Here is a 55,989-nt window from a genome sequence, read left to right as displayed (position 1 = left end):
GCCATGGCGCTGTTGGTGACCAGCACCAGCTTGCGCCGGTCCACGGCGTCCGCGATCGCACCGCCGAGCAGGCCGAACACGATGCCGGGCAGGGCGGTCGCCAACCCCACCGCGCCGACCGCCAGTGAGGAACCGGTGAGCATGAAGACCTGCAACGAGACCGCGAACGTGGTCATCACGCCACCGGTCGAGGACAGCGCCGAACCCAGCCAGAGCCTGCGGAACGCCGGGGACTCCCGCAACGGGCGGAGGTCCATGAACAGGGTGGGGCCAGCGGTCACCGGCCCACTGTGCCCTACCCCTGACCGGTGATGTGCCGATAACTGTCAGGATTGCGCACGAGGTACTCGCGCAGCGACTGCGGCTCGTGCCCGGCGATGCGGGACACCGTGCTGCTCACCTGACCCACCTCGCCGGTGGCGATGGCCTCGTAGGAGGTCACCCACCCCGCCACCTCCCAGTCCGGCGCGTTGTACCGGGCCCGTGAGGCGTACGCCTGCTCCCGGCTCTCCTGCTCGTAGGTCACGACCCGCCCGGTGAACCGGCTCAGCTCCTCGGCCGCCTCGCCCAGCGTGATCGCCTCCGGCCCGGTCACCTCGTAGGTCGCCCCGTCGTGCCCCTCGCCCAGCAGCACGGCCGCCGCCACGTCCGCGATGTCGTCGTGCGCCACCGCGGCCACCCGCCCGGTGCCCGCCGGGCCCCGGATCACCCCGTCCGCGCCCGTCATCGCGGGCAGCGCCGCCAGGTAGAAGCTGTCCCGCAGGAACGTGAACCGCAGCCCGCTCGCCCGCAGGTGCTGCTCGGTGTGCCAGTGGTCCCTGGCGAAGGTGAAGGTCGCCTCCGGGGCGGCACCCTGGAACGAGATGTACACGATCCGCTCCACCCCGGCCGCCACCGCGGCGTCCACGGCGGTGATGTGCTCGCGCACCCGGTCGGCGGCCTCGTGCGCCGACACCAGCAGCGCGGTGCCCGCCCCCTCGAAGGCCCGGCGCATCGCCTCCCCGTCCCCGTAGGCGGCGGGCGGTGCCTGCACGGCGTCGGTCAGCTCCGGCAGCCGCGACGGATCCCGGCCGATGAGCCGCTGCGCCACCCCGGCCTCCGCCAGCCGCCGCGCGACCCGCCCGCCGATCTGCCCGCTCGCCCCCGTGACGGCGATCGCTGAGCCCATGTCCTGACCTCCCAGGTCCCTCGGTCCCCCACCCGACCGTAGCCGGGGGTCCGGACATGTGCTCTGCCGAGGTTCGCACCTACCGTGTGGACACCGTCACGGGGTCCACACGTACGGCGTGGTCGTGGTGATCGCCGTGAACCCCAGGCGTTGCAGGATCGGCCTGCTGTCCTCGGACGCGTCCACCTGCAGGTAGCGCACCCCGCGGGCCGCCGCCAGCCGCGCCCGCGCCGCGATCAGCGCCCGGTAGATGCCGCGGCCCCGCCACCGCTCCAGCGTGGAACCGCCCCACAACCCGGCGAAGTCCGTGCCCGGCACGAACTCCAGCCGTGCGGCCGACACGAACCGGCCCGCCGCCTCGGCCGCCACCACCACCGTGTTGCCGCCACGCACCTCGGCGATCAGCTGCGCCCCCAGCCAGCTCCGGTCCTGCTGCCACACCTCGGAAGCCAGCTCCGCGATCCGGTGCATGTCCGCGTCCGCGCTGACCTCGCGCACCGTGATCTCGTTGGACAGCAACGGATCCGTACCCGCCAGCTCCCCGGCGGAGCCCACCAGCACCGTCTCCTGGTCCTCGGCGGCGAACCCCGCGGCCACCAGCCGCTCCGGCAGTTCCTCGGGCAGGTCGTGCCCGCGCGTCTTCCACTCCACGCCCTCCGCGCGCGCCGCGAAGAACTCCCGCTGCCGCACGATCAACTCGTCCAGCGCGGCACCGCGCACCCCGAGATCGCGCGGACTGCTGATGAAGCCCTGGTGCTGCCCCACCACGCGCACGACCGGTCCGTCCGGCTCGGCGTGTACCCCGGGCGGCAGGTTCACCCGCTCCGCGGGGCGCAGTTGCTCGTCGTAGGCGGACAGCAGTGTCGGCAGGTCAGGCATCCGGGCAAGCTAACCGGTCGGAGCCTGCCGCCGGTACGCATTTTCGCCGCTGGGGCGAGAGTTGAGCACCCGTCACGTGTTCGTGGAATCACCACCGGAGGAGACCTCGTCCTTGGCAGAATCGCACTGTGCCGCCAGCGCGGCGGGGCACGATCACAAGGGGGAGCTGTGGGAATGCGATTCGGTCGGACTCTGGTCCTCGGTATGGCCCTCGCCGCCTCAACCGGCCTGGCTGCCGCGCCACCGGCCTCGGCCGACGTGCCGGTGACCCAGCTCAGCCCGCTGCCCGGCGACACCGGCGGTACCGCGAGCTGGATCAACGACCACGGCGTTGCCGTCGGCAGCTCCTACGGCAACCGGTCCCACGCGGTGCGGTGGAGCGCTGACGGCACGGTCGCGCCCCTCGCCGCGTGGTCGGGCGACACCGACAGCTCCGCCAACGGCATCAACGCCAGCGGGGTGGTCGTCGGCGATTCCTCCGGCGGCCAGCAGGGGCGGCACGCCGTGCGGTGGGGTGCCGACGGCACCGTCACCGATCTCGGGGCGCTCCCCGATGGCGGAACCGCCTCGGCCGAGGCGGTCAACGACAGCGGTGTGGCCGTTGGCTACTCGTACACCTCGGGGTTCGACCAGCACGCCGTGCGGTGGGGCGTCGACGGCACCGCCACCGACCTGGGCACGCTGCCCGGTGACAGCGCGAGCTACGCCTGGGGCATCAACGCCGACGGGGTGGTCGTCGGATCTTCCAGTGGCCCCAACGGGATCCGCCCTGTGCGATGGAGCGCCGACGGGGTCATCGCCCAGCTGGGCTCCGCCAACGGGGCCGCACTCGGGATCAGCAAGGACGGCGTGATCGCCGGCTACACCAAGCGGCAGGGCGTGCTCGACGCGACGCAGTGGGGCCTCGACGGCTCGGCCACGATCCTCAAGGCAGCCCCCGGACACACCAGCGGCACGGCGCGGATCAGCGCAGGCGGGACCGTGTTCGGCGCCTCGGGCACCAGCGACGGCGGTGTGCGGTGGCACGCGGCCACCTGGGCACCGAACGCGGCCGCAACGCTCCTGGGAGACCTGCCCGGCGGCGACACCAGTGTCGCCAGGTCGGTCAACGCCGCCGGGGTGACCGTCGGCTGGGCGGTCAAGAACGGGACCACGTTCCCGGTCCGCTGGGCGTCGAGTCGCAGCTGAACCTGGCGGGCGGGCGGCCAACCCCGCTTGGGGGCGGCGCGTCCACTGGTCATGGACAACGCTGGTGTCACGGTGCGCGCGGCGCGGATCGAGGACGCCGAGGCCATCGCTGAGGTGCACGTCCAGGCGCGCAACGCGTACTACCGGGGTTTCGTCGACCAGGCGGACCTGGACCGTCGAGCCGCCGAGCTGCGGAGGATCTACCCGGGGCTGTGCGATCGGGCGGACAGCACGCTGCTGTGCGCCCAACTGGGCGAGGAGATCGTGGGGATCGTGTTGCTCGGTCCCCCGAACGACACCGTGGTGGATCCCGTTGGGGTGGGCGAGTTGTACCAGCTGCACGTGCGGCCGGACTGCTGGCGCCGTGGCATCGGCAGCCAGCTCCATCGCGCGGCCGTGGATGCCTGGCACGGGTTGGGAGTGTCGGTGGGGGTCCTGGAGGTGTGGGATCGCAACGAGCGGGCGCGCGCCTTCTACGCCAACCACGGTTGGCGGCCGGACGGCCATTCCCGGCCGGGCCGCAGCGGCACCCGCTACCTGCGACTGCGCCTCGCGCTGTGACCGAGCGCCCGGTTCGTAGGGTCCCACCACTGAGTCAACTCCCTTGACCATGCCGCAGCGGCATGGTTTCGACTGTGCTGTGTCGGCGCGTCCGCGCCGGGGAGTCCGGTTCTCGGGAGAGTGACCGTCGTGGGGTGGAGTACCAGGCAGCTCGCCGAACTGGCTGGTACCACCGTGCGCGCGGTCCGGCACTACCACGAGGTCGGCCTGCTCGCCGAGCCTGAACGCCGGGCCAACGGCTACAAGAGCTACGGCGTGGCCCACCTGGTCCGCGTGCTGCGGATCAAGCGCCTGACCGGGCTCGGGCTTTCGCTGGCCCAGGTCGCTGAGCTGGGCGATGCTGACGAGCACCCCGAGCAAACGCCGCGCGAGCTGGACTCCGAGCTGGCGGCGACCATCGAACGGCTGCAACGGACACGCCGCGAACTCGCCGTGATCCTGCGCCAGACGGAAGCGCTACAGGCCCACGAACTGGATCCCGTCTTCGCCGAGTTCGATCACCTACCCGCTGATGCCCACGAGCAGACCCGCCAAGACCTGGCCGAACGCCTCTACCTGACACCGCAGGCCCGGAAGATGTTCACCGAATTCCCGAGCGCTCGGGACATGTGCGCCGGCGCACCGCGCGGTGAGGACTTCGCCCTGTGCGCGATCGCCCAGGCCATCCACGAGCTCTACAACCCCGCCCAGATCGACGTCCTGATCCGCATGAACCGCTAGCGGCCGATCGTCACGACCAAGCAGGTGCCGTGCTCGCTCTGGCCGGTGCCCACTCGTGCACGCCACCGCTCTCCCCGAGACAGCGTGCGCGCCATCGTTTCAATCCGTTGATCGCGGCGCCCTGGTGCGCCGCCTGGGAGGAAGTCAGATGCGGAGAACTGTGTTGGTTGCCGTCGCCGTCGCGGCGGCCGTGGTCCCGGGGGTGTCGGCAGCGGCCACGCCGAGCACGGTGCGGTGGGGGCCGTGCCCAGCAGATGTCGCCGCGCCCGGTCTGGAGTGCTCGACGCTCGAGGTCCCGCTGGACTACCGGAACCCGGACGGGCGGAAGATCGAGATCGCGGTCTCCCGCCTGGCGAGCAAGAACCCGTCGCAGCGCCGCGGCGTGCTGCTGACCAATCAGGGCGGTCCCGGTGGGGCAGGACTGCACTTCCCGGTCGACCTCGTGGCCTTTGGTCTGCCGCAGAGCGTGCGGGACAGCTATGACGTGATCGGGTTCGACCCGCGCGGTGTCGGCCACAGCACGCCGGTGACCTGTGATCTGACGCCGCAGCAGAAGATGAGGGGCAACATCCCGCCGTACGCGAACACCGCTGCCGAGGTCGCGAAGTGGGCCGAGCAAGCGAAGGCCATCGCCAGGCAGTGCGCCACCTCGAAGACGGCGTGGATGCTGCCCCACATCACCACCGCGAACACCGCACGCGACATGGACCGGATCCGGGCCGCGCTGGGCGAACCGAAGCTCTCCTACGACGGCTACTCCTACGGCACCTACCTCGGCGCGGTGTACACGACGCTGTTCCCGCAGCACAGCGACCGGATCGTGCTCGACAGCAACGTGGGCCCGGACGGCTGGGACGCCGCGGGCGGGCGCCTGTTCGCCCGGGGTTTCCAGGACCGGTTCCCGGACTTCGCGAAGTTCGCCGCCGCTCACCCCGAGTACGGTCTGGGCAGCACCTCGGAGCAGGTGACCGCGAAGTACTTCGAGCTCGCCGCGCGGCTGGACAGGACACCAGCCCCAGGGGTCGACGGTGCGCTGTTCCGTTTGGGCACGTTCGGATACCTCTACGGCGACGCGCAACTCCCCAAGCTGGCCGAGCTCTGGCGGGCGCTGGACACGAACCAGCCGCTGCCCCCGCTCGATGGCCTCACGCCGGACCCGGACAACGCGATCTCCAGCAACCGCTACGTGATCTGCGGTGACTCGCGCTGGCCGAGGTCGGTCCAGACCTACCAGCACAACGTCGCGGTCGACCGGGTCCGGTACCCGATGTTCGGTGCGGCCGCGGCGAACATCCAGCCGTGCGCGTTCTGGCCGTCCGATCCGGTCGAGCCGAAGGTGCGCATCGGTGACCAGGGCCCGTCGGACGTGCTCATCGTGCAGAACCTCCGCGACCCGGGGACGCCGCTGGTCGGTGCCCAGCAGCTGCGGCAGGCGTTCGGTGAGCGCGCCCGCATGGTGACAGCCGATCAGGGCGGTCACGGTGTCTACCTGCTCGGCAAGAACAAGTGCGCGAACAACGCGGTGACGAGGTTCCTGACCACTGGACAACGTTCAGCGAACGACCTCGCCTGCGCGGCGGAGCCCAACTGATCGGTGGCAGTGCGAGCGAGTGGCCCGTGAGCGGTCCACGCCGCGTGCCGATCAGCCCTTGAGGCGCCCCTGGCCGAGCAGGCAGCCCCGCAGCTGACTTCGTCCCCGACGGATTCGTCGACCGGTGCTGCCTGCTCGGCGTGGCCTGGTTCATGAAGGCGCGTTCCCGCACAGGTGACGGGGTTTACCGTGCTGTTTCCGTCCAGGTGACCGGCAGTTCGTGGACGCCGTAGATGTTCATGTCGGTCCTGAGTTTCACCTCGCTGGCGGGGATGGCGAGCTTGAGGGTCGGGAAGCGGCGCAGCAGTCCCCCGAAACCGGCGCGCATCTCGATGCGGGCCAGTTGCTGGCCGAGGCACTGGTGGATGCCGTGGCCGAAGGACAGGTGACCGCGGGCCTTGCGGTGGATGTCCAGGGTGTCGGGGTTGTCGAAGCGCTGGGGATCGTGGTTGGCGGCCAGCAGCGAGACGACGACGGTCGATCCCTTGCCGATCGTTTCACCGCCGAGTTCGATGTCCTCGGTGGCGTAGCGGTAGAAGATGTCGGCAATGGACAGATAGCGCAGGAGTTCCTCGACGGCATCGGGCAGCAGCTCCGGGTCGGCGCGCAGTTCGGCCAGCTGCTCGGGGTTCTCCAGGAGCGCGAAGGTGCCCAGTGCCAGCATGTTGGCGGTGGTCTCGTGGCCCGCGAGCAGCAGCAGGAAGGCGACGCCGGTCAGCTCCTCGATGGTGAGGTCCTCGTGGCGGGCCAGGTCGGACAGGATGTCCTCGCCGGGCTCGGCGCGTTTGCGCGTGACCAGTTCGGCGAGGTAGCTGGTCAACGCGCCCAACGCGGCCATCTTCTCGTCGAGCGGCTGGTCCCTGACGAGGAACTTGGCGGAGTTGACCTGGAAGTTCTCCCGGTCCGCGTAGGGGACGCCGAGCAGTTCGCAGATCACCAGCGAGGGCACCGGCAGCGCGAACTCCGCGACCAGGTCGATCGGCGGGGTCAGGCGCGTCAGGTGGTCCAGTTGCCGCTCGACGATGTCGTTGATGTGCTCTTCGAGCATTCTCATGCGTTTGACGGTGAAGGCTCCGGTGAGTCTTTTCCGCAGCCGGCCGTGGTCCGGCGGGTCCATGGCGATGAACACGCCCGGCATCTGCGGGGACGGTTCGGTGGCCACGGGCATGCCGGGGATCTCGTACGGTACGTGGAGAACGCCGATGTCCTGGCGGGAGCTGAACCGGGTGTCGGCCATGAGCTGGCGGACCGCGTCGTAGCCGGTGACGAGCCAGCCCTGGTGACCGTCGGGGAAAACCATGGGACTGACCGGGCGAGCCTCACGCAGCCGGGTGATGCGGCGGGGCGGGTTGAAGGGGCCCGCATCGCGTTCCATGGGGAGGCCGTGCGGGATGGGAGCCGTCTGACTCATTGGGAATCCTTTCATGGCGGTTGTTGCGGGCCGCAATCGCTGACCGAGCGGAACACCAGGTCGACCGCGGCGTCCCCGGTGGTCGAACGAGGCCGCCAGGGCCAGAGGTGGATCAGGAACGTCGGATCGTGATGCCGCCGAACGAGGTGTGCGCGCGCACCTCGACGGTCTCGGCGGACCCCTCGGGCCGGGTGGTGTTGTCCAGCAGGTTGCGCACCTGCCCGAACCCGGTGTGCACATCCAGCCGTGCGGCGGTGCCCTCGGCGATGCCGATCTCCAGGTCGCCCATCGCGGTCCCGAGCTCGACCGAGCCGCGGGCCACCTCGCCGAGGCGGATGCCGCCGTTGGCCGTCTTCGCGTGGACCCCCGCGCCGGCCCGATTCACGGAGATGTCGCCGTTGGCCGCGCGCACCCGGATGTCGCCGGTGACCGCGTCGATCGTGGTGTCGCCGTTGGAGTTCTTGACGACCACGGAGCCCTCGACCTCGCCGATGCGGACCTTCCCGGAGCCGGTGTGGATCTCGGCGTTGCCCGCGATGCCGTCCGCGGTGACGTGACCGGCCGCGGTGTCCACACGCAGTGGACCGGTCCGCTCGAGCCGGACGTTCCCGGTGGAGGTCTTGAACCCGCACTCCCCGAGCCAGCCCGTGCCGCTGAGGTCCCCCAACTGCACCTCGCCAGACACCTGCGAACCGCTGGGCAGATCGATGGACACCTCCACCGACCTGGTCTTGCGGGAGAAGTCGAAAACGCGTGCCTTCGGCCCCGTGACCTGGAGCCGGCCGTTCGCGTAGTCGACGCGAACCTGCTGGGCGGCCTGCACGTCCGACTCATCGGTCTCGTCGCTCGGGCGCACGTCGACGATGGTGTCGGTGCGGTCGCTCGCGGTGATCCGTACGTTGCCGACGCCGAGTTCGAGCGTGACGGAAATCGGTTCGGGCGTGTCGAACTTGGGCATGACTGTCCCCTCATCATGGGTAGGTGACACATCCCCGCAGGTCGGGGACGTGGTGTGGTGGAAAGCGGTGCGGTTAACGCACCCAGGCGGTGAGGCCTTGCTGGGGCTGTTTGCCGCTGGGGCGCTGGTCGCGGTCGGCGCGCTGGAGTGCGGCCGAGGCCGCCCGGACCAGCCAAGCGTTGACCGAGCGCCCCTCCTTGGCAGCGACCTCCTCGATCGCGGCCTTGAGCTGCTCCGGGAGACGCACGTTGATCCGCGAGCTCGGGCCGTCCTCGTCGATCAGTGCGCCGCCGCCCACCGTCGCCGGATCGTCCTCGGCCGCTGGCGAGGTCACGACGAAGTGCGGATCGCGTCCGCGCAGGCGCAGCTCCACCGAACCCGGGGCCAGGTCCCGGGTGATCTCGTTCGCGGCGGCGGAGAGCGCGTCCAGCAGCGTCATCCGGATCGCCGGCTCGAGCGACCCGCTCAGGCGCTCGACCAGCGCACGGGCCTCGTCACCGTCGACTTCGGCGAGCGTGGCGAACTCACGTCCGAGGTCGTTCACATACGAGGCCATGTCCATGGCACCACAATGGCACACGAATGGCACCAATGCAAGCCATGGTGGCTCAGCTGTGGTGTCATGTGGCACCGCCTGGCACTTCGTGAAGGAAAAGTGCTGGTCAGAAGCGGGCGCGGTGGAAGGCGTTGGGCCGACCGGCGCTGCCTGCGCGCACCGGGCAACGCAGTGCGCCCCACCCGTCCCCCATCGCGACCCGGCACCTCGGCCGGGTTGCGCCACTGGGGCGCCAGCAGTCGGCGCCAACTGTGCTGGCCGCACGCTTTACGCGCCGATGGAAATCCCGAACCCCGCTTCGTAGATCCTGCGGAGGACCTCCCAGGACCTCAACTCGATGTTGGTCTGGACGGAGATGGTGTGCTCGCCGTCGGCGGTGCTCGCCGTGAAGAACATGGATCCCCAGTAACTGCCGCCCACGCAGCGCAGCGTCCGGCCACCGGTGGCGGCCTTGTCGAATTCGAACAGGCCGAGGCCGTATCGGGTGTGCGGCAGCCAGTTACTACCTTCGGTGGAGACCGTGGTCCACATCTGGCGGTGCTGGGCCGGCGGCAGCAGAATGCCGCTTGCCAGCGCGCTGACGAGGCGGATCATGTCGCCGGTGGTGGAGACGATGTTGCCGGGGAGCCACGAGGTGTTGAACTCGGTGACGTCAAGCGGCTCGAGTCCGGGCTTCTCGAGCAACGACTCCCAGTTCTCCGGGGTGACCGCGGCCATGTCGACACCGTCCTTGAAGAATTGCTTGGAGTATGCGCGCGGGTGCGGATCGCGGTATCCCATATCCTGGGCGGGGCGCACGTAGGTATGGGTAAGTCCGAGCGGCCGCACTATCCTGCGCTCGACTTCCTCGGCAAAGCTGTTGCCGGTGATCTTCTCGATCATCGCCTCGGCGAGGTAGAAGCCGCCGTTGGCGTACCGGAAGCGCTCGCCGGGCTCTGCGACCGGCGGCTGGGAAACCGTCATCCTGAACAGGTCTTCGGTGGTGAATTCGTCGAAGCGATGCTCGAGGAACGCGGCACGGGTGGCGTATCGATTCGTCAGTTCCGGTGCCAGGCCGGTAGCGAACAGACCACCGGTGTTGCTGAGCAGGTGCCTGATGGTGATCTTGTTGCCGTCGTAGCCGTTGACGTCCAGCACGCCCGGCAGCCACGTGTTCACCGGGTCGTCAATGCTCAGCTTCCCCTCGGCCTCGAGGTCCAGGAGCACAGCGGCCATGAATGCCTTGCCGCCACTGCCGATCTGCGCGTATTCCCCCGGTTGGCGGGGTGCGCCGGTCTTGATGTCGGCCACGCCGGCGGTGCCGAACCAGGTCCGGTCCCCGTCCTTGACCTCGGCGACGATGCCGGGGATACCGACCTCGGCCACTGCCCAGTCGAGTACCTGCTGAATATCGGTGTGGGTCATGCCGGTGCCTTTGCTCTCAGAATATTTCCGATATGGCAAAAGCTACGTTGCCTACGCGATCGGGTCAATCAGCTTCTGCTGAAGTAAAGCCCAAATTCGCAGCTCAGAGAGCTTGATTCGTTGCGCGGTCCTGTCGCCTAATGCAATGATCGTGTTGCGTCAAGCTGTTCCCGACATCGAGGAGCCAGGGACACAGATGCCTGGAGAAAGGCTCACCCAACAGGACCGGCGGCAGATCGCCGCGGGACTGCGTGACGGGCTGACCTACGCCGCGATAGGCCGCCGCATCGGGCGGCCGACCTCGACCGTCACCCGCGAGGTGATGCGCAACGGCGGGCCGGGCGGCTACCGCGCCGACCAGGCCCACCGGGCCAGCACACGACACGCGCACCGGCGCGGAACCACTCCGCTGAGCCCGTCACCGCGAAGCGTCGACCTCGGCGGGCGCGATCCACGGATCGTGAACGGGGTGGCCGCACACAGCACAGAACTGTTCGTCCAGACCGGGCTCCCGCGGATGATGGCCAGAGTGCTCGCCGCACTCGTCACCACCGACAGCGGCAGCCTCACCTCGGCCGAACTCGTGCAACGACTGCACGTCAGCCCCGCCTCCGCCTCCACGGCCGTCGGTCACCTGGAGGCAATAAAAATCATCAAACGCGAACGCGACCCCCACCGCCGCGCGGAACGCTACGTCATCGACGAGGACGTATGGTTCCAAGCCATCATGGCCAGTGCGCGCGTCGATACGCAGATCGCCGCCGTCTTCAGGAGTGGCGCCCAAAGACTCGGTGCCACCACTCCCGTCGGCGCCCGGCTGGAGAACATGAGCCAGTTCCTCCACCGCGTCAGCGACGACCTAGTCCGCTCGGCCAAGCACTGGCGCCAGGTCTACGCCACCCAACCACCTGCCGAGACCAACCACGACTCCACGACCAGTTGAGCGCTTGCGCTGTCGAGCCTCATATCTGCCCGTATCAGACATCTCCTGTTTGTGGAATCGGGGTGACGGTTCCCGTCCCGACAGGCAGGGGATGACGCAGCGTTCAGCGGAGACGAGGTCACAGCGTGATCACGAGCTTGCCGTGGACGTGGCGTCCGGCTTGCAGTGTCACGGCATCGCGGATCTGCTCGATCGGGAAGGTCGCGGCGATCGGCACGGTGATCGTGCCGGCGAGGATCGCGTCGCTGATCCGCGCCATGGCGTCCGGGCCCGCGTCGATACCGCCGGTCGCGCGCACGCCGCCGGGAGGATTGGGACCCGCGGCGACCGTGGAGATCCGTTCGGGCGGCACGCCGAGCGCGAGCGCGGCCTCGGCCGTTTCGATGCCGAACAGGTCGGTTGCCGCGGTCACGCCCTCCGGAGCCAGGGTCCGTACCCGGTCTGCCAGTCCGGGGCCGTAGGCCACGGGCTCGGCACCGAACTGGCGCAGGAACTCGAACGTGCTCGCCGCGGCGGTCCCGATCACTCTGGCACCGGCGAGCTTCGCGAGCTGTACGGCGAACACGCCCACACCGCCCGCGGCACCGCCGACCAGGACGGTGTCGCCGGACCGCAGATCGACCGCCGCCAACGCGGCGGCGGCGGTCATACCGGCCACCGGAAGCGTGGCCGCCACCTCGTCGCTGATGCCCTCCGGCGTATGCCAGAGCGCCTCGGTCGCCTCGGTGGGCGTCCTGACCACCACGAAATCGGCAGCGGCTCTACCCAGCGCGCCGCCGTGGACACGGTCGCCCACAGCAAAACCCGTGGCGCTGGTTCCGACCTCGTCGACGACCCCGGCGAAGTCGTAACCGAAGCCGGAGGGCACGGTGATGCCGAACCGCGCCGCCGCCTCGGGCCGCGAGGCAATACCCCAGTCCATGGGATTCAGACCGGCGGCCGTTACGCGGACGCGGATCTCGCCCGGCCCGGCATGCGGTTCCGGAACCTCCCGCAACTCCAGTACTTCGGGACCTCCGAACGTCTCATAGACAACAGCTCGGCTCATGAGTACCTCCAGCAGGCAGCGTGACGGGACTTGGTCCCATCACGGTACACGAGTGACGGGACCAAGTCCCGTACGCTGTTCTCATGGTCCGCTGGCAACCCCACGCATCCGAGCGACTCGTTGTCGCTGCCCTTGAGCTGTTCGAGGAGCGGGGCTACGAGAACACGACGGTGATCGAGATCGCGGAGCGCGCCGGGCTCACGAAGAGCACCTTCTTCCGTCATTTCCCGGACAAGCGGGAGGTGCTCTTCGGCGGGGGCACGATGACCGGACTACTCGTCGACGGGATCGACGCGGCGCCAGCTGGGGCCAGCCCGCTCGAAGCGGTGGCGCATGCTCTGGACGTGATCGGGAGGGAAGCCTTCACCGCCGATCGTCGCGAGTTCGGCGCCCGGCGGTCGGCAGTGATCGCCGCCAACCCGGAACTGCGAGAACGCGAGGCGTTGAAGGGACTCGGCCTCACCGCATCGATGATCGACGCGCTCAAGCGCCGCGGCGTTGCCGACCTGACCTCGCGCGTGGCCGCCGAACTGGGCGCGCTCGCGTGGAAGATCGCCTATGAGCGCTGGAGCGACACGAACAACAGCGACAACTTCGGTGAACTCGCGCGGCGAACGCTCACCGAGGTGCAAGCGGCCAGTGCCTTGTGCTGACGGGGTTACCGGAGGCGTCGTGCTCGCAGGACGGTGTCGCGAGTGTGGTGGGTGCCCGCGGGTGCGGGAGCGGTTCGCGGACGGGTTTCGTTGATCAGGACGGTCCAGTCCTCGTCGAGGAGCCCGGCGATGTCCTCGGGTTGGTAGTAGTCGCTGGGGTCGAAGCCGTTGCGTGGGGACAGGTCCGCGAGGTCGTGGCTGGCGATGAGCAGAGTGCCGCCGGGTGCGACGGCGGCCAGTAGTCCACGCAGCGCGGTGTGGCCCGGCTGGCGTGGCAGCGGGAAGTACTGGACGGAGACCAGGTCGAACGCGCCGGCCGGGGGCGACATGGCGGTCAGGTCGGCCCGTGTCCACGCCACGCGGCCGGCCAGATCCGTGCCCGTGGCGGCGGCGCGGTGCAGTGCGGTCCGGGAGATGTCCACCGCGGTGACCTGCCAGCCGTGTCGGGCCAGCCAGAGTGCGTCGGCGCCTTCCCCGCATCCCACGTCGAGCGCTTGCCCTGGCAGCAGGTCGGTGACCTCGGTGACGAGCACTCCATTGGGGTTGCCGCTGAAGACCTGGTCGCGGCTGCGGTACATCTCGTCCCAGAACTGTGCGTCCATTGTCCTCGCCTCGGTAGTCGGGGCTTGGTGGACGATCACCACGTCCTGCCGGCCACCGGTGCCGAACTGGACTTGTCGGGTCATCGCGACCACCTCCGCCGCCAACCTGCCCCCACCGGCGACGAGCTGGCAACGTTCTTTGCGGAAACCGCAAAAGTGCGGGCACAGTGGAGGCATGGGGACCGAGTTCGACGCCGTGCTCGGCATGGTCGGCCCGCGACTGCGCGAGCTGCGCCGCCGCAGCGGAGCGACCCTGACCGCCCTGTCGGAGACCACCGGTATTCCGGTCAGCACGCTGTCCAGGCTGGAGTCCGGGCACCGCAAGCCGGGCCTGGAACTGCTACTCCCCCTGGCGAGGGCCTACCAGGTGCCGCTCGACGACCTCGTTGGCGCCCCGGCCAGCGGGGACCCCCGGGTGTACCCCCGGCCGATCACCCGGCACGGCATGACCGCCATCCCGCTGACCCGCAAACCCGGCGGGCTACAGGCGTTCAAGCAGATCCTCCCGGCTGGCCCGCACGATCTCGAACCCGATCCCCGCTCGCACGAGGGCTACCACTGGCTGTACGTCCTCAACGGGCGGCTGCGCCTGGTGCTCGGCGATCAGGACCTCGTCCTCACCGCCGGTGAGGTCGCCGAATTCGACACCCACCTCCCGCACTGGTTCGGCAACGCCGACTCGCAGCCAGTCGAGTTCCTGAGCATCCTCGGCCCCCAGGGCGAACGCTTCCACATCAGGGCCCGTTACCGACCTGACTGATCTCCGCCCTGCCCGTGTGCTCAATGCCATCCGCAAACACGCCGGTTGGTGCGAAAACCAGCGCACGAGCGAAGAACTCACCACGATGCCACCATGATCAGTCTCAAAATCGTGGCATTTCCTCGGCCGAGGCCAGTGGCGCGGTCGTTCGCCGGCGAGATCGCCAGTCCGGTGACGACGAGCTTGTCGAGGATGCGGCGGACAGCAGCGGAGTTGCGGCCGACTGGAAGGTCCCGCGCGCCGGGCTGTTCAACCACCACTAGACCCGTTGCGCCTCAACGAAATACTGAGGGCATCGCGAATTGCGGTGTCGCGAGTTCGCTGTGCGGACGGAGCGTAGCTGGTTCAGGTCGCTCCAGCAGGCTGGCGGGATCATTTCTCTGGGAGGGGCGGGGTGGCGACTTGTGCGTGGACACGTTCCAGCATGACGACGGGGATCTGCCTACCCGCGGCTGCCTCGAACTCGGCGAACTTCGGGACGAGCGCTACCTCTTTCGCCCAGATCCGCTCGCGCTCCGCGCCCCTGGCGAGCCGAGCTACGACCGGCACTCTTTCCGTGCCCACCTCGACTGTGGCCTGCGGGTTCGCCATGAGATTGTGGTACCAGACCGGATGCTGCGGACTGCCACCGTGGGTTCCAAAAACGGCCCAGCCATCGCCGACCGGCTGGTAGAACAACGGACTGATCCGCTCACGCCCGGTCCTGGCCCCGATGTGGTGCACCAAGATCAGCGGCATGCCTTGCTCGTCGAACCCGGGAATCCGGGGTGGGACGGGGCGACCCGCGGCGAAATCCTCTTCGCTACTCCAAGGCACATACCCGGCGTTCGCCCGGAACTCGGCGATGATCCGATCGTTCCAGCTGTCGACGGTGGGGGCCTTGGCTTCGGTCGCGGTGGTCGTGGTCGGGGCGGACACGGCATCCCCTCCACTATCCGGAGCACTTGCTCCTCAAGGTAGCGCAGTGCGGAGCATGTGCTCCACATAAGGCGGTATGCTCGGCCGTATGGCAGTGGCTGAACCGGAAAGCACCGCCCGGCGCCGCGCGCCGCGCGTGGACGCGATCCGCAACCGGGAAGCGATCGTCGAGGCCGCCGCCGAAGTGCTGGCCGAGCAGGGCGCCGCAGTGGACGTGCGCGAGATCGCCCGCCGCAGCGGGGTGGGCATGGGCACCCTCTACCGGCACTTCCCGAAGAAGGACGATCTCGTCCACACGGTCCTGCGCCAGGACTTCTCGAGGTGGGCGGAATCCGCGCGCCAGGCGGCGATCGACGCCGAGGACCCCTGGGCGGCGCTGACCGACTTCTACCAGCAGGCCCTGACCGGCTATGCGCGCCACCGCGCGATCATGGAGAACTTCGCGCTGACCTGGTCGGTCCCCGATCTGGAGGGCATCCGGCAGCTTCGCCTCGTCATCGAGGAACTGTGCGCCCGCGCCGGCGCCGCGGGCCTGCTGCGCCCCGGCGTGACCACCGACGACCTGCTGCTCCTGCTGGTCTCACTGGGTCACGCCGTCCAGATCACCGACGAGTGTCGCCCGCAGATGTGGAACAGGCTGCTGAGCATCTCCCTCGACGGCCTGCGCGCCGACCGCCGCGAACCACTTCCCACCGACACCGCACCAGACAGCGTCTCGCGATCACTTCACAAATGAGATTGAAATGAAGTCAGCCGTGAGGTTCTACAGCGCGCGACGCACTGAGGTCCGCAACGCAGAGCCACGACTGAGCAGTGCGCTGCCCCGTGGGCAGGTGGCCGCTGGCTCGATGAGCAACCTGGCTATCGCACTGGCCCGGCGCCCGGTTGTTCAGGTCGCGGTTGCCCTGGCCTGGTGAGGGGTCGTGCCAGACCACTGGTGGAAGGCCCGGTAGAACGAACTGGGTTCGTCATAGCCCAGCAGCAACGCGATTTCGGTGATGGTGATCTCGGGCCGTTCCAGGTAGTGGCGGGCCAGGGCGTGCCGGGTGCGTGCCAGCACGGCCTGGAAGCTCGTCTGTTCCTCGGCCAGACGTCGTTGCAGGGTCCGGCGGCTCAGTGCCAGCCGCTGGGCGACGGCGGAGGCGCTGCACTGGCCGGCGGGCAGGAGTTCGAGCAGGGCGGCGCGGACCCGGTCGGCGGTCGACTCCACCCGGTCGAGATCGGCAAGGCGTCGGCGCAGCTCGGGCTCGAAGACACGCCACATCTCGGCGTTCGCGGTCAGGAACGGACGACGGCCGTCGAGGGCGGTGAAGGTCACCACGGGCGCGGCTGCCAGTCCAACGGGAACACCGAGGTAGTCCTCGTATGCCTGGCCGGCCGCGCCGCCCGGTGGGTTCGGCATGGCGATTCGCTCCGGACGCACCGGCCGGCGTGTGCCCAGCCGGGCCAGCGCCACCCAGGACACGAGCTCGTAGGCGACGAAACTCGGTGGCGGCAGCGGATCAGCCGGCCACTGGATGGTCACGCTCAGCCGGCCGCCGTCGGCGTGCACGGCAAGCCCCAGTGGGCCGAGCAGGCGCTTGTGCGCGGCAAGCCGCTCCGCCGCGTGGCGTAGGTCGGCGCTGCACAGCGCAGCGAAGATCGCTGGTTGGAACGTCTCGGCGCGCACCCGCTGGGCGAGGGTCGCACCGAGCGCCGGGTCACCCGAAATCTCCTCCAGTGCCGCCCAACACCGGTAGAACTGGTCCGGCGTGAGCGCCACCTGCCGGTTGAGGAACAGGTCCTCCGGGAGTCCCGCCGCGCGCAGCACCGCGCCGGTGGACACGCCGAGGTCAGCCAGCACGGCACTGGTCGCCGGGCTCAGCGTGAACCTGCCCGCGGTCATGGCCGACGTGTCGACGCGGTCCGCGCCGCGACCTTGGCGACGTCGATGTCGAGCCCGGTCAGCTGCCAGGAGACCTGCCACAGCAGCCGGATCGCCCGATCGGCGCCCGGCCGGATCAAGCGGCGACGGACCGGGGCACCGGCCATGCCCCAGCGCGGGCCGTACAGGGCGCCACCGACGGCACGCGGGTCGGTTGCCGCGCGCAGCGGGCTCAGCGCCCCGCGCTCGGTGTCCATTCCGATCCGACGGGTGAGGGCGAGGAAGAAACGACCCAGGCCACCACCTCCGCCAGCGGTGACCGTGGTCGACTGGATATCGGAGTTCGTGAGGCCCGGGTGGGTGGTCAGGGCCCTCACGGACAGCCCGGTCTCCTGGAACTGCCGGTCCAGCCCCTGGGCGAAGTGCCTGTTGGCGAGCTTGGAATTCCCGTACGCGCGCCACGGGTCGTAATCGCGGAGCAGGAACGGATCGCCAGGATCCAGGGGGCGGCCGGTGTGCTGGGCCCCACTGGTCACCGTGACCACCCGGGCGTCGCGCGTACGCACCAGGGCGGGCAGCAGGCGCGCGGTCAGCGCCCAGTGCCCGAGGTGGTTGATGCCCAGTTGGGTTTCGAATCCGTCGATTGTGCGCCCCTGCGGCATCGCCATCACGCCCGCGTTGTTGACCAGGAGGTCGATACCGGGGTGGGCCGCCAGGATCTGCTCGGCAGCGTGCTCGACCGACGCGAGCGATCCCAGGTCGAGCGGGACGATCTCCACCAACGCACCCGGATGGGTCGCGCTGATCCGGTCGCGGGCCACCACCGCCTTGGCTTCGTTGCGGGCCGCCATGACGACGTGGGCACCCTTCCCTGCCAGCGCCATCGCCGTGGCCAGGCCGATGCCACCGTTGGCGCCGGTCACCACCGCGACACGGCCACTCTGATCGGGAACGTCGGCCAATGACCAGGACATACCGGTAGCTCCTTGGACGGGTCGCGCTGCTGCTCTCACGTTACGTAGCTCGAGCGCTGAGCCCAGTGGCAGAACCCGCCATGGATGTAGCAGTTCGCGCCACAGCGGTGTGAGCGTGCCACCTAGGTGGCACAGCAAGCGATCTTGCTCAGGACGGCTGTCTCACACTCGTTTCACAAATGAAACTGGCATGAAGTCGACCGCGAGAAAATGAAGGGCGTTTTGAGACCCTACAAAAGCGAATGATCAGCCCTGGGCGAGGTCGGCGAACCGGCTGTAATGCAGCTGATGCGCCACCGTCACCGTGCTGGTGGGGCCGGCGCGGTGCTTGGCCAGGATCAGGTCCGCCTCACCCGCGCGCGGGTCGTCCCGTTCCCAGGCGTCCGGCCGGTGGATCAGGATCACCGCGTCGGCGTCCTGCTCCAGCGAGCCGGACTCACGCAGGTCGGAGAGCATCGGCCGCTTGTCGGTGCGCTGCTCGGGGCCACGGTTGAGCTGACTGATCGCGATCACCGGCACCTCCAGCTCCTTGGCCAGCAGCTTCAGGTGCCGGGAGAACTCGGAGACCTCCTGCTGACGGGACTCCACCCGCTTGCCGGAGCTCATCAGCTGGAGGTAGTCCAGCACCACCAGCTTGAGGTCGTTGCGCTGCTTGAGCCGCCGCGCCTTGGCCCTGATCTCCATCATCGTCAGGTTCGGTGAGTCGTCGATGAACAGCGGGGCCTCGCTGATCTCGCTCATCCGACGGGCCAGCCGCGTCCAGTCGTCGTCGTTCATCTTGCCGCCGCGCATGTCGCCGAGCCGGATCCTGGCCTCGGCGGAAAGCATGCGCATGACGATCTCCGTCTTGCTCATTTCGAGCGAGAAGATGGCGCTGGTCATGCCGTGCTTGATCGAGCAGGACCGCGCGAAGTCCAGTCCCAGGGTCGACTTGCCCACACCAGGACGTGCGGCGACGATGATCATCTGACCGGGGTGCAGACCGTTGGTGACGGCGTCCAGGTCGGTGAAGCCGGTGGGCACGCCCAGGGACTGGCCGCCGCGCGAGGCGATGGCGTCGATCTCGTCCATGGTGGGCTGCAACAGCTCCTCGAGGACGGAGTAGTCCTCGCTGGTGCGCCGCTCGGCCACCTCGTAGATGGCGGCCTGCGCGCGGTCCACGACCTCGGCCACGTCGGAGCCGTCGGAACCGCTGTAGCCCAGCTGCACGATCCGGGTGCCCGCCTCGACGAGACGGCGCAGGATGGCCTTCTCGGAGACGATCTCCGCGTAGTAACCGGCGTTGGCGGCGGTCGGCACGGTGGCGATCAGCGTGTGCAGGTACGGGGCACCGCCAACGCGCAGCAGCTCACCACGCCGTTCCAGCTCGGCGGACACGGTGATCGGGTCGGCGGGCTCGCCGCGGCCGTACAGGTCCAGGATGCAGTCGTAGACCGCCTGGTGCGCGGGCCGGTAGAAGTCGTTGGGGCTGAGCACCTCGACCACGTCGGCGATGGCGTCCTTGCTCAGCAGCATGCCGCCGAGCACCGACTGCTCCGCGGCGAGATCCTGCGGAGGCTGCCGGTCGAAGCTCGGCTCGCTCATGCCGCGGTCATCCACGAGCGCCACCGCGCGTCCCTCCTAGCGGTCGGTTGCCTGCACTACTGCTTGTACACGCCACCCCCGACAAGTCCGGGTGCGGGCGGGTCGCTGCGCACGCTAGATCGCCCGTGTGGAGCAGGGCAACCTGGCCTGTGGACAGGCCTGTGGACAGCCTGTGCGTGGTCGCGCGACCTGGTCACAACCCGGGACCGAGCTTGGGGACAAGCTGTGGACAACTGTCTGTGGATGGAGAAGATCCGCAGGTCAGAGGGTGTGGGTAAGCTGTGGAAGAATTCACCCTCACCCGATGCGGCGTGTCGCGCGTGACCGTCTCCTCGGCGTGTCGTGCCCAGGGTGTCACAGCTCGCTGTCCACAGCCATTCGTGGGCGCACTGCTGCAAACGAGCGAAAGCTCCGCCCGACCAGGCCGGGCGGAGCTTTCGGGTGAATCAGGCGGTGGCCACGACCTCGAGGTTGAGGGCGACCGACACGTCCGGGTGCAGCCGGACGTTCACCGAGTGCTTGCCGGTGGTCTTGATGTGACCGGCGGTGTCCACGGAGCGCTTGTCCAGGACCGGACCGCCCGCGGCCTTGACCGCGGCCACGATGTCGGCGGTGGTGACCGAGCCGAACAGCTTCTTCGAGCCGGCGGCGGCCTTCGCGTTCAGCTTGATGGCGCCGAGACCGTCGATGGCGGTCTTGACCTCCTTGGCGTGGTCCAGGTCGCGGATCCGGCGGGTCTCCTGGGCCCGGCGGATCGTGCTGACCTGCTTCTGCGCGCCGCGGGTGGCCAGGATCGCCAGGCCGCGGGGCAGCAGGAAGTTGCGGCCGTAGCCGTCCTTGACCTCGACGAGGTCGCCGGGGCCGCCGAGGCCGCTGACGTCAGCGGTGAGGATGAGCTTCATCAGTGCACTCCCCTGCTCAGCGCGCGGTCGAGGTGTAGGGCAGCAGCGCCATCTCGCGCGAGTTCTTCACGGCGATGGCGATGTCGCGCTGGTGCTGGCTGCAGTTGCCGGTCACCCGACGGGCGCGGATCTTGCCCCGGTCGGAGATGTACTTGCGCAGCAGCGTGGTGTCCTTGTAGTCGATCAGGTTCGCGGTCGACTTGTCCTTGCAGAAGACGCAAACCTTCTTCTTGGGCTTGCGCACAGGCGGCTTCGCCATGGGTTACTCCTGTGTATTACGCGTGAATGAGGTCGGGGGGCGCGTCGCTCAGAACGGCGGCTCGTCGGCGAAACCGCCGGAGCTGGCCGGAGGCGCGGAGCCCCACGGGTCGTCGGCAGGGCCGCTGGAGGATCCGCCACCGTACCCACCACCACCGCCACCGCCACCACCGGCGCGCTGGACCTTGTTGACCTTGGCGTTGGCGTACCGCAGTGAGGGGCCGACTTCCTCGACGTCCAGCTCAACGACGGTGCGCTTCTCGCCTTCCTTGGTCTCGTAGGACCGCTGCTTCAGCCGACCGGTCACGATGACCCGAGAACCCCTGGTCAGGGACTCGGCCACGTTCTCCGCCGCCTGGCGCCAGATGCTGCAGCGCAGGAACAGCGCCTCGCCGTCCTTCCACTCGCCGGACTGCCGGTCGAGGGTGCGGGGCGTGGACGCGACGGTGAAGCTCGCGACCGCGGCACCGGACGGGGTGAAGCGGAGCTCGGGATCAGCGGTCAGGTTCCCGACCACGGTGATCGTCGTCTCGCCTGCCACCGCGATCAGCCCTTGGCTGCGTCGCGACGCAGGACCTTGGTGCGCAGCACCGAGTCCTGCAGGGACAGCTGGCGGTCCAGTTCCTTGACCGCGGCGGGCTCGGCGTTCACGTCGAGCAGGGCGTAGATGCCCTCGGCCTGCTTGTTGATCTCGAACGAGAGCCTGCGACGGCCCCAGACGTCGACCTTCTCCACGTTTCCGCCCGAGGTGCGGATGACGTTGAGGAACGTGTCCAGAGTCGGAGCGACGGTGCGCTCATCGAGACTGGGATCCAAGATGACCATCACTTCGTAATGACGCATGAAGACCACTCACCTCCTGTGGACTGGCGCGGCCACGGTCGTTCCGTGGCAGGAGGGCCTGTTGCGTCAGCAACCCAAAGAGGTTAACAGCCGAGGGGTACCGGGACGAAATCGGTGCTCAGGCCACGCCGGTGCGGCGCAGCACCCAGGTGCGGACCAGCGCGGCGGTGACCCCGGCCAGGGCCAGCACGGCGATGAGCACGGGTGCCGCCACACCGCCGCCCGCCACACTGGGCAGCGCCTGCGCGCGACCGGCGGTCTGCACCCCGTCGGAGTCCGGGGTGGTGCCGCTGAGCGTGCCGACCTGCGGGGCGTAGCCGGGCACCGAGCCGCCGTAGAGGGCGCCGGGGGACGGGGCGAACTCGCCGGGCACGGCGAAGGGCAGGTTGGTGTAGGAGAACAGCGGGACGCGGCCGTAGTCGTAGGAGCCCGCACCGCCGCCGAACTGGTAGAGCTGCACGCCGCCTGGGGTCAGGCCGCCGGAGGTCGGGAAGTTGCTGCTCGTGCTGCCGGTGCCGCCCCCGCCGGGGGTCGTGGTGCCGCCCCCGCCCGGGGTAGTGGTGCCGCCACCGGGCGTGGTCCCGCTGCCGCCGGGGTTGGGGGTGCCGCCCCCGCCGGTGGCCTTCTGCGAGGCGTCGGCGATGGCCTGCGTGCCGTTCTGGATCGGTGCGGCCGCGGAGTTGACGCCCTGCACGGTCACGCCGCAGCCCGCGGTCAGCGCGTTCTGCACCCCGCCGACCAGCACGCCGATGACCGGGCCGAGCAGCGGGATCTGCTTGAGCTTGTCGACCACGGTGGTGGCGATGCTGCCGCCGGTGATGTAGCCGTTGCCGGTGGGCAGCGCGCCGATCGGGATCGCGGGCATGGCCGTGAACGCCTTCTTGAACGGCGCGGCCAGCGGCGGCCCGAGCAGCGGGATCGCGGTGACCAGGTTGGTGATCGGTTCGACCACCGCCGAGGGGCTGAGCGACACCGGTTGACCCGGTGCGCCCTGGATCGAGGTGGCGCAGCTGCCGAGCACGATCGGTTCGGCGGCCGCCGCCGTGCCGGTGCTCGCCACCAGCCCGGCAGCGCTGACGGAGAACAGCACGGCAGCCGCGGTCAGTGCGGTGCCGATACGTCCGCCCATGTTCACCCCTGCAGGTTGACCCGTCGGTAACTTCATGGAGTAAACGACGGTACGTCGCCGAGGTGACGCCTGCCACGGGTATTGAGGGTGGAAATCACTCGGATACCCTCCTGACATGCGCATCGGGGCCCACGTACGCGACGACGACCCCCTCGGCGCGGCGCGCGAGCGCGGTGCCGAGGTCGTCCAGTTCTTCCTGTCCGACCCGCAGGGCTGGAAGGCGCCCAAGCCGCACCCGCAGGCCGAGCAGTTGCGTGACGGGGACCTGACGGTGTTCGTGCACTCCCCGTACGTCATCAACGTGGCCTCGTTGAACAACCGGATCCGCATCCCCTCCCGCAAGGCGGTGCAGCAGCATGCCGAGGCCGCCGCGGCGGTGGGCGCCAAGGGCCTGGTGGTGCACGGCGGTCACGTGACCAAGGGCGAGGACCCGGCAGAGGGACTGGCCAACTGGCGCAAGCTGTTCGAGCGGCAGGCCGACAGCGGGGGCTTCGCGGTGCCGGTGCTGATCGAGAACACCGCGGGCGGGGACAACGCGATGGCCCGCAAGTTCGAGATGCTGGCCAGGCTCTGGGACCAGGTCGGCGAGTTCGGCGCCGGGTTCTGCCTGGACACCTGCCACGCCTTCGCGGCGGGCGAGGAGCTGCTGGGCATCGTGGACCGGGTCAAGGCGATCACCGGCCGGATCGACCTGGTGCACCTCAACGACTCCCGGGACGAGTTCGACTCGGCCCGCGACCGGCACGCCAACATCGGTGCGGGCACTATCGACCCGCAGCTGCTGGTGGCCGTGGTCGCCGCGGCCGGCGCGCCGGTGGTCGTGGAGACGCCCGGTGAGGGCCAGGCCGCCGACATCGCGTTCCTGCGCGAGCACCTCGCCGGGTGAGAGGGGCCGCGCTGGCCCTGCTCGTCCTGCTCTGCGGGGCGGCCCTGGTGGTGGGCTACGGGAACAAGGAGCGCTGCACCGGGCCGCGGTTCGACGCCCAGGGGCGGTCCGAGCCCAACTACGAGGTCCGCCGCTACCGGGACGTGTGCTACTCCGACATCCAGCAGCTCTGGCTGGGCCGTGAGATCGACAAGCACGTGTTCCCGTACGTCTCGGGCAGCCTGGACGCCGAGGGGCACCTGCTCGGCGGTTCGGTGGAGTACCCGGTGCTGACCGGCATGCTGATCTGGGCGGGCGCGTACTTCGCCAGCACCGACGGCCAGTTCCTGTTCTGGTCCGCGCTGCTGCTGGCCCCGTTCGGGCTGGCCGTGGGCTGGCTGCTCGGCAGGATGGCGCGCTGGCGTGCGCTGATGTGGGCGCTGAGCCCGCCGCTGGTGCTCTACGCCTTCCACAACTGGGACCTGCCCGCGGTGGCCTGCACGGTGGCCGCCCTGTACTTCGCGCTGTGGCGCGGCAGGCCGCTGGTCGCCGCCGCCCTGCTGGGTTTCGGCTTCGCGTTCAAGATCTACCCGATCATCTTCGTCGCCCCGCTCGCGCTGTACGTGCTGGCCGCCAGCCCCTCCCGGCGGGACCTGCTCGGCGCGGTGCGCGTGGTGCTCACCGCGGGGCTGACCGCGGTGCTGGTGAACCTGCCGTTCGTGCTCGCGGGCCCGGAGGGCTGGGCGGCCTCCTTCCAGTTCCAGCAGCAGCGCCCGGTGGACATCACGGCGAACTCCTTGTGGTTCTGGGGTTTCCGCCCGTACTCGGACCCGAGCTCGCACGGGTTCCAGGCCGCGGTGAACGCCTGGTCCCCGCTGCTGGTCGTGCTGTCCTTCGCCGTGGCACTGGCCGTGGGCTGGTGGCGCTACCGCCGCGAGGGCGTGTACCCGCTGCTGCCGGTGTGCGCCTCGATGCTGTGCGGTTTCCTGCTGCTGTACCGGGTCTTCTCCCCGCAGTACACGCTGTGGCTGCTGCCGTTCTTCGCGCTGGTGCCGGTGCGCTGGGGCTGGTTCGTCGGCTTCCTGGTCACCGACCTGGCCATGGGCATCGGCATCTTCCGCTGGTACTACTCGATCCAGGTCGGCCTGCCCAACGACGCCTACACCAACCTCGCCGAGCAGGCGGTGGTCGCCGGGGTGTGGGGCAGGGTCGCGCTGTTGACCGCTTTGTTCGGCGTGTTCCTGAAGGCCAAGGGCAAGACCCCCGTGGAGAAGCCAGAACCGGTACTGCGTGAGCCGGAGTTGGAGCCGGTCGGCGTCGCGTGAGCGTGGCGCTGTGCCCGGGTGCTGGACGTCACCCGGTTGGCGGATCCCGCCGACTCATCGCTGCCGAGATCGTGAAGGTGCCGCCGCCGCGGAGGGAGTTCTGCACATGAATCGCAGGCTGCTCGCGATCGCCGTGGGGGTCGCGCTGGAGCTGGTGCTGTCGCTGGTGGTCGGCGGGGTGGCGCACTCCGCGCCGCGCGACGCCTGGGTGGGCACCTGGGAGGCCGCGCCCGCCAACAGCACCGGCGGTGACAGCGGCTACCCGAACTACTCGATCCGCAACGTGGTGCACACCAGTGTTGGCGGTAAGCAGGTCCGGGTCAGGCTCTCCAACAAGTACGGCACCAAGCCGCTGCCGCTGGGGCACGTCACGGTCGGCGTGCAGGCCAAGCCCGGTACCCCGGAGGCCGTGTCGACCAAGGACGTGACCTTCCACGGGGCGCTGTCCACCACCGTGGCCGTCGGCGCCGACGTGCTCAGCGACCCCGTGCCGCTCGCCCTGCCGCCGAGCGTGAACCTGCTGGTCACCACGTACGTGCCCACCCCGTCCGGGCCGGTGACCTTCCACCCGCTCGCGTTGCAGACCTCGTTCTTCACGCGCGCCGGTGACCACGCGGGCGACACCTCCGGAGCGGCCTTCACCGAGCGGACCACCGTGTGGCACTACGTGACCGGGGTCGACGTGCTCGGCCCGGCAGCGGGCAGCGTGGTGACCCTGGGCGACTCGATCACCGACGGGGCGGGCTCCACCGCTGACGCCAACCGGCGGTGGCCGGACTTCCTCGCGCAGCGCCTGCTCGGGCAGAAGCGGCAGCTCGGGGTGCAGAACGCGGGGATCAGCGGCAACCGGATCCTGCTCGATGGCGGCAGCGCGGGCGAGGCGGCGCTCAAGCGCTTCGACGAGGACGTGCTGTCCAGGACCGGCGTGCGCACCCTGGCCATCCTGGAGGGCATCAACGACATCCAGCAGACCCCGCACGAGACCGACCCGTCCAAGATCGAGAACGGGCTCGCGCAGCTGGCCAGGCGGGCGCACCAGCGCGGGCTGCGCGTGGTCGGCGCCACGATCACCCCGTTCCGCGGCTGGGGCTCCTACACCGACTCCCTGGAGGCCGTCCGGGTCGGCGTGAACCACTGGATCCGCACCAGCGGGGTCTTCGACTCGGTGGTCGACCTGGACAAGGTCATCGCCGACCCGGCCGAGCCCAGGCAGATGCTCAAGGCGTACGACTGCGGTGACCACCTGCACCCCGGCGACGCCGGCTACCAGGCCATGGCCAACGCCTTCGACCTGAGCAGGTTGTAACTCAGCGCTGGCTCGTGTCGGCGGTGGCCATGCCCAGCTCCGCGCAGGCCTTGAGCAGGAGCTGGTCACCGCTGGCCACGACCAGGTCCGGCACGTCCAGTTGTTCGGCCGATGCGCAGTGCACGGCGTCGTAGCTGCGCAACGCGAGTTCGTGCGCCAGGACACCGGCTCTGCGCACGACCATTTCGGACACCTCGACCAGTTCGAGTGCGTTGTGCAGCAGGTCCAGTGACGCGAGCGCGCCCGCGTGCGCCTGCGCGTCGAGCCTGCCCAACCGCCGGGCCTGCGCCAGCGCCGCCGCCGCCTCGACGTAGCTCAGTTCCGAGGAGAGCACCCGGTCCGCCACCTCCCACAGGATGGTCGCGGTCGGGGTGCCCGGCTCCCTGGTCAGCAGCGGGACCAGTGCGGAGGTGTCGAAGTAGCAGATCATCCGCGCTGCTCGCTGACCAGCTCGCTGACTGGTCCGCTGGCCTCGACGGGGGTCGGCAGGCTGCGCCGCCGTGCTTTCGCCGGCCGCACCACTCCCTGCGCGATGAGGCGGTCGATGGTGGACGGCTGGTGCACCGGGACGATCTGTGCGATGGGCCTGCCGTGCTCGGTGACCGTGATCGTCTGGCCTTTGCGCACCTCGGCCAGGTGGCGGCTCAGGCTGTCGCGCAGCTCGCGGATGCCGATGTCCATGACTTCCCACCTCATTGCGGCCACATTGGTCACGTAAATGTAGCCACCGCAGGGCGGCTCGTCCACCTGACATCATCAGGGCATGACCGCTCCGGCCCCGACCGTCTTCCGCGCGTTCCGCAGGCTCGCCCTCTCCGTGTTCTGGCCCTGCCTGCTGTTCACGGTGGTCGGCCTGTTCATGCTCCAGGGCGCGCCGGTGACGCCGACTCCGTACGGGCTGGGCCCGCTGCTCGCCGCGGTCATCGCGGCGGTGGTGGTGCTGCGGGTGGTCGACCGCAGGCAGGCCCCGGCGCGCAAGCCGGACCGCAAGGGTGTCGTGGACATGGCCCGGTCGATGTTCTTCGCGCGGCTGGTCGCGGGCGAGCTGGTACTGCTGTCCGGGCTGGTGCTCGGCTGGCTCGCCCGCGACCTGACCCCGCTGGTCGCGGGGCTGGCCTGCATGCTGCTGCTCTACACGTGGCTGCTGCGCACCGACAACTTCCTCGGCGCGCTGCGCGGGCTGCTCGACCCGGTGGGGGCCGGTCAGCTCACCGACGCGGTGGTCAAGCGCGCTCGCTGACGGCCGAACACCACGCGGTCCCTGGCCCCGTCCAGGAAGCCACCGCAGGGATCGTCGTCCCCGGTGCGGCGCACCAGGTCCAGCTCGGGCCGGTAGATCTCGCGCAGCACCAGCAGGCACAGCCCCAGCACGGCGAGGTCACGCAGCACGACGGTGCCCAGGAACGGGTCGGCGGGCAGCCCCTTCTTGTCGGTGCCCAGGTAGAAGAACATGCGGGGCACCCAGACCAGCGCGTCGATGGTCATCCACGCCAGCAGCGGCTTCCACCTCGGCACGGCCAGCACCGCGAGCGGCACCAGCCAGAGCGAGTACTGCGGGCTCCACACCTTGTTGGTGAGCAGGAAGGCCGACACGACGAGCAGGCACAGCTGGGGCAGCCGGGGCCGGGTCGGCGCGGACATGGCCACCCAGCCGATGCCCACGCAGCACAGCACGAACAGCGCCGCGCTGACCGTGTTCAGCACGGTGGGCACCTGGTTGGCGGCCAGCGAGCCGTCGAACCCGGCCCAGCCGGTGAAGTACTGCACCACGTTGTAGAGCGAGTCCGGGTCCACCCCGCGCTCGGTGTTGAGCCGGAAGAACTCCCGCCAGCCCGCCGGGTACAGCAGGTAGATCGGCAGGTTGACGGCCACCCACGTGATCACCGCGGCGGCGGTCGCGCTCAGCCCGTGGCGGAGCTTGCCCGAGCGCCAGCACAGCAGCAGCAGCGGTCCGAGCAGGAACAGCGGGTACAGCTTGGCGGCGCCGCCGAGCCCGAGCAGCACCCCGGCGAGCACCGGTTTCTTGCGCGCCCACGCCAGCATCCCGCAGGTGGCGAACGCGACGGCGATCGTGTCGAAGTTGGTGAACCCCTGGATGATCACCAGCGGGGAGACGGCGACCAGCGCGGTGTCCCACACCCGCCGCCGGGCCATCCGCATCACCGCCCATACCACCGCCAGCCAGGCCAGCGCCAGCCAGAACGCGATGAAGTCGAAGTAGACGACCACCGTCATGCCGCTGGGCAGCCAGCCCGAGGAGGCCAGCGTCACGTAGCTCTGCGCGAGGCGCGCGTTGAACCACTGGAACAGGCCGGTCAGCACCGGGTACTCCATGTACCGGACGTGCTCGTCCGGCTTGCCCTGGTTGTCCACCCAGGAGGTCTTGTACGGGAAGGTCTGCGGCTGGTCCAGGCGCTCGGCCGTGTAGAGCGGGATGATGTCGGAGTAGCACATCGCCACGTACTGGCGGTTGCCGCTCCAGTCCAGTTGCAGCACGCCCTTGTCGTCGCGGAAGGTCTGCACGCACGGCGACTTCTGTAGCCAGCCAAGCGCCAGCGTGACCACCGCGAGCAGCAGGATCACCCGCGCCGAGGTCCAGAACCACTGCCTGCCCACCGAGGCGTGCCTGCCAAGCGGGCCGCCGAAGGGCCTGCTGAGCTGTCTGGCCAGCGACTCGGTCCAGGTCGGCGCCACGCGCTCGTCCGGGCTGAGCGAGGCGGTGTCCTCGGTCGGCGCGGTTCCGGTGGGCTGCACCCGCTTGACCTGGGGCTGATCGACCTCGGGTTCGGTGGACACCCGGTGGATGCTACGGGCAACCGGGTGTGCGCGGGGTCAGCCTCCCTGCGGATCGCGGCGTTCTTCCCCTTCCGCGCAAGCCCGCGGTCGCGGTTGTCGGCCGGGCACAACGCCCGCGCGGCCACGCGGGCGTTGTGCTGCTGCGCCCTCCTTGCCGCTGACCGAGCCGTGCGAGGTGATTCGGTGCGGACCGGCCGGTCCCAGCGGTGGCTACGGGTGTGGGAAGCCCGTTTCGCCCGGTTCGGTGATGATCGTCTTGGGCGGGGTGGTCGTCCGGCTCGGCGTGGTCGTGGTGGTCGTGGTGGAGCTGCTCGGCGCGCTCGGGATCGTGGTGTCCGAGGTCGGGTTGGTGGGCGGCGGCGGTGAGTCGTGCGTGGTGGTGAAGGTCGCCGTGGGCTGCACCTGCTCACCGATCGGCTTCGCCGCGGGGAACGGCTCGTTCGGGATGTTCGCGGCCTTCAGGTAGTTGCCCATGAACTGCTGCCAGATCTTGCCGGGCAGCCCGCCGCCGAAGATCGGCTTGCCGTCCTTGTCCCGGATCGGCTCGGTCTTGTCCGCGCCGACCCAGACCGCGGCCGAGACGGTCTGCGTGTAACCCACGGTCCAGGCCTTGGAGTTGTCGGTGGTGCCGAGGTCCTGGGTCCCGGTCTTCAGGCCGGTGGCCCACGGGCCGTTCAGCCGCAGCCCCCACTGGCTCGCGCCGTCGACCAGGGTGGCCGTGACGTTGCGGGCGATCTGCTGGTTGCGGTTGGCGTCCGAGCCGTCGAAGGCGGGCTTGCCGTCGTCGGGCCGCTCCACGGCGTGCCCGTCCGGGTACACGATCTTGGAGACGAAGTGCGGGGCGCGCTTGGTCCCGTCCGCGGCGAAGGTCGCGTAGGCCGCGGCCATGTCCAGGGTGCGCACCACGGTTTCGCCGCCGCCGATGGCGATGTTCAGGTCAGGGGTGCCGCCCGAGGCGCCCACCAGCAGCTTCTTGCCGTCCACCTCGTCGGGGATGCCCGCCTGGTGCGCCGCGTCGGCCACCGCCCTGGTGGTGACCTTGTTGTAGACCAGGTTCACGAAGGTCGTGTTGATCGAGTACAGCATCGCGTCCTTGAGCGTGCACATCGGCTGGCACGGGTAGCTGCTGCTCGCGTTGACGAAGTCGCGCACCCCGTCGACCTTCTGCGGTGAGGTGGAGTCGAACCGGGACCCGATGCCGATGCCCTGCTCCAGCGCGGCGACCAGGTCGAAGGGCTTGAAGGCCGAACCAGGCTGTTGCAGCGACTGGGCGTAGTCGAAGTTGCCCGCCTCCTTGTTTCCCCAGTACGCGGTGACTCCCCCGGTCTTCGGGTTCACCGCGACCAGCGCCTGGCGCAGGTTCGCGGGCTGGCCGCTCATCACGTCCTGCACGGCCTTCTCCGCGGCGTCCTGGGCCTTCGCGTCCACCGTGGTGTAGATCTTCAGCCCCTGCCGCTGCACCTGCTCCTCGGACAGCCCGTACTGCGGTCCGGCCAGCTCCGCCATCACCTGGTACTGGATCGCCCTGCGCGGTCCCTGGAGGGCGGCGGGCTCGGTCTTCTCCAGGTCGACCAGCTTCGGCGGCTCGGCGAACTTGGCCCGGTCCGCCGCGCTCAGCCAGTTCTTCTCCACCAGCTGGGTCATCACGTCGTTCCAGCGCTTGGTCCGGTACGTGGTGTCCTCCGAGCGGCTCGGCCCCTGGATCATGCCCGCCAGCTGTGCGGCCTCGGAGGCGTTGAGGTCCTTGAGGTCCTTGCCGAAGTAGGCCTGGGCCGCGGCCTTGATGCCGTACGCCCTGCGGCCGAAGTAGATCGTGTTCAGGTAGGAGGTGAGGATCTCCTGCTTGCTCTGCTGCTGGCTCATCTTGACCGCGGTGACCAGCTCGGTCCACTTGCGGCCGAGGCTGGCCACGTCGTTGCCGGTGGCCTGCTTGATGTACTGCTGGGTGATGCCCGAGCCGCCGCTCTGCCCGCCGGTGGCCTGCAACCACAGCGCGCGCACGATGGCCTTCGGGTCGAAGCCGGGGTTCTGCTCGAAGCTGGCGTCCTCCGCGGCGTACACGGCGTGCTGGACCGGGTCCGGGATGTCCGAGTAGGTGATCATCGTGCGGTTGCCCTCGGGCGCGAGGTCCACCATCTTGTCGCCGTTGGCGTAGTACAGCGTGACCGTCTGCGACTGGCTGGCCGCCACCACCCGGGGATCGGGCACGGTGACCAGGAAGTACGTGATGGCGAAGGCCACCAGCGGGCCGAGTACCGCCAACCCGGCCACCACGTAGCCGATGCGGCGGACCCTGCGCCAGGTCTTCTTGCGGCGGAGCCCGCGCTCCTGCTCGCTGGGCTCCTCCTCGGCCACCGGCTCCTGCACCGAGGTCGGCTCGGGCGGCAGGTCGTGCCCGCGGTGGGTGATCAGCTCCGGCTCGGGCTGGTGCGGCTCGGACTCCTGCGGGATCAGCTCGGTCCGGTCCCCGCCCTGCGGCAGGCGTTCGGTGCGGCCCTGCGCGTCGGCCTCGGGCAGCCGCTCGGTCCGCTCCTGGTCGGGTCGGGGGACCCGACTGGTCGGTTCCTCGTGCTGGTCGCTCACCACTGGCCTTCCGGATCGGGTCAACTCACCGTTGAGTAGACGTTGACGGCGCGGCCCGCGTTGCCTGGCTCGCCGATTGTGGCCCCGACCGGCCTGGTTCGCACCCGGACGAACGACGGCGGGGTGGTCGCTCGTGCGACCACCCCGCCGGATGCCTAGCCCGTCTGACCGCCCGGTGGCTGTATACCGCCGCCACCCGGCCCCGGTTTGCTCTTGGTCGTCGTGTCACAGGGGAAGCCCGGGAAGCACGGGGTCGTGGTGTCCGTCGGCTTCGTGTGCCGTGAGGAGGTCGTGGTCTCGGTCGGCTCGCTGGGAGTCGTCGTGGTCGTCTGGGTCGGTTCGGTGGTGGTCGTGGGCTGCTGCGTGGTGGTGATCACAGAGGTGCCCAGGCCGGTGTACTTCGAGAACTGCTGAACGGGCTGCCCCTTGAGGTAGTCGTTCATGTACGCGTTCCAGATGTACGCGGGCTCCTCACGGCCATAGATCGGGTAGCCCTTGGGCGGTCCGAACCGGTTGAAGTAGTTGCCCTTGATGGGCCCGGGCGCGTCCCGGTTGCCCACCCAGACGGCCGTGACGACCTGCGGGGTGAAGCCCACCATCCAGGCGTTGGCGTTCTCGCCGGTGTCCAGGTACTGGGCGGTGCCGGTCTTCGAGGCCACCGGCCGGTTGCCGTCCAGGCTGGCGCAGTGCACGCCGGGGCCACCGCAGGAGTGCGCGGCCACGTCGGTCATCGCCTCGGTGACGTTGCGGGCCAGCTTCGTGTTGTGGTCCGAGTCGTTCGGGTCGAGGGCCTGCTTGGGCTGCAGGTCGGCGTTGGTGCTGGTGTTGTAGATCTCCGTACCGGTGCTGCTGGTGATGTTCCTGATGAAGTGCGACTGGATCTTCACGCCGTTGTTGGCGATCGTGGCGTAGCCCTGCGCCATGTCCCTCGGACGCACCGGGTACTGGCCCAGCGCGATACCGGTCTGCACGTTCTTCGCGGCGAGGGTCTGCGGGTCGTACTCGGTCAGGCTCGGCACGCTCTTGTTCTCGCTGCCGACCAGCGCGAGCTGGTGGTCCGCGATGCCCGTGGCCAGCGCCGCCTTGCGCACGTTGGACGGACCGGTGTCCAGGGCCATCTGGTAGAAGACGGTGTTCACCGACATGGTCATGGCCGTCTTGACCGTGCACTGCTTGCCGCAGTTCTCGCCGTCGGCGTTGTGGATGGTGACCTTGTCGGGCCCGTCACCGAACTTCAGGTTGTCCGAGCCGTCGTAGGTCGAGGCCAGGCCGATCTGCGGGTTGTTCTGCATGGCGGCGAGCAGCACGAACGGCTTGAACGAGGAACCGGGCTGGTTCGGGAAGTTCGCCATGTCGTAGGACCAGTTCTGCGGGTCGTCCCCGCCGAACCAGGACACGATCTCCCCGTTGCTCGGGTTGATCGAGACCAGGGCGCTGGCCAGCCTCGGGTTCGCCTTGTTCGCCTCCATGATCTTGTGGACGGCGTCCTCGGCCTTCTTCTGCGCGTTCTTGTCGATCGTGGTGTAGATCTTCGCGCCCTGCTTCTGCAGCGTGTCCCGGTCCAGCTTGATGTTCGGGTCGTTGGCGGCCTCGGACATGACCTGCTTCAGGATGAACTGCTCGGGACCGCCCAGGGCGCCGCCGCTGTCGGAGGTGTCCTTCACCGGGGTCGGCGGGTTCGGGTACTTCGCCCTGTCCGCGGCGGAGATCCAGTTGTTCTCCTGCATCCGGCCCATGGTGATCTTCCACCGGTTGCCGGTCCAGCTCGGGTCCTCGTTGTTGAGGGGTACGTTGATGCAGCCCGCCAGCCACGCCGCCTCGGACGGGTTGAGCTGGCCGACGTCCTTGCCGAAGAACGCCTTCGACGCCGCCTGGATGCCGTAGGCGCCCCGGCCGAAGTAGACCGTGTTCAGGTACGCCTGGAGGATCTGGTCCTTCGACTGCTGCTGGCTCATCTTGATCGACTTGACCAGCTCGGTGAACTTGCGGACGTAGGTGTGGTCCTCGTTCAGCGTCGCCTTCTTGACGTACTGCTGGGTGATGCCGGAACCACCGCCACCGTTGCCGGTGATCTGTCCCCACACGGCGCGCGCGATGCCCTTGATGTCGAAACCGCTGTTGGTCTCGAAGGTCGGGTCCTCGGCCGCCTCCACGGCGTGCTGCACGATCTTCGGCACCTGGTCGATGTTCACCATCGTCCGGTTGCCGCCCTCGGCCGCGCCCAGCGTGGCCATGGTGCTGCCGTCGGAGTAGAGCAGCGTCATCGTCTGGCTCTGCGAGGCCGCGACCGCGACCGGGTCCGGCGGGTTGAGGGTGAAGTAACCGATGATGAACGCGATCATCGGCCCGATGAAGCCGACGGCGGCCAGCACGTAGCAGGTCCGGCGCACCCGGCGCCAGATCTTCTTGCGCTTGAGCTTGCGCGCCTCTTCCTCGTCCATCACGTACTCGTCGGGATCCACGTACTCACCCGGCGGCAGGTCGTGCTCGCGGTGTGTCATGAGCTCGGGTTCACGCTGGAACTCCTCGTGGACCGGCGGCAGCATGTCGGTGGCGTCACCGCCGGGGCCGCGCCTGGGGCCACCGGGGGCCATCGGCGGGCGCCCACCGGGCGGGCCGGGCGGCGGACCGCCCTGGGGGCCGCCGGGGTAGCCCCGAGGAGGCCGTCCACCGGGACCGCCCTGCCCACCGGGACCTGGCCCCGGGTAGCCGCGTGGCGGCGTGTTCGGTCCTCTGCCGGGCGGCTGCTGCGGGGGGACCGGAGGTCGTCCGCCGGGCACACGACCGGTCGGCGCCCCACCCTGGGGCGGTCCGCCAGCAGGTCGCGGGTCGCGCTCACCCGGCCAGACCGGCTGGCCACCACGGGGCGGCCGGGCCTGCCGGTCCGACTCGTCGAAGCTCGGCCACTGGGCCTCGTCACCACGCTCGTCGCTCACTGAAGGGCCTTCCGAATCGGTGCCCCGTCAAGGGCAACCGTCAGTACTAGTCCGCCGTCTACTACTACAGACGCGCAGGTCGGTAACCGGTTCACTCCGCGGCGGTCCTGCGTCGTGGCTTGCGCGCGCGCACACCGCCCGTCCCCAGGACGTATGACTGCACCAGGTGGTTCCAACTGCAGGTGCGGCAGACCTCGACGACGTAGACCGTGAACTCGGTGTAGAGCGAACTCATCCGCTCCAGCTCGTCGGGCGTGCGAGCCGATCCGGCGACGTGCTTGAGCTCGTCCCCGTAGACCCAGGACACCAGGGTCAGTGGCTCCTTGCGGCAGACGGGGCAGCTCACGTCGGTGGGCTGGCCGTGGAACTTCGCCGCTCGGACCAGGTAGGGGCTGGCGTCACAGACCTCCATCGTGCCGACCCTGCCCGAGTAGACCTCCGCGAGCAGCGCTCGGCGCTGCAACGCGTAGTCCACCACCTGTCGCTGGGTCCGCACAGCCAACAGCGTACGTGGCCCCTGCGGAGCAGCTATGGGCCGTTCAGGGCAGCGGCTCACCACGCTGTGTCACCCACGCCACATCGGGGGCTCTGCCGCAGGGCACCGTGAGACCCTGTACAGCCGTGCTGACCAGCGCAGGAACAGCTGGGCACCGAGCTGGTGTTGTGCATAGCACCGATCACCATCCCCAGTAGTAACGAGGAGGAGTCCGGCATGGGCGAACACCGCCGCAGTGTGCGGGTGGCCATCGTCGGCGTAGGCAACTGTGCGGCGTCCCTGGTGCAGGGCGTGCACTACTACCGTGACGCCGAGCCCGGTAGCAGGGTGCCCGGGCTGATGCACGTCCAGTTCGGTGACTACCACGTGCGGGACATCGAGTTCGTCGCCGCGTTCGACGTGGACGCCAAGAAGGTCGGCCGGGACCTGTCCGAGGCGATCGTGGCCAGCGAGAACAACACCGTGACCATCGCCGACGTGCCCCCGCTGGGCGTGCCGGTGCGGCGCGGGCACACCCTGGACGGGCTGGGCCGCTACTACCGCGAGACGATCGAGGAGTCCGACGAGGACCCGGTCGAGGTGGTGCGGGTACTGCGCGAGACCGGGGCCGACGTGCTGGTGTCCTACCTGCCGGTGGGCTCGGAGGACGCTGACCGGTTCTACGCCCAGTGCGCCCTGGAGGCCAAGGTGGCCTTCGTCAACGCCCTGCCGGTGTTCATCGCCTCCGACCCCGCATGGGCGGCCAAGTTCACGCAGGCCGGGGTGCCCATCGTGGGTGATGACATCAAGTCCCAGGTCGGTGCCACGATCACCCACCGGGTGCTGGCCAAGCTGTTCGAGGACCGCGGGGTGCTGCTGGACCGCACCATGCAGCTCAACGTGGGCGGCAACATGGACTTCAAGAACATGCTCGAGCGCGACCGGTTGGAGTCCAAGAAGATCTCCAAGACCCAGTCGGTGACCTCCCAGGTGGACCGGGACCTGGGCGCCCGCAACGTGCACATCGGGCCCTCGGACTATGTGGCGTGGCTGGATGACCGCAAGTGGGCCTATGTCCGGTTGGAGGGCCGCGCGTTCGGGGACGTGCCGCTGAACCTGGAGTACAAGCTGGAGGTCTGGGACTCCCCCAACTCCGCGGGCATCATCATCGACGCGATCCGCGCCGCGAAGATCGCGCTGGACCGGGGTATCGGTGGCCCGATCCTGTCCGCGTCCTCCTACTTCATGAAGTCCCCGCCCGAGCAGTACTCCGACGCCGAGGCACACCAGGCCGTGGAGCGGTTCATCCGGGGCGAGGTCGAGCGCTAAACGGACATCCCGCCTGGCAGCGGCCCCGTCGACCGGCGGGCCGCTGCCAGGATGGCGGGGTGCGCATCCTGATCCCGCTGCCCGACGCGGACTTCGACGTGACCGAGGTGGCGGTGCCGTGGCGGCTGCTCACCGACGCGGGGCACGAGGTGGTGTTCGCCACGGAGCTGGGCGGGGCGGCGGCCCAGGCGGACCCGCGGCTGCTGACCGGGGTGCTGTTCGGGCAACTGGGCGCCGAGCCGGAGCCGAAGCGGTTCTACGGGGAGATGGTGGCCGACGAGCGGTTCGCGGCGCCGACCCCGTGGGCGGCGGTGGAGGCGTCGGCGTTCGACGGGCTGGTGCTGCCGGGCGGCCACGCGCAGGGCATGCGCCAGTACCTGGAAAGCGTGGTGCTGCGGCGCAAGGTCCTGGACTTCTGGCGCATGGACAAGCCGGTCGGGGCGATCTGCCACGGGGTGATCGTGCTGGCTCGCACCACGGAGCCGGGGACGGGGCGCAGCGTGCTGGCAGGCAGGCGCACGACCTGCCTGCCGAAGTACATGGAGCGCTCGGCCTACTACCTGACGGCGTGGCGGCTGGGGCGCTACTACCGCACGTACCCGGAGTACGTGGAGGACGAGGTGCGCGCGGCGCTGGGCGACCCGGCGTTGTTCGAGCGCGGGCCCAGGTCGCTGTCGCGCGGCACGGCCACGGACGACGGTCCGGCGTTCGTGGTGCGGGACGGCAACTACGTGTCGGCCCGCTGGCCGGGTGACGCCTACCTGTTCGCGAGGCGGTTCGACGCGCTGCTGGGTTAGGGCGGTGTCCAGCGCCCCTCGGTCTCGGACACCGCCCTAGAAGCCCGCCTTGGTGTAGGCGGAGAAGTCGTTGGGCGGCGCGACGTCCACGTCGGCGCACTGGGTGTTGTTGGCGCGGGTCCGCTGCCACTGGGTGAGGTAGTACACCTGCCTGCCGGTGGCCCGGGTGGCCTTGGCCAGGCCCGCGGCGGCCTCGGCGTCGTTGTAGTACGACTCGCCGATGATGAACGGCTGGGTGGTGTAGCCGAACTGCCGCAGCCCGTTGTCCACGGAGACGAACTGGTCGTACTCGTCCCCGTAGACGTGCACGTCGAACAGCGGGGGCGGGCTGGTGCCGTACACCTTGCCGAGGTTGAGCACCGAGCCCCAGTCCTGGCTGTTGACGGAGAAGCCGACGGTGTCGGTGCGGCCGAACTTGGCGGTGTAGTCCTTCCACAGCTGCTGGTCGTACTGGAGCACCACCGACTGTCCGGTGGACGCGGTCAGCTCGCTGCCCAGGTCGAGGTGGTACGGCAGCCCGGCCCCGGCGACCACCGCGTGCAGGTCCTGGATGAACTGCCAGTTCTCCTGGTACAGCTCGGGTTGCCAGCTCGCCCAGCCGTGCGGGTCGTTGGGCGCCAGCGGGTGCAGCACCACGGTGATCTCGGCGAAGCCGACCTGTTTGACGGTGGACAGCAGGCCGGTGAGGTTGCTCCGGTCCTGCTCGGGGAGCTTGCCGCCGGTGGAGTCCACGACGGTGCCGGTGGCGGCGCCGTGGTGGTGGTACAGCCCGAGCGAGATCCGGTTCTGGCCGCCGGAGTGCATGCCGGTGAGCTGGTACCGCACGATGTCGGGCACCTTGTCGAAGTTGCGCACCACCTGGTACGGCTCCCGGTAGCAGTCGTCCAGCGAGTAGAAGTCGTAGTTCGAGCCGCCGGAGACCGGTGCGGGCGGCGGCGCGGGGTCGGCCGCCGCCCCCGCCTGGGTGCAGGCGAGCACCAGTGCCGTCAGAACCAGGATCCGCCCGGTGCGCGTGCTGCCCATCGCGGAACCCTCCCGTCACCGGTGAACGGCTGGGTCGTGCCCCCCGTCCAGCCTCGCACCGGGCGGGCCGGTGGACCGGTCAGGATCGCGGCTTTTCACCGCTTCGAGTGGGTTTTGCCAGCTCAGGCCGCGTGGTTGCAGGTGGAACAACTGCAGTCCGCGCAGGTGCAGTTGTTGCACGAGTCGTTGCCGCAGTTGGCGCACTCGCAGACCGCGTGGTTGCACGTGGCGCAGGTGCAGTCGGCGCAGGTGCAGTTCGCGCAGGAGTCCGAGCAGTTGGCACAGGAGCAGGTGGTGCACTCGTCGTAGTGCGTCCCGTCCTCGGTGGGGTGCTCGCGGTGCACGTGCCCGTCGTGCAGGTAGTCCACGTGGTCGGCGTGCACCACGGCTTCGTGACCGCAGCCGGGGCCGTGCGTGTGCGAGTGGTCCTCGGCTTGGCGGTGCGGGGTCATGGTGGTCATGCCCGCATCGTCGAATGCGCACACGTGCATCTCAACTCCAAACCGGGTCGCTCCCCCGAACGAGCTAGCGTCCTCGGCATGAGTGAGCGACCGACTGCCCTGATCACCGGGGCCTCGCGCGGCATCGGCGCCGCCGTGGCCCGTGCGCTGGCCCCGACGCACGACCTGTTGCTCGGCGGCCGGGGCACCGAGGCCCTGCAAGCGCTTGCGGCCGAACTGCCCGGGGCCCGCCCGTGGCAGGCGGAGCTGACCGACCCGGCAGCGCTGGCCCAGGCCACGGCCGAGATCGCGAGCCTGGACGTGCTGGTGCACAACGCGGGCATGGCGGAGGTCGGCCCGCTGGAGAAGACCTCGGCCCAGGTGTGGCGGGACACGCTGGAGCTGAACGTGGTCGCCGTCGCCGAGCTGACCCGGCTGCTGCTGCCCGCCCTGCGCGCGGCCCGCGGCCACGTGGTGCTGATCAACTCCGGCGCGGGCCTGAACGCCAACGCGGGCTGGGGCGCCTACGCCGCGAGCAAGTTCGCCCTGCGCGCGTTCGGCGAGGTGCTGCGGGCCGAGGAGCCCGAGCTGCGGGTGACCTCGGTGCACCCGGGTCGGGTGGACACCGACATGCAGCGCGCGATCCGCAAGACCGAGGGCGGGCAGTACGAGCCCGAGCGCTACCTCACCCCGGAGTCGGTGGCCGACTCGGTGCTGCACGCGGTGACCGCACCGCGCGGCGCGCACGTGCACCAGGTGGTGATCCGCCCCAGCTGAGCGGGACTCGGCCGCCCCAGAGCGGGACTCGCGCTCCGGTGGGCGGGACTCGCCGTCGGGTGGGCGGGACTCGTCTTGACAGCGGCGTGTCCCGCCCAGGCGCGGGTGAGTCCCGCTCAGGCGCTGAGCAGGCGCTGGGCCACCTTGCCGACCTCCTCCTGGGCGGCCCACCGGTCCACGCGGGTCGACTCGCCCGCCTCGACGACCTGCTCGCCCGCCACCCACACGTCGCGGACCCGGCGCGAGCCCGCGCCCCACACCAGGTTGGCCAGCAGCTGACCGTCCGGAACGGACAGTCCCGCGGCGAAGGCCGGGTCGTCCAGGTCCACGTGCACGATGTCGGCCCACCGCCCGGTCTCCAGCGCGCCGATGTCCTCGCGGCGGATCGCCTCGGCCCCGCCGCGGGTCGCCAGCAGCAAGGCCTGCGCCGCGGTCAGTGCGGCGGCGTCCCCGGTGGACAGCCTGGCCAGCAGCGAGGACAGCCGGACCTCCTCCCAGAGGTCCAGGTCGTCGTTGCTGGCGGGGCCGTCGGTGCCCAGCCCGACGCCGACGCCCGCGCCGAGCAGGTCGAGCAGCCGCGCGGTGCCGGAGGCCAGCTTGGCGTTGGAGCCGGGGCAGTGCCCCACGCCGACCTGGTGGCGCGCGAACAGCTCGATGTCCACATCGGACAGGTGCACCGAGTGCGCGGCCAGCACCCGGCCGCCGAACACGCCCAGCGAGTCCAGCAGCTGCGGCACCGAGCCGTACTGCTCGCGCTGCGGCTGGTCCTCGGCGAGCGACTCGGCCACGTGGATGTGCAGCAGCGCCTCGCGCCGCTTGGCCTCCTCGGCGATGGCGGCCAGCGCCTCGGGCGGCAGGGTGTACGCCGAGTGCGGGCCGTAGCCCAGCTCGATGCGTTCGCCGGGGCCGGAGCGCAGGCCGTCGGCGTCGATCCACGCGCCGATCCGCTCGGTCATCTGCTGCCAGCTGCCCAGCCGGTCCCAGCCCGGCGCGGCGATCACGGCCGGGGTCAGCACCACGCGGGAGCCCACCTCCAGCACGGACTCGGCGACCTGCTCCCCGTAGAAGTACATCTCCACGCTGGTGGTCACGCCGTGGCGCAGCATCTCCAGCGCGCCCAGCCGCATGCCGGTGCGCACGTCCCCGCCGTCCAGGTGGCCCTCGGCGGGCCAGATCACGTCCTGCAGCCAGGACATCAGCGGCAGGTCCCCGCCCATGCCGCGCAGTACCGTCATCGGGCTGTGCGCGTGCGAGTTGATCATGCCGGGGAGCAGGATGCCCGTGCGCTCGTGCACCGGCGTGCCCGCGGGCAGCCGGGGCGCCGAGGACAGCGGTCCGCAGTACTCGATCCGACCGTCCGCCCCGACGTCGACGGCCGCGTCGCGCAGCACCGAACAGGACTCGTCACAGGGCAGCACCACGGGTGCCTGCAAGCGGAAAGCCTCAGCCATCCGGCGATTGTGCCACTGCCGGGTTTCAGCGCGTGGTCGGCAATTCCACCTCGACCAGCCAACCCCGGCCGCCCAGCGGACCCGCCTGGAACCGCCCGCCGAGCAACTCCGCGCGTTCGCGCATGCCGACCAGCCCGAAGCCCCCGGAACCGCCCACCGGCGCGACCTGCTGACCGCTGCCGTCGTCGGCGACCCTGACCCGCACCACCTGCCCCGAACTGCGCACGTCCACGTCGATCCTGGTCAGGTCCACGGCGTGCTTGCGCGCGTTGGTCAGCGACTCCTGCACCAGCCGCAGCACCGAGCGGCCCAGCTCCGGCGGCACCGGGTCGGCCAGGTCCACGGTCAGCCGCACCGGGCCGCCCACCTGCCGCACCAGCTCACCGATCTGCTCGGCGAGTTCGCCGTTGTCCTTGCTGGTGGTCCCGCTCGGCTCGGCGCCCCGCAGGCTGCCGACCAGTCGGCGCATGGCGGTCAGCGCCTCGTTGCCGCTGGCGGTGATGATCGGCAGTGCGGCGCGCGGGGCGGTGGGGTCCTTGTCCGCCACCGACTCGGCCGCCTGCGCGTGCACGATCATCCCGGTGACGTAGTGCGCGACGACGTCGTGCAGTTCCCGTGCCAGCGCTAGCCGTTCCGCCTGCTGCGCCGCGGCGACGGAGTTCGCCTCCGCGGTGCGCCGTTCCCGGTCGCGGGCGCGGAAGTACAGGCCGGTGCCGATCGCGATGGCCAGCAGCAGCGACCAGACCACCGAGTTCGTGAGGCTGAACCGGCCGGGGCCGGGCCACATGCTGGGCCGCAACAGCTGGGCCATCACCGTCGCGGCCGTCAGGGCGAGCACCATCAGTGCCGCGCGCAGGCGGCCCGCCTGGCGGACCGTGATGGCGATGATCGCCATGACGGCGGCGAACTCCGTGAGGTACAGGCCAATCGACCAGGTGCTCGTTCGTATTTCCAGCACGCGCAGCAACACGCTGGACCCGGCGATCAACACCGCGACGGCCAGCGCGGCGTCCACCGGGCGGCGCGGGCTGAGCACCGCCAGCACCGAAGCCAGCAGCGAAACGGGCAGACCCCAAGGGGCCTCGTCCCACCTCAGGGTCGAGGATGTCTCCAGGGCGAGGATCGCGGCCAGGGCCAGGGCGAGCGGCCACTGCCTGCGAGCCAGCACGGGCCAGCTCAGGGACTGGTTCTCCACGGCACAACACCGTAGGGCGTACTGCCCGCGCCTGCCGTCACTCCGCAGACCGATGGCCGATCAGCCGAGGGATGTATGCCCGGACGAGCCATCCGACCGATGCCCGCTGACGGCCGTGGCGGCGAAGCTCGTGGCAACGTCGAAACACGGAGGTGCGGGATGTTCGCAACGGTGATGACCTGGAGCGGTGCGGTTGTCGGCCTGCTGGTGCTGGCCGTGATGGCGATCTCGGGGGTACTGGTCGACTCCGAGCGCGGCTGAGCTCAGGCACCCAGCCGCTTGTGCAGCAGGGCGGCCAGCCTGCTGCCGTGGGCCTCGGTCCGCTCGGCGGCCCGCTCCTCGGAGCCGGTGACGGTGAACCTGGCCGGGGTGCCCAGCCGGGCCCGCTGCGCGGTGACCGCGTCCACGCGGAAGGCAGGCCGGTTGCCACCCGCCCGCTGGCGGGACCGCAGCCAGGCGAGCCGGTGCAGCGCCTCGGCGTGGTGGTCGGTGATCGTCACCTGCGCGGCGTCGAAGGAGTGCAGCACGGCGCGGTTCAGTTCGATCGTGGCGCGGTCGCGCCACAGCGTGCGCTCGCTGCGCACGTCCAGGCCCAGCCGTTCGGCCACCTCGCGGGCCACGGCGTAGGCCCCCTCGTCGGCCAGGCTCCTGGTGCCGATCTCGGCGCCCACGAACCAGCTGTTGAACGGGGCGGCGGGGTAGGTGATGCCGCCGATGACCAGCCGCATGTTGCTGATCACCGGCACGGCGTGCCAGCGCAGGCCCAGTTCCACGAACCAGGGCAGTTCCGGGTGCTCCAGCGGTACTTCCTGGATCACGTCGCGCGGCACCGTGAACAGCTTCGGGCCCTCGTGCGCGGTCTCCACCACCAGCGGCAGGTGGTCGAACCGGCCGCGCTGGGTCGGTGCCTTCCAGCCCATCCTGGAGACCGCGTCGGTGAACTCGGCGTAGCGCGGGTCCCCGAGGACCTTGCCGTTGGCGTCCCGGTAGCCCGCGTAGCGGACGAGCTGCTCGTTCCAGACGCACGGCCCCGGCGAGTTGGGCCCGTCCGGCGCGAACACGGTGACCAGGGGCTGGATCTGCCCGTTGTTGGTGGACAGTCGCAGGTGTTGCACGCACTCGGCGGCCACGGCGGCGGCGTTGCGCAGCCCGCGCAGGTCGCGCACCTTCAGTCGGCGCCACGGCACACCGCTGGTGCACCAGCCGCTGTCGCGCAGCGCGACCCGGGCGCCGTAGGCGAGCTCCTGCGGGGTGTGCCGGTACGTGCCGGTGTCCGCGATCTCGGTGCGCACCTGGGTCAGCCGCTGCCCGAGCGGTCCGGCCTCGGGATGCGCGTCGTGGAACATGCGCAGGAACTCCTCGGCCGCCGCGAGGTCGACCGAGGACGGGGCGTCGCCGAGTCCGGTGGGGAGCGTTATCACTTCGTTGCGCACGACCGTCACGACGCGCAACCGTAGTCGGCGAGTTCACTCACTCGTCACTGCCAGAAGGGGCACAGTGCGGGGCTACTCGTCCCCAGCCTTCTGGGTGAAGGTTAGACCCAGAGTGGTGGACTCGACTCCAGTTCCTTGCGGCTTGATTACCTGGTCGAGTGAAGCCGTGACGGCTATTCCACCCTGCTGAACATCAGGTCGTGGCTGACCCTGCCCTCCTCGCGGGCCCGGTTCTCGAACTTGGTCACCGGCCTCCAGTCGGGGCGCGGGGCCCACCCGCCCGGCTCAGCGGCGTGTACGTTGCGCAACAGGGTCTCGCCGCTACACACAGTCATCATCTGGTCGGCGTACTCCTGCCAGTCCGTGGCCAGGTGCAACAGGCCGCCGGGGGCCAACCGGGTGGCCACCAGCCGGACGAACTCCGGCTGCACGAGCCGCCGCTTGTGGTGCTTGCTCTTCGGCCACGGGTCCGGGAAGAAGATGCGCACCCCGGACAGCGAGCCCTCGGCCAGGTGCGAGGTCAGCAGCGTGACGGCATCCCCGCGCAGCAACCGCAGCGAGTCGACCTCCAGCGCCTCGGCACGCAGGATCAGCTGGGCCAGGCCCGGCTTGTAGACCTCCACGGCCAGGTAGTTCAGCTCCGGCTGCGCGGCGGCCAGCTGGGAGGTGGTCTCGCCCATGCCGGAGCCGATCTCCAGCAGGACCGGGGCCTCGCGGCCGAACCACCCGGTCAGGTCCAGCGGGCCCTCGGGCAGCGCCTTGACCTCACGGCCGAGCCGGTCCCAGTGGGTGTCCCAGGCGCGCTGCTGGCCGACGGTCATCCGCTCGCCGCGCTGGACGTAGCTCACCACCGAGCGGTGGTGTGCGGGTCGCTGGTCTGTGGGTGTCACAGGGTGACATCCTCCCAGATCAGGTCGCCTCGATCTCGTCCAGCCTCGAGCGCAGGTCCTCGATGCCCCGCACGGACAGCCTGGTCGGCGCGGCCCCCCGGTGTGCGGGCAGCACGTCCAGCCAGCCGCGGTGGCGCGGAGTGAACAGCACGGTCGTCGGCACGGTCGGGGACTCACCGGCCGCGAAGGCCTCGGAGGGGACGTACTCCCAGTACCCGTCCTCCCCGTGCCCGGCCCAGGGCACGTAGACCCAGCCCGGCCTGGCCAGCAGCAGGTCGCCGACCTCGTCCTCCAGCTTGAAGGCCGCCTTGCGGGTGTTCAGCCCGCCCGAGGCGAGCGCGCGCAGCCACCAGGGCGCGGGCAGCTCCGGCTCGAACTGGCTCAGCACGCGGTAGAGCCCGACCACCTGGCGCTCCGGTGCGCGGTGGATCCAGGCCCTTCTGATGTCCGCCGGCCTGCTCGCGGTCTCCTGGCCCCCGGCCAGTTCGACCGCCTGGGACCACTCCAGGCCGGCCAGTGGCTCGACCCGGACGCTCTTCTTCGCCTGCCGACGAGGCATCGGCATCTCCGCGTGGTGTGCACGGTTGGATTCGGTCACCGCCACCGCTCACCTCCGGAAGGGTGCTTGACGGGATATCCCGATACGATCACCTTCTGCGAGTTTTCGCACGTTCCTGTGCCGGAGTTCACGTGCTTTTCATGCAGTCCTTACGCCATTCGAACGGTCAGACCACCGAACGCGACTTGGTCTAGACCATACGGGTGGTGTGGCTCAGGCGTCCCGTCGCCGGGCCACCACGGCGGCGAGCGCGAGCAGCACCAGGGTTGTGCCCGCGAACAACCCCAGCCCGGCCCACGGTCCGTACGGGGCACTCACGGTGGCGTCCTCGCCCTCGGCGGAACCGAGGAACACCCGCGAGGCGAAGAACGGCAGCCACCGGGCGACCTGCTCCCCGACGCCGGGGATCTCCCGCACCGCGGACTCGGCGAGCAGCACGTAGCCCAGCAGCAGGGCGACCGCGCCCGCGGTCTGCCGCAACAGCTCGCCGACGGCCAGCGCCAGCACGGCGGCCACCGCGTAGACCAGGCCCACCCCGGCCACCTCACGCCACTCGGTCGCGGTGTTCACGGCCAGGTCCACCTCGGGCTGCACCAGGTGCGCCATGGCCAGCGAGCCGAACGCGGCCAGCTCGCCGATCAGCCCGGCCAGCACCGCCAGCAGCACGGCCTTGGCCAGCAGTACCGGGACCCTGCTCGGCACGGCCTGGTAGGTGCCGCGGATCGTGCCGAACCGGTGCTCGCTGGTGATCGACACCGTGGCCAGCACCATGACCAGCACCAGCCCGAACTGGTAGCCGCTCTGCGTGGTGCCCACGTTCAGCGTCAGGAAGTCCCCGGCCTGCGAGGCGTAGAACAGGGCGAACAGCACCGGCAGCGCGACGGCGAGCAGCGCACACCACCAGGTCGAACGGGTGGACAGCAGCTTGATCCGCTCCGCGTTGAGCAACCTCATGACGTCCCGAACTCCACGGCGCCCGCGGTCAGCCGCATGTACGCCTCCTCCAGCGAACCCCGCTGCGGGTTGAGCTCGTGCAGCACGACCCCGTGCGCCGCGGCCAGCTCGCCGATCTCGGCACTGCTCAGACCGCCGACGACCAGTGTGGCGCCGTCCTGCTCGACAGTGGCCCCCTTGTGTACCAATGCCTTCTGCAAGCGCTCCACCTGTGGGCTGCGCACGCGCACCGTGTGTTCGGTCGCGGCGGCCACGAATTCGGAAACCGTGCTTTGTGAGATCAGTTTCCCCTGGCCGATCACGATCAACTCGTCAGCCGTCTGTGACATTTCCGAGAGCAGATGACTGGAAACGAACACAGTGCGGCCTTGGCGAGCAAGTCCGCGCATCAGACCGCGGATCCACGCGATGCCCTCGGGGTCCAGCCCGTTCACCGGTTCGTCGAACAGCAGCACCTCGGGGTCCCCGAGCAGTGCCGAGGCGATGCCCAGCCGCTGCGCCATGCCCAGCGAGAAGCCGCCCGCCCGCTTGCGGGCCACCGCAGTCAGCCCCACCTGGTCGAGCACCTCGTCCACCCGGCCGGGCGGCAGCCGGTTGGTGCGGGCCAGCCAGCGCAGGTGGTCGCGGGCCGAGCGGTTGGGGTGCACCCAGCGGGCGTCCAGCAGGGCCCCGACCTTGCGCAGCGGGTGCCGCAGCTCGCGGTAGGGCGTGCCGTCGATGAGCGCGTGGCCCGAACTGGGCCGGTCCAGGCCGAGGATCATCCGCATGGTGGTCGACTTGCCCGCCCCGTTGGGGCCGAGGAATCCGGTCACCCGGCCGGGCCGGACGGTGAAGGACAGGTCCCGCACGGCGGTGGTCCGCCCGTAGCGCTTGCCCAGGCCCACCACTTCGATCATGGACCCATCCTCCTCCTGCAACGCGTGAAGGGGCCGGGTCGCCCCCCGATTCGGCGACCCGGACCCTTCACGTCGAACAGCCCCCCGAAGGCCGTTCGAGTCTGTGACGGCTGTCTCAGCCCCTCATGACGCGGTTCACGCGTCTCGTTTTTTCGCCACCACCAGCGCCGCGCCCAGCAGCACCGCTGCCAGCACCGCGAAGTAGGCCAGCGCGCCCCATGGGCTGTACGGCGCCCCCTCGTGGGTGCCCCGCAGGAAGGCGCCCGCCGCCTGGAACGGCAGCCAGGGCTGGATCTTCGCGCCGAGGTCGGGGATCAGGCCGACCAGGTTCTCCACCAGCAGCGGGACCACCAGCAGGATGGCCACCGCCCCCGCGCTCTGCCGGACCAGCACGCCCACCGCCACGGCCATCACCCCGGCCAGTGCGTAGACCAGACCCGAACCGGCGACCGCGCGCCAGTCCGCCGCAGTGCTCAGCGACAGCGCGGCCCCGGGCTGCAACAGCTTGGCCGCGCCCAGCGAACCGAACGCGGCGACCTCGCCGACCAGGCCCGCGACCAGGGCGACCACGGTGGTCTTGGCCAGCAGCGCACCGGTCCTGCGCGGCACCGCCTGGAAGGTGGTGCGGATCGTGCCGAACCGGTACTCCGTGGTCACGGCCAGGGTGGACATCACCATGACCACCATCAGCCCGAGCAGGTACATGCCCTGCGTCGCGCCCACCGAGACGTGCTCGGACTTGATCGCCAGGATGGACGCGAAGCCGACCGTCAGCCCCAGGGCGCCGATCATGCAGAACCAGGGGGACCTGGTCGAGAACAGCTTGATCCGCTCAACTGCCAGCAGATTCATCGTGCCGCCACCTCACTGGACTGGTACTCGACCGAGTCACCGGTCAACTGCATGAACGCCTCTTCCAGCGAGCCGCGCTGCGGGCTCAGCTCGTGCAGCACCACCCCGCAGCTCGCGGCCACGTCGCCGACCTGGTCGCTGCTCGCCCCGCTGACCACCAGCGAGCCATCCGGCTTGCTCTCCACCTGGAAGCCCTTGTGCGCCAAGGCGTTGCCCAGGTGTTGGGCCTGCGGGGTGCGCACCAGCACGGTGTTCTGCGTGGCACCGCCGATCAGGTCGGCGGTGCTGCCCTGGCTGATCAGCCTGCCCCTGCCGATGACCACCAGGTCCTCGGCGGTCAGCGCCATCTCCGACAGCAGGTGGCTGGACACCAGCACGGTCCTGCCCTGCTTGGCCAGGTCCTGCATGAACCGGCGGATCCACAGGATGCCCTCGGGGTCCAGCCCGTTCACCGGCTCGTCGAACAGCAGCACCTTCGGGTCGCCGAGCAGCGCGCCCGCGATGCCCAGCCGCTGGGACATGCCCAGCGAGAAGCCACCGGCCCGCTTGTTGGCCACCGAGGTCAGCCCGACCTGGTCGAGCACCTCGTCCACGCGCCCCGCGGGCAGCCCGCTGGCCGCCGCCATCCAGCGCAGGTGGTTGCGCGCCGAGCGGTTCGGGTGCACCCACTTCGCGTCCAGCAGCGCGCCGACCGTACGCAGCGGGTGCCGCAGCTCCTGGTACGGCTTGCCGTCGATCAGCACCGAACCGGCGGTCGGCCGGTCCAGGCCGAGGATCATGCGCATCGTCGTGGACTTGCCCGCCCCGTTGGGCCCGAGAAAGCCGGTCACCCGTCCGGACCGGACGGTGAACGACAGGTTGTCGACCGCGACGGTACTGCCGTACCGCTTGGTCAGACCGATCGCCTCGATCATGGCCACCCCTCACTGAGTTCCCTGCTTACCCAGACTGCCCTGCTGACCAGCCATGACGCATCGGACCACGGTGTTCTCCGCGCACCCTCCTCGGTGCTAGCCCCGTCATCCCAGGGGCGTACTCCGGGGGTGGACGAAGGTGGGTGACAGTCGAAGCGGCGCCCCCCGGAAGTCGGGGAGCGCCGCATCGTGGAGCCGGTTGCGGGGTCAGCGACCCAGCTTGCCCATCATCGCGCTCAGGTCGGCGACCTGGTCGGCGGGCGGGGCCTTGACGTCCACCGCGGTGCCCCAGTCGCTGTAGTGCATGGTGGTCACCGCGCCGCCCGCGGTGGCCTTGGCCGGGGCGCCCATGGCCGTCATCATCTCGGTCATGTCCATCTTGATCTGGATGGGCAGCTGGTCGCCGTCCAGCCACAGGTCGACCGGGAAGTGCACGTTCTTGCCAGCGAGCTTGGTCTTGGCCTCGGCGGGCAGGCTGTCCAGGGACTGCCCGGCCAGCTTGGCGAAGTCCACGTCCACCGAGTAGTGGCTGGCCTGCTTGCCGTCCAGGGTGGTCTGCTCGGACTTGGTGATCTTGCCCGCCTGGGAGATCTGCTCCAGGGTCTTGGTCGGGTCGCTCTGCTCCGCCGACTTGCTCATGGAGCCGCCCAGCGCCTTGGACAGCGGGTCGTTGCCGTCGCCGCCCAGCTTCACCCACGCCTTGTCGGAGCCGAGCATCGCCCGCTGCGCGTCCGGCAGCTTGATGAAGATCGTCTTGTCGGCCAGCACCATCTCGATCTGCTGGCCCTGGGCGTCCATGGACATCGACATCGCCGTGTTGGCCCCGTCGTAGCGCCCGGCCCCGCTGGCCTTGACCGACTCACCGCCGACCGCGCTCTCCATGGTGAACTTCGAGGACTTGGCCTTGCTGGTGCCCGCCTTCGCCGCCAGCACGAGCTGGTTGGCGTCGCCGAACAGGCTGCTGCCGGTCTTGTCCAGACCCCCGTTGGGCTGGGCGGCACTGGGCGTGCCCTGCTGCGGGCTGCCACAGGCACCCACGGTCAGCGCTGCGGCCACGGCGGTCGTGGCCAGAACGGTCTTGCGCACGTACTTCCCCCTCTTTCGGGCAGATGAACCCTCACCGTCTCATCGCGATAGACGCCCGACAGGGTTACACGGTTCCGCCCGGTTCGGGAAAGAGCTGGTCAAGCACGCGGGCTACCCCGTCCTCGGCCACCGTGGCGGTGACCTCGTCGGCAGCGGCCCTGACCTCCTCGGAGGCGTTGCCCATGGCCACGCCCCTGGCCGCCCAGCGCAGCATGGCGATGTCGTTGTGGCCGTCCCCGAAGGCGATCGTGTCCAGCGGGGACACGCCCAGCTCCACCCGCACCTGCTCCAGCGCGCTGGCCTTGGAGATGCCCTCGCCGACCACCGTCAGCCACGCGTCCTGGCCGTGGTCGAGGGTCCAGGTCACCTCGGGCAGCTGGTGCTCCAGCAGCACCTCGGCCAGCTCCAACTGGGTCATGCCCGCCCAGTGCGCCACCAGCCGGGTGGTCGGCGAGCCGACCAGCTCCAGCTCGTCCACCTCGCGGTTGGTGCCGGTCAGCGACCACTTCGGGTAGCCGGAGCTGACCCGGTTGCCCCGGCCCGGCTCCTCCATGGAGAACTCCCCGCCGGGGATGAGCTTGCGCAGCAGCTGCACCACCGGCTTCGGGTCGAAGGTCGCCAGCTCGGTGAGCACCCCGGTGGTCAACTCCAGCCGCACCGCCCCGTTGCTGCACAGCGCGACCCCGCTGCTCAGCGCCAGCTCGTCCAGCACGGAGCGCAGGCCGAGCGCGGTGCGCCCGGTGGACAGCACCACGTGGGCCCCCGCCGCGAGCACCCGGTCGATCGCCGCGCGCACCGCCGGGCTGATCACGCCTTCGCTGCCGATGATCGTGCCGTCGACGTCGAGGGCAACGAGGTCAGGACGCCAACTGGTCACGTGCACCAACCCTAGCTACCCCTCTGGGGTGAACCGCCTGTGATGGCGGTCACCGATCCGGAACTCGTTCGTTTCGAGATAAGCACCGGCAACGGGGCCGGTGCGTCGAGCGGAGGTCCACACGTGAGGTTCCCTGCCTTGCTCCGTCGGATCGTCACCGTCAGCTGCGGGCTGGCCGCCACACTCGGGCTCGGGTCGCTGGGTGCGGTCGCCCAGGCCGCGCCCGACCCGGCTGCCGGCCCGGTGCAGACCAACATCGTCAGCGCGGCCTGGTACGCGCTGGCCCACACCAAGGCCTCCCCGCCAGGGGCCAACGACTGGTCCTGCCGTCCCACGGCCAAGCACCCGCGCCCGGTGGTGCTGTCCAACGGCACCGGGGCCAACGCCTACGACGACTGGGCCGCGGTCTCTCCCGCGCTGGCCGCGGACGGCTACTGCGTGTTCGCGCCCAACCTCGGTGGCCCCGACGGCGGCATGTTCCAGGCCATCGGCGACATCCCCACCACGGCGCGGCAGTTCGCGGCGTACGTGGACAAGGTGCTGGCCGCCACCGGTACGAGCAAGGTGGACGTGGTCGGCCACTCGCAGGGCGGCATGATGCCGCGCTACTACCTGAAGTACCTGGGGGGCGCGAGCAAGGTCGGCGCGCTGGTCGGGCTGGCCCCGTCCAACCACGGCACCGACCTGAGCGGGCTCGTGCACGTGGTGCAGGCGCTTCCCGGCGGCAACACCTTCGTCGCGGCGCTCTGCCAGGCGTGCACCCAGCAGGAGTTCAACTCCGGTTTCATCAAGGACCTGAACGCGGGCGGGGACACCGTGCCCGGGGTGCGGTACACGGTGGTGGCCACGAAGACCGACGAGGTGGTCACGCCCTACACCTCCTCGTTCCTGTCCGGGGCCAATGTGGTGAACACGACCCTGCAGAACTACTGCGCGATCGACGGCACGGAGCACATCGGCATCACCTACGACCGGATCGCGATCCGCCTGGTGCGCAACGCCCTTGACCCGTCATCGGCGCGCACGCCCAACTGCCTGACCTGAGCCCAGTTGTTGAACCACGGTTCACGAACATAGGTGAACCGTGGTTCAATAATGCCCGTGGCGCGCCCCCAGGTGATCAGTGACGAGCGGTTGCTCGAGGTGACCGGGCTGGTGATCGGCCGCCTCGGCCCGGGGTTCACCCTGGCCGAGGTGGCCGCCGAGGCCGGGGTCGCGGTGGGCACCGTGGCCAAGCGGTTCGGCTCCAAGCAGGGCCTGCTGGCGGCGATGTTCCGCGACGCGACCGCACGGACCGCGCGGCTGATCAGGGAGCAGGCGGCCAGGGCCCGCACGCCGGTGACGGCGCTGCGGGCCGGTCTGTGCGCGGTCTACGCCGAGGTCGGCGACGCGGACACGGCCGCGAACCACCTGGCCCAGCTGGGCACCGACCTGGCCGATCCCGAGCTGCGCGAGCTGCTGAGGCAGCACTTCGCGGCCTGGGAGGCCGAACTGCGCGTGCTGGTCGAGGCGGCCGCGCCCGACCTGCCCGGCGCCCCGCCCACCGCGACCGCCGCACGGCTGCTCATCGCGCTGGCCAACGGCACCGCGCTGGACTGGTCGCTGCAACCGCGCGGGCGGCTGGTCGACCGCATGCGCAGGGACATCAACTCAGTGCTGGAGGGCTGGCAACGATGATCGCAGTCGTGACGGGCGCGACCCGTGGCACGGGCAGGGGGATCGCGGTCGAACTGGGCGCGATCGGCGCCACCGTGTACTGCACGGGGCGGACCACCCGCGAGCGGCAGAGCCCGATGAAGCGGTCGGAGACGATCGAGGAGACGGCCGAGCTGGTGACGGCCGCGGGCGGGCGGGGCATCCCGGTTCGCTGCGACTTCATGGAACCGGCCGAGGTCGCGAACCTGCGCGACCGGATCGAGTCCGAAGTGGACGGTCGGCTGGACGTGCTGGTGGACGACGTCTGGGGCGGCAGCGACCTGGAGCACGGCGGGCCGTTCTGGGAGGGCGACCTGGAGCAGGGGCTGCGGATGTGGCGCAACGGGGTGCAGACCCACCTGATCGCCCTGCACACCCTGGTGCCGCTGGTGATCCGCAGGCCGGGCGGGCTCGTCGTGGAGGTCACCGACGGGGAGGACGACGAGAACTACCCGGGCATGCTGTTCTACGACACCGTGAAGGCCAGCGTGCGCCGGTTCGGCAAGGTGCTCGCCAAGGAGCTCGCGCCGCACGAGTGCACGGCGATCGCCGTCACGCCGGGGTTCCTGCGCTCCGAGTGGATGCTCGACCACTACGGCGTCACCGAGCAGACCTGGCGCGAGCACATCGCCGTGGACCCGCACTACGCCATGTCGGAGACCCCGCGCTACCTGGGCAGGGCGCTGGCCAAGCTGGTGCAGGACCCGGACCGGGCCCGGTGGAACGGCAAGTCGCTGGCCTCCTGGACGCTGGCCAAGGAGTACGGGGTGCGCGACCTGGACGGCAGCCAGCCGGACTGGGGCCGCTGGATGGCCGAGGTGTACGACACCGGCACCGACCCGACCACCGTGGACGCCGCGCTGTACCGCTAGGGCGAACATGGCGTACCGCCAGCGCCGACACGCCGTACCGGAAGCGCCGACACGCGCCGTTCAACCCCGCGTGTCGGCGCTTCGCGTACCGCGTGTCGGACGTTCCCGTGCGGTGTGTTCGTCGCTCCCGTGCGCCTCACACGTCGCCGGGGCGCACCAGGCCGGTCTCGTAGGCCAGCACCACGGCCTGCACCCGGTCGCGCAGCTCCAGCTTGGCCAGGATGCGGCCCACGTGGGTCTTCACCGTGGCCTCGGACAGGAACAGCTTCTGCGCGATCTCGGTGTTCGACATGCCCTTGGCGATGAGCACGAGCACCTCCCGCTCGCGCTCGGTCAGCACGTCCAGCACGGCCGCGTCCCGCAGCTCACCGCCCCCGGTCGGGCCGATGAACCGGTCGAGCAGGCGCTTGGTGACGCTGGGCGAGACCACGGCGTCCCCGCTGGCCACGGCGCGCAGCGCGGACACCAGGTCAGCGGGCGGGGTGTCCTTGAGCAGGAACCCGCTCGCCCCGTTGCGCAGCGCGGACAGGGCGTACTCGTCCATGTCGAAGGTGGTCATCACGAGCACCTTGGCGGTCTGCGCCTCGGTGATCCGCTTGGTCGCCTCGACCCCGTCCAGCACGGGCATGCGCACGTCCATCAGCACCACGTCCGGCCGCAGCTCGGCAGCCAGCTTCACGGCGTCGAGGCCGTCGCCCGCCTCCCCGATCACCTCGAGGTCTTCTTGGGCGTTGAGCACCATGCGGAAACCCATCCGCATCAGCTCCTGGTCGTCAACCAGCAGGACTCGGATCACGCGGTCAGCCTAGGCGGCCCGCGCCCGAGCCCACCGGCAGCACGGCCTTGACCCGCCAACCACCACCCGGTCGCGGCCCGGCGTCCAGGCTGCCGCCCAGCACACCGGCCCGCTCCCGCATGCCGATCAGCCCGTTGCCCCCCGACATACCGGCCAGCTCGCGCGGGGTGCCGAAGCCGTCGTCGTTGACCTCGACCTCGATCTGGTCCTCGGTGCGGTCCACCCGCACGGTGGCCGAGGCGCTGCCGCCCGCGTGCTTGATCGAGTTCGTCAGCGCCTCCTGCACGATCCGGTAGACGCTCAGCCCCACGCCCGCGGGCAGGTCGTCCAGGTCCCCGTGCATGGTCAGCTCCACGGGCAGGCCCGCGGCCCGCACCTGTTCGGCCAGCTTGGGCAGCGAGCCGGTGTCCGGCTGCGGCACCCGTTCGGCCTCACTGTTCTCCTCACCGCGCAGCAGCCCCAGCAGCCTGCGCAGCTCGGTCAGCGCCTGCCTGCCCGTGTCCGAGATGGTGCTCAGCGCGAGCTGCGCCATCTGCGGGTCGGTCTGCAACGCGTAGCCAGCCCCGTCGGCCTGCACCACCATGACGCTCACCGCGTGCGCCACCACGTCGTGCAGCTCGCGGGCGATGCGCGTGCGCTCCTCCGCCACGGCGATCTTCGCCTGCTGGTCGCGCTCGGTCTCCAGCAGCTTGAGCCGCTCCATGACCTCGGCGTTGTAGGCCCGGCGCGCCCCCACGAACTCGCCCATGGCCCAGCAGAAGGCGAAGATCGTCACGATCAGCATCAGCGTGCTGACCACGCCGACCACCTGCTGTACCCGGAAGATCTCCCAGCAGACCGTGCCCACGGTCAGCCAGACCGCGTAGATGGCGCCCTGCCTGCGGCCCACGTAGGCCACCATCGTGTACAGCGCCACGCCCAGCGCGAGGTCGGCCGGTCTGACCAGCAGGCCGCCGGTGGTGTAGTCCAGCCCGTTGAACGGGACCCAGGTGAACAGCTGGAGGAAGCCGCCAGCGAGGATCACGTAGCAGGCCAGCTTGGGATTGGCCCTGCGGAACACCAGCGGCACGAGCAGCAGCACCGCCGTGAGCAGGAAGGCGGCCCGCGAACCGGGGCCGACCGCCTTGGCGGCCATCAGCAGGTCGGGCATGCCGATGATCCCGGCGATCAGGGAGTCCCCGAACACCGGGTGGGCACGCATCCACAGGCTCAGCCGCCGCACCGTCCCAGGGTAGAAGCGCCCGCGCGGTCACGACGTCCCCCTGGGGTACCACTACCTGGTGCTACCCCAGAATGAGTGATCATCAGAGGGGCCGTGGGACGATCTGCCGGTGACCGCGGCACGTGAACAGCAGCGCCCGCCAGCCGGCCCGCTGTCGGCGGCGGTGGCCCGCCTGGCCCAGGTGCTCCAGCCGCAGGTCGGGCCGCGCACGGCCGCCGGGTTCCAGGAGGTGCTGCGCAGGCTGTCGGCCCCGTTGCAGGTCGCCGTGGCCGGTCGCATCAAGTCCGGGAAGTCCACGCTGGTCAACGCCCTGATCGGGCGCCGGGTCGCGCCCACCGACATCGGGGAGTGCACCCGGCTGGTCACCCGCTTCCAGTACGGCACGGTGGACCGGATCGAGGTGGTCCGCACCGACGGCGGCCGCCAGGTGCTGCCGTTCGAGGCCAACGGCATGATCCCCGCCGACCTGGACCTCGACCTGGAACAGGTCTCCCACCTGGAGGCCTACCTCACCAACGAGGTGCTGCGCGAGCTCACCGTGATCGACACCCCCGGGCTGGGCTCGCTCGACTCGGCGTCCGTGGCCCGGACCGAAGACCTGCTTGCCGGGTCGAGCATCGGCGTCGAGAAGCTGCTCGACCGCGTGTCGCAGGACGCCGTCGCGGGCGCCGAGGCCGTGCTCTACGTGCTGACCCAGTCCGTGCGCGCCGACGACAAGGACGCGCTGAGCA

General features: G+C 70.1%; 59 protein-coding genes (2 of these 59 running past the window's edge). 19 read left to right on the top strand and 40 right to left on the bottom strand.

Translation table 11 applies throughout. The annotated features are described in order from the left end of the window. The 3 genes from KALB_RS43225 to KALB_RS43215 form a co-directional block, all read right to left on the bottom strand. On the bottom strand, positions 1-281 hold the 5' portion of the coding sequence (locus KALB_RS43225) for an MFS transporter (protein WP_025361915.1). Its footprint begins 964 nt before the window's first position; only the first 281 of its 1,245 coding nucleotides appear in the window; its start codon is at positions 279-281; its stop codon lies off the left edge, out of view. Positions 282-295: 14 nt separating this feature from the next. Continuing rightward, positions 296-1,168, bottom strand: coding sequence for an SDR family oxidoreductase (locus KALB_RS43220; RefSeq protein WP_025361914.1), 873 nt, complete (start codon positions 1,166-1,168; stop codon positions 296-298). A gap of 96 nt (positions 1,169-1,264) precedes the next feature. Continuing rightward, positions 1,265-2,047, bottom strand: coding sequence for a GNAT family N-acetyltransferase (locus tag KALB_RS43215; RefSeq protein ID WP_025361913.1), 783 nt, complete (start codon positions 2,045-2,047; stop codon positions 1,265-1,267). Between the two features lie 174 nt (positions 2,048-2,221). On the opposite strand from KALB_RS43215, the gene KALB_RS44735 reads away from it, so the two are divergent. From KALB_RS44735 to KALB_RS43195, 4 genes are all read left to right on the top strand, one after another. Continuing rightward, complete coding sequence (locus KALB_RS44735; RefSeq protein ID WP_081789780.1) at positions 2,222-3,235, top strand: hypothetical protein; 1,014 nt, start codon at positions 2,222-2,224, stop codon at positions 3,233-3,235. Positions 3,236-3,286: 51 nt separating this feature from the next. Further along, the gene (locus KALB_RS43205) at positions 3,287-3,796 is read left to right on the top strand and encodes a GNAT family N-acetyltransferase (RefSeq protein ID WP_030111927.1); all 510 of its coding nucleotides are present in this window, start codon (positions 3,287-3,289) and stop codon (positions 3,794-3,796) included. 129 nt (positions 3,797-3,925) lie between these two features. Then, positions 3,926-4,516, top strand: coding sequence for a MerR family transcriptional regulator (locus KALB_RS43200; RefSeq protein WP_025361910.1), 591 nt, complete (start codon positions 3,926-3,928; stop codon positions 4,514-4,516). Between the two features lie 148 nt (positions 4,517-4,664). Further along, positions 4,665-6,107, top strand: a complete 1,443-nt coding sequence (locus tag KALB_RS43195) for an alpha/beta hydrolase (RefSeq protein ID WP_025361909.1) — start codon at positions 4,665-4,667, stop codon at positions 6,105-6,107. A 184-nt stretch (positions 6,108-6,291) separates the two neighbouring features. On the opposite strand, the gene KALB_RS43190 is transcribed toward KALB_RS43195, so the two are convergent. The 4 genes from KALB_RS43190 to KALB_RS43175 all read right to left on the bottom strand — a co-directional run bounded on the left by KALB_RS43190 (position 6,292) and on the right by KALB_RS43175 (position 10,436). Next, complete coding sequence (locus KALB_RS43190) at positions 6,292-7,518, bottom strand: cytochrome P450 (RefSeq protein WP_025361908.1); 1,227 nt, start codon at positions 7,516-7,518, stop codon at positions 6,292-6,294. Positions 7,519-7,630: 112 nt separating this feature from the next. After that, positions 7,631-8,476 (bottom strand): DUF4097 family beta strand repeat-containing protein, encoded by an 846-nt coding sequence (locus tag KALB_RS43185; RefSeq protein ID WP_025361907.1) that lies wholly within the window; start codon positions 8,474-8,476, stop codon positions 7,631-7,633. Between the two features lie 73 nt (positions 8,477-8,549). Beyond that, a complete protein-coding gene (locus tag KALB_RS43180) occupies positions 8,550-9,038 on the bottom strand; it encodes an Arc family DNA-binding protein (protein ID WP_025361906.1) in 489 nt (162 codons plus the stop codon). 261 nt (positions 9,039-9,299) lie between these two features. After that, the gene (locus tag KALB_RS43175; protein ID WP_025361905.1) at positions 9,300-10,436 is read right to left on the bottom strand and encodes a serine hydrolase domain-containing protein; all 1,137 of its coding nucleotides are present in this window, start codon (positions 10,434-10,436) and stop codon (positions 9,300-9,302) included. A gap of 196 nt (positions 10,437-10,632) precedes the next feature. On the opposite strand from KALB_RS43175, the gene KALB_RS43170 reads away from it, so the two are divergent. After that, positions 10,633-11,379, top strand: coding sequence for a GbsR/MarR family transcriptional regulator (locus tag KALB_RS43170; RefSeq protein ID WP_025361904.1), 747 nt, complete (start codon positions 10,633-10,635; stop codon positions 11,377-11,379). A gap of 118 nt (positions 11,380-11,497) precedes the next feature. On the opposite strand, the gene KALB_RS43165 is transcribed toward KALB_RS43170, so the two are convergent. Continuing rightward, positions 11,498-12,427, bottom strand: coding sequence for an NADP-dependent oxidoreductase (locus KALB_RS43165; protein ID WP_025361903.1), 930 nt, complete (start codon positions 12,425-12,427; stop codon positions 11,498-11,500). 83 nt (positions 12,428-12,510) lie between these two features. On the opposite strand from KALB_RS43165, the gene KALB_RS43160 reads away from it, so the two are divergent. Continuing rightward, complete coding sequence (locus tag KALB_RS43160; protein WP_025361902.1) at positions 12,511-13,080, top strand: TetR/AcrR family transcriptional regulator; 570 nt, start codon at positions 12,511-12,513, stop codon at positions 13,078-13,080. Positions 13,081-13,085: 5 nt separating this feature from the next. On the opposite strand, the gene KALB_RS43155 is transcribed toward KALB_RS43160, so the two are convergent. Further along, on the bottom strand, positions 13,086-13,766 hold the full coding sequence (locus KALB_RS43155) for a class I SAM-dependent methyltransferase (RefSeq protein WP_236650141.1): 681 nt from the start codon (positions 13,764-13,766) through the stop codon (positions 13,086-13,088). Between the two features lie 91 nt (positions 13,767-13,857). Here KALB_RS43155 and KALB_RS43150 point away from each other — a divergent pair, with 91 nt between their 5' ends. Continuing rightward, positions 13,858-14,442 (top strand): helix-turn-helix domain-containing protein, encoded by a 585-nt coding sequence (locus KALB_RS43150; protein WP_025361900.1) that lies wholly within the window; start codon positions 13,858-13,860, stop codon positions 14,440-14,442. A gap of 77 nt (positions 14,443-14,519) precedes the next feature. Here KALB_RS43150 and KALB_RS47390 read toward each other — a convergent pair whose 3' ends face one another. Together KALB_RS47390 and KALB_RS43145 are read right to left on the bottom strand one after the other, a co-directional pair. Continuing rightward, positions 14,520-14,699: a hypothetical protein gene (locus tag KALB_RS47390; RefSeq protein WP_148309883.1), complete on the bottom strand. Its 180-nt coding sequence runs from the start codon at positions 14,697-14,699 to the stop codon at positions 14,520-14,522. 115 nt (positions 14,700-14,814) lie between these two features. Then, positions 14,815-15,360: a nitroreductase/quinone reductase family protein gene (locus tag KALB_RS43145; RefSeq protein WP_025361899.1), complete on the bottom strand. Its 546-nt coding sequence runs from the start codon at positions 15,358-15,360 to the stop codon at positions 14,815-14,817. Positions 15,361-15,436: 76 nt separating this feature from the next. Here KALB_RS43145 and KALB_RS43140 point away from each other — a divergent pair, with 76 nt between their 5' ends. Further along, the gene (locus tag KALB_RS43140) at positions 15,437-16,096 is read left to right on the top strand and encodes a TetR/AcrR family transcriptional regulator (RefSeq protein WP_236650140.1); all 660 of its coding nucleotides are present in this window, start codon (positions 15,437-15,439) and stop codon (positions 16,094-16,096) included. Between the two features lie 153 nt (positions 16,097-16,249). Here the strand turns inward: KALB_RS43140 and KALB_RS43135 are convergent, their stop codons facing one another. From KALB_RS43135 to KALB_RS48975, 8 genes are all read right to left on the bottom strand, one after another. After that, the gene (locus KALB_RS43135) at positions 16,250-17,245 is read right to left on the bottom strand and encodes an AraC family transcriptional regulator (protein WP_025361897.1); all 996 of its coding nucleotides are present in this window, start codon (positions 17,243-17,245) and stop codon (positions 16,250-16,252) included. Beyond that, positions 17,242-18,198 carry an oxidoreductase gene (locus KALB_RS43130; protein ID WP_025361896.1) on the bottom strand — a complete coding sequence of 319 codons (957 nt, stop codon included), beginning with the start codon at positions 18,196-18,198 and terminating at the stop codon, positions 17,242-17,244. Before KALB_RS43130 ends, KALB_RS43135 begins: the two co-directional genes overlap by 4 nt. Positions 18,199-18,444: 246 nt before the next feature. Beyond that, positions 18,445-19,806 carry a replicative DNA helicase gene (gene dnaB / locus KALB_RS43125; protein ID WP_025361895.1) on the bottom strand — a complete coding sequence of 454 codons (1,362 nt, stop codon included), beginning with the start codon at positions 19,804-19,806 and terminating at the stop codon, positions 18,445-18,447. Between the two features lie 422 nt (positions 19,807-20,228). Further along, the gene (gene rplI / locus KALB_RS43120) at positions 20,229-20,687 is read right to left on the bottom strand and encodes a 50S ribosomal protein L9 (protein ID WP_025361894.1); all 459 of its coding nucleotides are present in this window, start codon (positions 20,685-20,687) and stop codon (positions 20,229-20,231) included. Between the two features lie 13 nt (positions 20,688-20,700). After that, positions 20,701-20,943 (bottom strand): 30S ribosomal protein S18, encoded by a 243-nt coding sequence (rpsR, locus tag KALB_RS43115; protein ID WP_025361893.1) that lies wholly within the window; start codon positions 20,941-20,943, stop codon positions 20,701-20,703. Positions 20,944-20,991: 48 nt separating this feature from the next. Next, positions 20,992-21,483: a single-stranded DNA-binding protein gene (locus KALB_RS43110; RefSeq protein ID WP_025361892.1), complete on the bottom strand. Its 492-nt coding sequence runs from the start codon at positions 21,481-21,483 to the stop codon at positions 20,992-20,994. A gap of 5 nt (positions 21,484-21,488) precedes the next feature. Then, positions 21,489-21,785, bottom strand: coding sequence for a 30S ribosomal protein S6 (gene rpsF / locus KALB_RS43105; RefSeq protein WP_081790073.1), 297 nt, complete (start codon positions 21,783-21,785; stop codon positions 21,489-21,491). A gap of 118 nt (positions 21,786-21,903) precedes the next feature. After that, positions 21,904-22,914, bottom strand: coding sequence for a hypothetical protein (locus KALB_RS48975; RefSeq protein ID WP_042223215.1), 1,011 nt, complete (start codon positions 22,912-22,914; stop codon positions 21,904-21,906). Positions 22,915-23,029: 115 nt separating this feature from the next. On the opposite strand from KALB_RS48975, the gene KALB_RS43095 reads away from it, so the two are divergent. The 3 genes from KALB_RS43095 (at position 23,030) to KALB_RS43085 (ending at position 26,410) form a co-directional block, all read left to right on the top strand. Then, complete coding sequence (locus tag KALB_RS43095; RefSeq protein WP_025361890.1) at positions 23,030-23,800, top strand: deoxyribonuclease IV; 771 nt, start codon at positions 23,030-23,032, stop codon at positions 23,798-23,800. Beyond that, positions 23,797-25,104: a glycosyltransferase family 87 protein gene (locus KALB_RS43090; protein WP_025361889.1), complete on the top strand. Its 1,308-nt coding sequence runs from the start codon at positions 23,797-23,799 to the stop codon at positions 25,102-25,104. The genes KALB_RS43095 and KALB_RS43090 overlap by 4 nt, the downstream gene beginning before the upstream one ends. A gap of 106 nt (positions 25,105-25,210) precedes the next feature. Beyond that, complete coding sequence (locus KALB_RS43085) at positions 25,211-26,410, top strand: SGNH/GDSL hydrolase family protein (RefSeq protein WP_025361888.1); 1,200 nt, start codon at positions 25,211-25,213, stop codon at positions 26,408-26,410. Between the two features lies 1 nt (position 26,411). On the opposite strand, the gene KALB_RS43080 is transcribed toward KALB_RS43085, so the two are convergent. Beyond that, positions 26,412-26,840: a type II toxin-antitoxin system VapC family toxin gene (locus tag KALB_RS43080; protein ID WP_025361887.1), complete on the bottom strand. Its 429-nt coding sequence runs from the start codon at positions 26,838-26,840 to the stop codon at positions 26,412-26,414. Continuing rightward, positions 26,837-27,091, bottom strand: coding sequence for a type II toxin-antitoxin system Phd/YefM family antitoxin (locus tag KALB_RS43075; protein ID WP_025361886.1), 255 nt, complete (start codon positions 27,089-27,091; stop codon positions 26,837-26,839). The genes KALB_RS43080 and KALB_RS43075 overlap by 4 nt, the downstream gene beginning before the upstream one ends. Positions 27,092-27,173: 82 nt before the next feature. Between KALB_RS43075 and KALB_RS43070 the strand changes: the two genes are divergently transcribed. Next, positions 27,174-27,650, top strand: coding sequence for a hypothetical protein (locus KALB_RS43070; protein ID WP_025361885.1), 477 nt, complete (start codon positions 27,174-27,176; stop codon positions 27,648-27,650). On the opposite strand, the gene KALB_RS43065 is transcribed toward KALB_RS43070, so the two are convergent. The 4 genes from KALB_RS43065 to KALB_RS43050 form a co-directional block, all read right to left on the bottom strand. Further along, positions 27,614-29,206: a glycosyltransferase family 87 protein gene (locus KALB_RS43065; protein ID WP_025361884.1), complete on the bottom strand. Its 1,593-nt coding sequence runs from the start codon at positions 29,204-29,206 to the stop codon at positions 27,614-27,616. The two genes, KALB_RS43070 and KALB_RS43065, sit on opposite strands and share 37 nt — an antisense overlap. A 210-nt stretch (positions 29,207-29,416) precedes the next feature. Then, complete coding sequence (locus KALB_RS43060; RefSeq protein ID WP_148309880.1) at positions 29,417-31,789, bottom strand: transglycosylase domain-containing protein; 2,373 nt, start codon at positions 31,787-31,789, stop codon at positions 29,417-29,419. A 155-nt stretch (positions 31,790-31,944) separates the two neighbouring features. After that, positions 31,945-34,383, bottom strand: coding sequence for a transglycosylase domain-containing protein (locus tag KALB_RS43055; RefSeq protein ID WP_025361882.1), 2,439 nt, complete (start codon positions 34,381-34,383; stop codon positions 31,945-31,947). A 433-nt stretch (positions 34,384-34,816) separates the two neighbouring features. Continuing rightward, a complete protein-coding gene (locus KALB_RS43050) occupies positions 34,817-35,221 on the bottom strand; it encodes a DUF5318 domain-containing protein (protein ID WP_025361881.1) in 405 nt (134 codons plus the stop codon). 216 nt (positions 35,222-35,437) lie between these two features. Between KALB_RS43050 and KALB_RS43045 the strand changes: the two genes are divergently transcribed. Both KALB_RS43045 and KALB_RS43040 read left to right on the top strand, forming a co-directional pair. Then, complete coding sequence (locus tag KALB_RS43045; RefSeq protein WP_025361880.1) at positions 35,438-36,529, top strand: inositol-3-phosphate synthase; 1,092 nt, start codon at positions 35,438-35,440, stop codon at positions 36,527-36,529. Positions 36,530-36,588: 59 nt separating this feature from the next. Continuing rightward, entirely contained in the window at positions 36,589-37,326 is a 738-nt protein-coding gene (locus KALB_RS43040) for a type 1 glutamine amidotransferase domain-containing protein (RefSeq protein WP_025361879.1), read from the top strand. 36 nt (positions 37,327-37,362) lie between these two features. Here the strand turns inward: KALB_RS43040 and KALB_RS43035 are convergent, their stop codons facing one another. Beyond that, the gene (locus KALB_RS43035; protein WP_025361878.1) at positions 37,363-38,349 is read right to left on the bottom strand and encodes a hypothetical protein; all 987 of its coding nucleotides are present in this window, start codon (positions 38,347-38,349) and stop codon (positions 37,363-37,365) included. A gap of 122 nt (positions 38,350-38,471) precedes the next feature. After that, entirely contained in the window at positions 38,472-38,810 is a 339-nt protein-coding gene (locus tag KALB_RS43030; protein ID WP_025361877.1) for a hypothetical protein, read from the bottom strand. Positions 38,811-38,888: 78 nt separating this feature from the next. On the opposite strand from KALB_RS43030, the gene KALB_RS43025 reads away from it, so the two are divergent. Then, positions 38,889-39,566: an SDR family oxidoreductase gene (locus KALB_RS43025; RefSeq protein WP_025361876.1), complete on the top strand. Its 678-nt coding sequence runs from the start codon at positions 38,889-38,891 to the stop codon at positions 39,564-39,566. Between the two features lie 116 nt (positions 39,567-39,682). Here KALB_RS43025 and KALB_RS43020 read toward each other — a convergent pair whose 3' ends face one another. From KALB_RS43020 to KALB_RS42970, 11 genes are all read right to left on the bottom strand, one after another. Continuing rightward, entirely contained in the window at positions 39,683-41,017 is a 1,335-nt protein-coding gene (locus tag KALB_RS43020) for an amidohydrolase family protein (RefSeq protein WP_025361875.1), read from the bottom strand. Between the two features lie 25 nt (positions 41,018-41,042). Next, on the bottom strand, positions 41,043-42,212 hold the full coding sequence (locus KALB_RS43015; protein ID WP_025361874.1) for a sensor histidine kinase: 1,170 nt from the start codon (positions 42,210-42,212) through the stop codon (positions 41,043-41,045). 263 nt (positions 42,213-42,475) lie between these two features. After that, entirely contained in the window at positions 42,476-43,654 is a 1,179-nt protein-coding gene (locus tag KALB_RS43010; RefSeq protein WP_025361873.1) for a nitric oxide synthase oxygenase, read from the bottom strand. Between the two features lie 164 nt (positions 43,655-43,818). Beyond that, positions 43,819-44,466: a tRNA (guanosine(46)-N7)-methyltransferase TrmB gene (gene trmB / locus KALB_RS43005; protein ID WP_236650434.1), complete on the bottom strand. Its 648-nt coding sequence runs from the start codon at positions 44,464-44,466 to the stop codon at positions 43,819-43,821. Positions 44,467-44,554: 88 nt separating this feature from the next. Further along, on the bottom strand, positions 44,555-45,133 hold the full coding sequence (locus tag KALB_RS43000) for a hypothetical protein (RefSeq protein WP_318296753.1): 579 nt from the start codon (positions 45,131-45,133) through the stop codon (positions 44,555-44,557). A 174-nt stretch (positions 45,134-45,307) separates the two neighbouring features. Next, positions 45,308-46,048 carry an ABC transporter permease gene (locus KALB_RS42995; RefSeq protein WP_025361870.1) on the bottom strand — a complete coding sequence of 247 codons (741 nt, stop codon included), beginning with the start codon at positions 46,046-46,048 and terminating at the stop codon, positions 45,308-45,310. Next, positions 46,045-46,944, bottom strand: coding sequence for an ABC transporter ATP-binding protein (locus KALB_RS42990; protein ID WP_025361869.1), 900 nt, complete (start codon positions 46,942-46,944; stop codon positions 46,045-46,047). The genes KALB_RS42995 and KALB_RS42990 overlap by 4 nt, the downstream gene beginning before the upstream one ends. Positions 46,945-47,079: 135 nt before the next feature. Further along, complete coding sequence (locus tag KALB_RS42985) at positions 47,080-47,796, bottom strand: ABC transporter permease (protein WP_025361868.1); 717 nt, start codon at positions 47,794-47,796, stop codon at positions 47,080-47,082. Next, positions 47,793-48,710, bottom strand: coding sequence for an ABC transporter ATP-binding protein (locus KALB_RS42980; protein ID WP_025361867.1), 918 nt, complete (start codon positions 48,708-48,710; stop codon positions 47,793-47,795). Before KALB_RS42980 ends, KALB_RS42985 begins: the two co-directional genes overlap by 4 nt. A 207-nt stretch (positions 48,711-48,917) precedes the next feature. Then, positions 48,918-49,796, bottom strand: a complete 879-nt coding sequence (locus KALB_RS42975; RefSeq protein WP_025361866.1) for an SCO4651 family lipoprotein — start codon at positions 49,794-49,796, stop codon at positions 48,918-48,920. Positions 49,797-49,860: 64 nt separating this feature from the next. After that, entirely contained in the window at positions 49,861-50,673 is an 813-nt protein-coding gene (locus tag KALB_RS42970; RefSeq protein ID WP_035977046.1) for an HAD family hydrolase, read from the bottom strand. A gap of 138 nt (positions 50,674-50,811) precedes the next feature. On the opposite strand from KALB_RS42970, the gene KALB_RS42965 reads away from it, so the two are divergent. The 3 genes from KALB_RS42965 to KALB_RS42955 are packed head-to-tail and all read left to right on the top strand — an operon-like array spanning position 50,812 to position 53,240. Then, positions 50,812-51,717: an esterase/lipase family protein gene (locus KALB_RS42965; protein WP_025361864.1), complete on the top strand. Its 906-nt coding sequence runs from the start codon at positions 50,812-50,814 to the stop codon at positions 51,715-51,717. 57 nt (positions 51,718-51,774) lie between these two features. Further along, on the top strand, positions 51,775-52,350 hold the full coding sequence (locus KALB_RS42960; RefSeq protein WP_025361863.1) for a TetR family transcriptional regulator: 576 nt from the start codon (positions 51,775-51,777) through the stop codon (positions 52,348-52,350). After that, on the top strand, positions 52,338-53,240 hold the full coding sequence (locus KALB_RS42955) for an SDR family oxidoreductase (RefSeq protein WP_025361862.1): 903 nt from the start codon (positions 52,338-52,340) through the stop codon (positions 53,238-53,240). The genes KALB_RS42960 and KALB_RS42955 overlap by 13 nt, the downstream gene beginning before the upstream one ends. 136 nt (positions 53,241-53,376) lie before the next feature. Here the strand turns inward: KALB_RS42955 and KALB_RS42950 are convergent, their stop codons facing one another. Together KALB_RS42950 and KALB_RS42945 are read right to left on the bottom strand one after the other, a co-directional pair. After that, on the bottom strand, positions 53,377-54,036 hold the full coding sequence (locus KALB_RS42950; RefSeq protein ID WP_025361861.1) for a response regulator: 660 nt from the start codon (positions 54,034-54,036) through the stop codon (positions 53,377-53,379). A 4-nt stretch (positions 54,037-54,040) separates the two neighbouring features. Next, on the bottom strand, positions 54,041-55,237 hold the full coding sequence (locus tag KALB_RS42945; RefSeq protein WP_182839565.1) for a sensor histidine kinase: 1,197 nt from the start codon (positions 55,235-55,237) through the stop codon (positions 54,041-54,043). 130 nt (positions 55,238-55,367) lie between these two features. Between KALB_RS42945 and KALB_RS42940 the strand changes: the two genes are divergently transcribed. Beyond that, on the top strand, positions 55,368-55,989 hold the 5' portion of the coding sequence (locus KALB_RS42940) for a dynamin family protein (RefSeq protein ID WP_025361859.1). Its footprint extends 941 nt past the window's final position; only the first 622 of its 1,563 coding nucleotides appear in the window; it begins with the start codon at positions 55,368-55,370; the stop codon falls past the right edge of the window.

It is taken from the genome of Kutzneria viridogrisea DSM 43870 (assembly GCF_000525635.1).
In the GTDB taxonomy this organism is placed as follows: Bacteria; Actinomycetota; Actinomycetes; order Mycobacteriales; family Pseudonocardiaceae; genus Kutzneria; species Kutzneria viridogrisea.
Note: the sequence above shows the minus strand (reverse complement) of the source record. Positions and strands in the feature narration are given on the sequence as shown.

Coding starts and splice junctions, on each gene's coding strand:
- KALB_RS43220 (WP_025361914.1), bottom strand. CDS start 1,168: ATGGGCTCAGCGATCGCCGTCACGGGGGCGAGCGGGCAGATCGGCGGG.
- KALB_RS43215 (WP_025361913.1), bottom strand. CDS start 2,047: ATGCCTGACCTGCCGACACTGCTGTCCGCCTACGACGAGCAACTGCGC.
- KALB_RS44735 (WP_081789780.1), top strand. CDS start 2,222: ATGCGATTCGGTCGGACTCTGGTCCTCGGTATGGCCCTCGCCGCCTCA.
- KALB_RS43205 (WP_030111927.1), top strand. CDS start 3,287: ATGGACAACGCTGGTGTCACGGTGCGCGCGGCGCGGATCGAGGACGCC.
- KALB_RS43195 (WP_025361909.1), top strand. CDS start 4,665: ATGCGGAGAACTGTGTTGGTTGCCGTCGCCGTCGCGGCGGCCGTGGTC.
- KALB_RS43190 (WP_025361908.1), bottom strand. CDS start 7,518: ATGAGTCAGACGGCTCCCATCCCGCACGGCCTCCCCATGGAACGCGAT.
- KALB_RS43185 (WP_025361907.1), bottom strand. CDS start 8,476: ATGCCCAAGTTCGACACGCCCGAACCGATTTCCGTCACGCTCGAACTC.
- KALB_RS43180 (WP_025361906.1), bottom strand. CDS start 9,038: ATGGACATGGCCTCGTATGTGAACGACCTCGGACGTGAGTTCGCCACG.
- KALB_RS43175 (WP_025361905.1), bottom strand. CDS start 10,436: ATGACCCACACCGATATTCAGCAGGTACTCGACTGGGCAGTGGCCGAG.
- KALB_RS43170 (WP_025361904.1), top strand. CDS start 10,633: ATGCCTGGAGAAAGGCTCACCCAACAGGACCGGCGGCAGATCGCCGCG.
- KALB_RS43165 (WP_025361903.1), bottom strand. CDS start 12,427: ATGAGCCGAGCTGTTGTCTATGAGACGTTCGGAGGTCCCGAAGTACTG.
- KALB_RS43160 (WP_025361902.1), top strand. CDS start 12,511: ATGGTCCGCTGGCAACCCCACGCATCCGAGCGACTCGTTGTCGCTGCC.
- KALB_RS43155 (WP_236650141.1), bottom strand. CDS start 13,766: ATGACCCGACAAGTCCAGTTCGGCACCGGTGGCCGGCAGGACGTGGTG.
- KALB_RS43150 (WP_025361900.1), top strand. CDS start 13,858: ATGGGGACCGAGTTCGACGCCGTGCTCGGCATGGTCGGCCCGCGACTG.
- KALB_RS43140 (WP_236650140.1), top strand. CDS start 15,437: ATGCTCGGCCGTATGGCAGTGGCTGAACCGGAAAGCACCGCCCGGCGC.
- KALB_RS43135 (WP_025361897.1), bottom strand. CDS start 17,245: ATGACCGCGGGCAGGTTCACGCTGAGCCCGGCGACCAGTGCCGTGCTG.
- KALB_RS43130 (WP_025361896.1), bottom strand. CDS start 18,198: ATGTCCTGGTCATTGGCCGACGTTCCCGATCAGAGTGGCCGTGTCGCG.
- rpsR (WP_025361893.1), bottom strand. CDS start 20,943: ATGGCGAAGCCGCCTGTGCGCAAGCCCAAGAAGAAGGTTTGCGTCTTC.
- rpsF (WP_081790073.1), bottom strand. CDS start 21,785: ATGCGTCATTACGAAGTGATGGTCATCTTGGATCCCAGTCTCGATGAG.
- KALB_RS48975 (WP_042223215.1), bottom strand. CDS start 22,914: ATGGGCGGACGTATCGGCACCGCACTGACCGCGGCTGCCGTGCTGTTC.
- KALB_RS43095 (WP_025361890.1), top strand. CDS start 23,030: ATGCGCATCGGGGCCCACGTACGCGACGACGACCCCCTCGGCGCGGCG.
- KALB_RS43085 (WP_025361888.1), top strand. CDS start 25,211: ATGAATCGCAGGCTGCTCGCGATCGCCGTGGGGGTCGCGCTGGAGCTG.
- KALB_RS43080 (WP_025361887.1), bottom strand. CDS start 26,840: ATGATCTGCTACTTCGACACCTCCGCACTGGTCCCGCTGCTGACCAGG.
- KALB_RS43075 (WP_025361886.1), bottom strand. CDS start 27,091: ATGGACATCGGCATCCGCGAGCTGCGCGACAGCCTGAGCCGCCACCTG.
- KALB_RS43070 (WP_025361885.1), top strand. CDS start 27,174: ATGACCGCTCCGGCCCCGACCGTCTTCCGCGCGTTCCGCAGGCTCGCC.
- KALB_RS43055 (WP_025361882.1), bottom strand. CDS start 34,383: ATGGCCCCCGGTGGCCCCAGGCGCGGCCCCGGCGGTGACGCCACCGAC.
- KALB_RS43045 (WP_025361880.1), top strand. CDS start 35,438: ATGGGCGAACACCGCCGCAGTGTGCGGGTGGCCATCGTCGGCGTAGGC.
- KALB_RS43035 (WP_025361878.1), bottom strand. CDS start 38,349: ATGGGCAGCACGCGCACCGGGCGGATCCTGGTTCTGACGGCACTGGTG.
- KALB_RS43030 (WP_025361877.1), bottom strand. CDS start 38,810: ATGACCACCATGACCCCGCACCGCCAAGCCGAGGACCACTCGCACACG.
- KALB_RS43025 (WP_025361876.1), top strand. CDS start 38,889: ATGAGTGAGCGACCGACTGCCCTGATCACCGGGGCCTCGCGCGGCATC.
- KALB_RS43020 (WP_025361875.1), bottom strand. CDS start 41,017: ATGGCTGAGGCTTTCCGCTTGCAGGCACCCGTGGTGCTGCCCTGTGAC.
- trmB (WP_236650434.1), bottom strand. CDS start 44,466: ATGACCGTCGGCCAGCAGCGCGCCTGGGACACCCACTGGGACCGGCTC.
- KALB_RS42995 (WP_025361870.1), bottom strand. CDS start 46,048: ATGAGGTTGCTCAACGCGGAGCGGATCAAGCTGCTGTCCACCCGTTCG.
- KALB_RS42990 (WP_025361869.1), bottom strand. CDS start 46,944: ATGATCGAAGTGGTGGGCCTGGGCAAGCGCTACGGGCGGACCACCGCC.
- KALB_RS42985 (WP_025361868.1), bottom strand. CDS start 47,796: ATGAATCTGCTGGCAGTTGAGCGGATCAAGCTGTTCTCGACCAGGTCC.
- KALB_RS42980 (WP_025361867.1), bottom strand. CDS start 48,710: ATGATCGAGGCGATCGGTCTGACCAAGCGGTACGGCAGTACCGTCGCG.
- KALB_RS42945 (WP_182839565.1), bottom strand. CDS start 55,237: ATGCGTGCCCACCCGGTGTTCGGGGACTCCCTGATCGCCGGGATCATC.